Origin of the sequence: Bradyrhizobium iriomotense, assembly GCF_030160715.1 — a bacterium.
Taxonomy (GTDB): Bacteria; Pseudomonadota; Alphaproteobacteria; order Rhizobiales; family Xanthobacteraceae; genus Bradyrhizobium; species Bradyrhizobium iriomotense.
The window spans coordinates 114,722-170,969 of sequence record NZ_BSOW01000008.1; the positions used below are offsets into that span (position 1 = coordinate 114,722).

Annotated in this window: 53 protein-coding genes (1 of these 53 only partly in view); 20 read left to right on the forward strand and 33 right to left on the reverse strand. The window is 65.1% G+C overall.

The window, feature by feature from the left end; all coding sequences use genetic code 11:
• The 7 genes from QQL28_RS13535 to QQL28_RS13565 form a co-directional block, all read left to right on the forward strand.
• Nucleotides 1-21 carry the final stretch of an amino acid ABC transporter permease gene (locus QQL28_RS13535; RefSeq protein WP_284265793.1) on the forward strand. The gene continues 639 nt to the left of window position 1, outside the view, so only the last 21 of its 660 coding nucleotides appear in the window; its start codon lies beyond the left edge, outside the window; the stop codon is at nt 19-21.
• A 10-nt stretch (nt 22-31) separates the two neighbouring features.
• Nucleotides 32-682, forward strand: coding sequence for an amino acid ABC transporter permease (locus tag QQL28_RS13540; RefSeq protein WP_284265795.1), 651 nt, complete (start codon nt 32-34; stop codon nt 680-682).
• Complete coding sequence (locus tag QQL28_RS13545) at nt 669-1,397, forward strand: amino acid ABC transporter ATP-binding protein (protein ID WP_284265797.1); 729 nt, start codon at nt 669-671, stop codon at nt 1,395-1,397. Before QQL28_RS13540 ends, QQL28_RS13545 begins: the two co-directional genes overlap by 14 nt.
• Nucleotides 1,398-1,432: 35 nt before the next feature.
• Nucleotides 1,433-2,230, forward strand: coding sequence for a transporter substrate-binding domain-containing protein (locus tag QQL28_RS13550; RefSeq protein ID WP_284265799.1), 798 nt, complete (start codon nt 1,433-1,435; stop codon nt 2,228-2,230).
• A 58-nt stretch (nt 2,231-2,288) separates the two neighbouring features.
• Complete coding sequence (locus QQL28_RS13555; RefSeq protein WP_284265801.1) at nt 2,289-2,633, forward strand: RidA family protein; 345 nt, start codon at nt 2,289-2,291, stop codon at nt 2,631-2,633.
• Nucleotides 2,634-2,674: 41 nt separating this feature from the next.
• Nucleotides 2,675-3,703, forward strand: coding sequence for a succinylglutamate desuccinylase/aspartoacylase family protein (locus QQL28_RS13560; RefSeq protein ID WP_284265803.1), 1,029 nt, complete (start codon nt 2,675-2,677; stop codon nt 3,701-3,703).
• 248 nt (nt 3,704-3,951) lie between these two features.
• Nucleotides 3,952-5,016, forward strand: a complete 1,065-nt coding sequence (locus tag QQL28_RS13565; RefSeq protein ID WP_284265805.1) for a LacI family DNA-binding transcriptional regulator — start codon at nt 3,952-3,954, stop codon at nt 5,014-5,016.
• 93 nt (nt 5,017-5,109) lie between these two features.
• Here QQL28_RS13565 and QQL28_RS13570 read toward each other — a convergent pair whose 3' ends face one another.
• The 4 genes from QQL28_RS13570 to QQL28_RS13585 form a co-directional block, all read right to left on the reverse strand.
• Nucleotides 5,110-5,400, reverse strand: a complete 291-nt coding sequence (locus tag QQL28_RS13570) for a hypothetical protein (RefSeq protein ID WP_284265807.1) — start codon at nt 5,398-5,400, stop codon at nt 5,110-5,112.
• A gap of 150 nt (nt 5,401-5,550) precedes the next feature.
• Nucleotides 5,551-6,573, reverse strand: a complete 1,023-nt coding sequence (locus QQL28_RS13575) for an NADP-dependent oxidoreductase (RefSeq protein ID WP_284265809.1) — start codon at nt 6,571-6,573, stop codon at nt 5,551-5,553.
• Nucleotides 6,574-6,993: 420 nt separating this feature from the next.
• Nucleotides 6,994-8,490 (reverse strand): IMP dehydrogenase, encoded by a 1,497-nt coding sequence (gene guaB, locus QQL28_RS13580; RefSeq protein WP_284265811.1) that lies wholly within the window; start codon nt 8,488-8,490, stop codon nt 6,994-6,996.
• Between the two features lie 186 nt (nt 8,491-8,676).
• Nucleotides 8,677-8,925: a hypothetical protein gene (locus QQL28_RS13585; RefSeq protein WP_284265813.1), complete on the reverse strand. Its 249-nt coding sequence runs from the start codon at nt 8,923-8,925 to the stop codon at nt 8,677-8,679.
• A gap of 159 nt (nt 8,926-9,084) precedes the next feature.
• Here QQL28_RS13585 and QQL28_RS13590 point away from each other — a divergent pair, with 159 nt between their 5' ends.
• Nucleotides 9,085-10,578: an MFS transporter gene (locus QQL28_RS13590; RefSeq protein WP_284265815.1), complete on the forward strand. Its 1,494-nt coding sequence runs from the start codon at nt 9,085-9,087 to the stop codon at nt 10,576-10,578.
• 206 nt (nt 10,579-10,784) lie between these two features.
• Here the strand turns inward: QQL28_RS13590 and QQL28_RS13595 are convergent, their stop codons facing one another.
• Together QQL28_RS13595 and QQL28_RS13600 are read right to left on the reverse strand one after the other, a co-directional pair.
• A complete protein-coding gene (locus tag QQL28_RS13595) occupies nt 10,785-11,471 on the reverse strand; it encodes an RlmE family RNA methyltransferase (protein WP_284265817.1) in 687 nt (228 codons plus the stop codon).
• Nucleotide 11,472: 1 nt separating this feature from the next.
• The gene (locus QQL28_RS13600; protein ID WP_284265818.1) at nt 11,473-12,549 is read right to left on the reverse strand and encodes a Ppx/GppA phosphatase family protein; all 1,077 of its coding nucleotides are present in this window, start codon (nt 12,547-12,549) and stop codon (nt 11,473-11,475) included.
• Between the two features lie 213 nt (nt 12,550-12,762).
• Between QQL28_RS13600 and QQL28_RS13605 the strand changes: the two genes are divergently transcribed.
• From QQL28_RS13605 to QQL28_RS13620, 4 genes are all read left to right on the forward strand, one after another.
• The gene (locus QQL28_RS13605; RefSeq protein WP_284265819.1) at nt 12,763-15,132 is read left to right on the forward strand and encodes a xanthine dehydrogenase family protein molybdopterin-binding subunit; all 2,370 of its coding nucleotides are present in this window, start codon (nt 12,763-12,765) and stop codon (nt 15,130-15,132) included.
• A 197-nt stretch (nt 15,133-15,329) separates the two neighbouring features.
• Nucleotides 15,330-15,827, forward strand: a complete 498-nt coding sequence (locus QQL28_RS13610) for a YaiI/YqxD family protein (protein WP_284265820.1) — start codon at nt 15,330-15,332, stop codon at nt 15,825-15,827.
• A 2-nt stretch (nt 15,828-15,829) separates the two neighbouring features.
• The gene (locus QQL28_RS13615; RefSeq protein ID WP_284265821.1) at nt 15,830-17,641 is read left to right on the forward strand and encodes an ABC-F family ATP-binding cassette domain-containing protein; all 1,812 of its coding nucleotides are present in this window, start codon (nt 15,830-15,832) and stop codon (nt 17,639-17,641) included.
• Nucleotides 17,642-17,705: 64 nt separating this feature from the next.
• Entirely contained in the window at nt 17,706-18,785 is a 1,080-nt protein-coding gene (locus QQL28_RS13620) for a D-TA family PLP-dependent enzyme (RefSeq protein ID WP_284265822.1), read from the forward strand.
• Nucleotides 18,786-18,898: 113 nt separating this feature from the next.
• On the opposite strand, the gene QQL28_RS13625 is transcribed toward QQL28_RS13620, so the two are convergent.
• From QQL28_RS13625 to QQL28_RS13660, 8 genes are all read right to left on the reverse strand, one after another.
• Complete coding sequence (locus QQL28_RS13625) at nt 18,899-20,116, reverse strand: BaiN/RdsA family NAD(P)/FAD-dependent oxidoreductase (protein WP_284266178.1); 1,218 nt, start codon at nt 20,114-20,116, stop codon at nt 18,899-18,901.
• The gene (locus QQL28_RS13630; RefSeq protein WP_284265823.1) at nt 20,113-21,030 is read right to left on the reverse strand and encodes an SDR family NAD(P)-dependent oxidoreductase; all 918 of its coding nucleotides are present in this window, start codon (nt 21,028-21,030) and stop codon (nt 20,113-20,115) included. The genes QQL28_RS13625 and QQL28_RS13630 overlap by 4 nt, the downstream gene beginning before the upstream one ends.
• 249 nt (nt 21,031-21,279) lie before the next feature.
• Nucleotides 21,280-21,759 (reverse strand): MaoC family dehydratase, encoded by a 480-nt coding sequence (locus tag QQL28_RS13635; RefSeq protein WP_284265824.1) that lies wholly within the window; start codon nt 21,757-21,759, stop codon nt 21,280-21,282.
• A 136-nt stretch (nt 21,760-21,895) separates the two neighbouring features.
• Nucleotides 21,896-23,614 carry an AMP-binding protein gene (locus QQL28_RS13640; protein WP_284265825.1) on the reverse strand — a complete coding sequence of 573 codons (1,719 nt, stop codon included), beginning with the start codon at nt 23,612-23,614 and terminating at the stop codon, nt 21,896-21,898.
• Nucleotides 23,614-24,504, reverse strand: a complete 891-nt coding sequence (gene mmsB, locus QQL28_RS13645; RefSeq protein WP_284265826.1) for a 3-hydroxyisobutyrate dehydrogenase — start codon at nt 24,502-24,504, stop codon at nt 23,614-23,616. Before mmsB ends, QQL28_RS13640 begins: the two co-directional genes overlap by 1 nt.
• Before the next feature lie 34 nt (nt 24,505-24,538).
• On the reverse strand, nt 24,539-25,606 hold the full coding sequence (locus QQL28_RS13650; protein WP_284265827.1) for an enoyl-CoA hydratase/isomerase family protein: 1,068 nt from the start codon (nt 25,604-25,606) through the stop codon (nt 24,539-24,541).
• Entirely contained in the window at nt 25,603-26,748 is a 1,146-nt protein-coding gene (locus QQL28_RS13655; RefSeq protein WP_284265828.1) for an isobutyryl-CoA dehydrogenase, read from the reverse strand. Before QQL28_RS13655 ends, QQL28_RS13650 begins: the two co-directional genes overlap by 4 nt.
• 121 nt (nt 26,749-26,869) lie before the next feature.
• Entirely contained in the window at nt 26,870-28,366 is a 1,497-nt protein-coding gene (locus QQL28_RS13660; RefSeq protein ID WP_284265829.1) for a CoA-acylating methylmalonate-semialdehyde dehydrogenase, read from the reverse strand.
• A gap of 103 nt (nt 28,367-28,469) precedes the next feature.
• On the opposite strand from QQL28_RS13660, the gene QQL28_RS13665 reads away from it, so the two are divergent.
• Nucleotides 28,470-29,378, forward strand: a complete 909-nt coding sequence (locus QQL28_RS13665; RefSeq protein WP_284265830.1) for a LysR family transcriptional regulator — start codon at nt 28,470-28,472, stop codon at nt 29,376-29,378.
• A 98-nt stretch (nt 29,379-29,476) separates the two neighbouring features.
• Here the strand turns inward: QQL28_RS13665 and QQL28_RS13670 are convergent, their stop codons facing one another.
• Together QQL28_RS13670 and QQL28_RS13675 are read right to left on the reverse strand one after the other, a co-directional pair.
• Nucleotides 29,477-30,094: a TetR/AcrR family transcriptional regulator gene (locus tag QQL28_RS13670; protein ID WP_284265831.1), complete on the reverse strand. Its 618-nt coding sequence runs from the start codon at nt 30,092-30,094 to the stop codon at nt 29,477-29,479.
• A 65-nt stretch (nt 30,095-30,159) separates the two neighbouring features.
• Nucleotides 30,160-30,693, reverse strand: a complete 534-nt coding sequence (locus tag QQL28_RS13675; RefSeq protein ID WP_284265832.1) for a PaaI family thioesterase — start codon at nt 30,691-30,693, stop codon at nt 30,160-30,162.
• Nucleotides 30,694-30,850: 157 nt separating this feature from the next.
• Here QQL28_RS13675 and QQL28_RS13680 point away from each other — a divergent pair, with 157 nt between their 5' ends.
• From QQL28_RS13680 to QQL28_RS13690, 3 genes are all read left to right on the forward strand, one after another.
• Nucleotides 30,851-31,621: an enoyl-CoA hydratase gene (locus QQL28_RS13680; RefSeq protein ID WP_284265833.1), complete on the forward strand. Its 771-nt coding sequence runs from the start codon at nt 30,851-30,853 to the stop codon at nt 31,619-31,621.
• Nucleotides 31,622-31,896: 275 nt separating this feature from the next.
• Nucleotides 31,897-33,087, forward strand: a complete 1,191-nt coding sequence (locus QQL28_RS13685; protein WP_284265834.1) for an acetyl-CoA C-acyltransferase — start codon at nt 31,897-31,899, stop codon at nt 33,085-33,087.
• Between the two features lie 111 nt (nt 33,088-33,198).
• Nucleotides 33,199-34,497 (forward strand): MFS transporter, encoded by a 1,299-nt coding sequence (locus QQL28_RS13690; RefSeq protein WP_284265835.1) that lies wholly within the window; start codon nt 33,199-33,201, stop codon nt 34,495-34,497.
• Nucleotides 34,498-34,506: 9 nt separating this feature from the next.
• Here QQL28_RS13690 and QQL28_RS13695 read toward each other — a convergent pair whose 3' ends face one another.
• The 3 genes from QQL28_RS13695 to QQL28_RS13705 form a co-directional block, all read right to left on the reverse strand.
• Entirely contained in the window at nt 34,507-35,901 is a 1,395-nt protein-coding gene (locus QQL28_RS13695) for a carbohydrate porin (protein WP_348522495.1), read from the reverse strand.
• A 36-nt stretch (nt 35,902-35,937) separates the two neighbouring features.
• Entirely contained in the window at nt 35,938-36,954 is a 1,017-nt protein-coding gene (locus QQL28_RS13700; protein ID WP_284265837.1) for a transporter, read from the reverse strand.
• Nucleotides 36,955-37,070: 116 nt separating this feature from the next.
• Nucleotides 37,071-37,853 (reverse strand): acetoacetate decarboxylase, encoded by a 783-nt coding sequence (locus tag QQL28_RS13705; RefSeq protein ID WP_284265838.1) that lies wholly within the window; start codon nt 37,851-37,853, stop codon nt 37,071-37,073.
• Between the two features lie 228 nt (nt 37,854-38,081).
• Here QQL28_RS13705 and QQL28_RS13710 point away from each other — a divergent pair, with 228 nt between their 5' ends.
• Both QQL28_RS13710 and QQL28_RS13715 read left to right on the forward strand, forming a co-directional pair.
• Entirely contained in the window at nt 38,082-39,257 is a 1,176-nt protein-coding gene (locus tag QQL28_RS13710) for a patatin-like phospholipase family protein (RefSeq protein ID WP_284265839.1), read from the forward strand.
• Between the two features lie 636 nt (nt 39,258-39,893).
• Complete coding sequence (locus QQL28_RS13715) at nt 39,894-41,156, forward strand: complex I NDUFA9 subunit family protein (protein WP_284265840.1); 1,263 nt, start codon at nt 39,894-39,896, stop codon at nt 41,154-41,156.
• 37 nt (nt 41,157-41,193) lie between these two features.
• Here the strand turns inward: QQL28_RS13715 and QQL28_RS13720 are convergent, their stop codons facing one another.
• Nucleotides 41,194-42,753, reverse strand: coding sequence for an acyl-CoA carboxylase subunit beta (locus QQL28_RS13720; RefSeq protein ID WP_284265841.1), 1,560 nt, complete (start codon nt 42,751-42,753; stop codon nt 41,194-41,196).
• A complete protein-coding gene (locus tag QQL28_RS13725; RefSeq protein WP_284265842.1) occupies nt 42,683-43,657 on the reverse strand; it encodes an IclR family transcriptional regulator in 975 nt (324 codons plus the stop codon). The genes QQL28_RS13720 and QQL28_RS13725 overlap by 71 nt, the downstream gene beginning before the upstream one ends.
• Here QQL28_RS13725 and QQL28_RS13730 point away from each other — a divergent pair.
• The gene (locus QQL28_RS13730) at nt 43,656-43,976 is read left to right on the forward strand and encodes an acyl-CoA carboxylase biotin carboxyl carrier protein subunit (protein WP_284265843.1); all 321 of its coding nucleotides are present in this window, start codon (nt 43,656-43,658) and stop codon (nt 43,974-43,976) included. The genes QQL28_RS13725 and QQL28_RS13730 overlap by 2 nt on opposite strands.
• Before the next feature lie 119 nt (nt 43,977-44,095).
• Nucleotides 44,096-45,946 carry a glutaminase A gene (gene glsA, locus QQL28_RS13735; protein WP_284265844.1) on the forward strand — a complete coding sequence of 617 codons (1,851 nt, stop codon included), beginning with the start codon at nt 44,096-44,098 and terminating at the stop codon, nt 45,944-45,946.
• A 5-nt stretch (nt 45,947-45,951) separates the two neighbouring features.
• Here the strand turns inward: glsA and QQL28_RS13740 are convergent, their stop codons facing one another.
• The 12 genes from QQL28_RS13740 to QQL28_RS13795 all read right to left on the reverse strand — a co-directional run bounded on the left by QQL28_RS13740 (nt 45,952) and on the right by QQL28_RS13795 (nt 56,245).
• A complete protein-coding gene (locus tag QQL28_RS13740) occupies nt 45,952-46,254 on the reverse strand; it encodes a nucleoside triphosphate pyrophosphohydrolase family protein (protein ID WP_284265845.1) in 303 nt (100 codons plus the stop codon).
• A gap of 26 nt (nt 46,255-46,280) precedes the next feature.
• Nucleotides 46,281-46,808, reverse strand: a complete 528-nt coding sequence (locus tag QQL28_RS13745; RefSeq protein WP_284265846.1) for a carboxymuconolactone decarboxylase family protein — start codon at nt 46,806-46,808, stop codon at nt 46,281-46,283.
• Nucleotides 46,809-47,267: 459 nt separating this feature from the next.
• A complete protein-coding gene (locus tag QQL28_RS13750) occupies nt 47,268-47,624 on the reverse strand; it encodes a Zn-ribbon domain-containing OB-fold protein (protein ID WP_284265847.1) in 357 nt (118 codons plus the stop codon).
• Entirely contained in the window at nt 47,621-48,757 is a 1,137-nt protein-coding gene (locus QQL28_RS13755) for a thiolase family protein (RefSeq protein WP_284265848.1), read from the reverse strand. The genes QQL28_RS13750 and QQL28_RS13755 overlap by 4 nt, the downstream gene beginning before the upstream one ends.
• A gap of 12 nt (nt 48,758-48,769) precedes the next feature.
• Entirely contained in the window at nt 48,770-49,969 is a 1,200-nt protein-coding gene (locus QQL28_RS13760) for a CaiB/BaiF CoA transferase family protein (protein WP_284265849.1), read from the reverse strand.
• Between the two features lie 135 nt (nt 49,970-50,104).
• Nucleotides 50,105-50,305 carry a hypothetical protein gene (locus QQL28_RS13765; RefSeq protein ID WP_027523764.1) on the reverse strand — a complete coding sequence of 67 codons (201 nt, stop codon included), beginning with the start codon at nt 50,303-50,305 and terminating at the stop codon, nt 50,105-50,107.
• Nucleotides 50,306-50,423: 118 nt separating this feature from the next.
• Nucleotides 50,424-51,593 (reverse strand): acetyl-CoA acetyltransferase, encoded by a 1,170-nt coding sequence (locus QQL28_RS13770; RefSeq protein WP_284265853.1) that lies wholly within the window; start codon nt 51,591-51,593, stop codon nt 50,424-50,426.
• Between the two features lie 55 nt (nt 51,594-51,648).
• The gene (eda, locus tag QQL28_RS13775) at nt 51,649-52,299 is read right to left on the reverse strand and encodes a bifunctional 4-hydroxy-2-oxoglutarate aldolase/2-dehydro-3-deoxy-phosphogluconate aldolase (protein ID WP_284265855.1); all 651 of its coding nucleotides are present in this window, start codon (nt 52,297-52,299) and stop codon (nt 51,649-51,651) included.
• 13 nt (nt 52,300-52,312) lie between these two features.
• Nucleotides 52,313-53,290: a sugar kinase gene (locus tag QQL28_RS13780; RefSeq protein WP_284265857.1), complete on the reverse strand. Its 978-nt coding sequence runs from the start codon at nt 53,288-53,290 to the stop codon at nt 52,313-52,315.
• Between the two features lie 28 nt (nt 53,291-53,318).
• Nucleotides 53,319-54,305 (reverse strand): D-erythronate dehydrogenase, encoded by a 987-nt coding sequence (denD, locus tag QQL28_RS13785; RefSeq protein ID WP_284265859.1) that lies wholly within the window; start codon nt 54,303-54,305, stop codon nt 53,319-53,321.
• A 67-nt stretch (nt 54,306-54,372) separates the two neighbouring features.
• On the reverse strand, nt 54,373-55,296 hold the full coding sequence (locus tag QQL28_RS13790) for a carbohydrate ABC transporter permease (protein ID WP_284265862.1): 924 nt from the start codon (nt 55,294-55,296) through the stop codon (nt 54,373-54,375).
• Nucleotides 55,289-56,245, reverse strand: a complete 957-nt coding sequence (locus QQL28_RS13795) for a carbohydrate ABC transporter permease (protein WP_284265864.1) — start codon at nt 56,243-56,245, stop codon at nt 55,289-55,291. Before QQL28_RS13795 ends, QQL28_RS13790 begins: the two co-directional genes overlap by 8 nt.
• Nucleotides 56,246-56,248: the final 3 nt, after the last annotated feature.

Sequence of the window (56,248 nt, forward strand, 5' to 3'; positions counted from 1 at the left end):
CGCTGGCCGCGTCGGCGCTGAGGACGAGGCGATGCGATCCTTCTCCCTCATCGATTTCGTCTCGCTGTTCGCAGCCCTGCGCTGGACCGTCGTCCTCGTCGTGCTTGCCCTCGCCTTCGGCGCGCCGCTCGCGCTCGGGCTTGCCATGGGCCGCATCAGCCGCTTCGCCGGCATGCGCTGGACGATGGCGGCGATCATCCAAATCATCCAGAGCGTGCCGCTCCTCGGGCTGCTGTTCTTCTTCTACTTCGGCATGCCGGTGTTCCTCGGCATCCAGGTGCCCGCGATCATCGCCGTCACCATCGCCTATACGCTCTACACCGCCGCCTTCCTCGGCGAGATCTGGCGCGGCGGGCTCGAGGCGGTGAAGCAGGCGCAATGGGAAGCTGGAAGCTGCCTCGGCCTGTCGCTGTGGCAGCAGTTCCGCCACATCATCGCACCGCAGGCGCTGCGGCTGTCGCTGCCGCCGACCGTCGGCTTCCTGGTGCAGCTCATCAAGGGCACCTCGCTCGCCTCGATCCTCGGCTTCGTCGAGCTTGCCCGCGCCGGGCAAGTGGTGAGCGCTGCGACGTTCCAGCCGCTCCTCACCTACGCGCTCGTCGCCGCGATCTATTTCGCGCTCTGCCTGCCGCTCACGCTCTGGTCCCGCTCCCTGGAGGCCCGCCTCGATGGCTCTCGTTGAAATCCGCGACGTGCACAAGAAGTTCGGCCGGGTCGACGTGCTCAAGGGCGTCTCGCTCGACGTCGAGGAAGGCGAGATCGTCACGATCATCGGCCGCTCCGGCTCCGGCAAATCGACGCTGCTCCGCTGCATCAATGCGCTGGAGAGCGTCGATGCCGGTGAGATCCGCGTCGAGGGCGAGAAGGTTCACGCCAGGATGCGCGACCTCAAGAAATTTCGTCAGCGCGTCGGCATCGTGTTTCAGGCCTTCAACCTGTTCCCGCATCTGAAGGTCGAGCGCAACATCACGCTCGCCCCGCTGCTCACCGGCCGCATCGACAAGGCAAAAGCCCGCGCGCTGGCCGAAGACGTCCTCACCCGTGTCGGGCTTGCCGACAAGATCGACGCCTGGCCGGAGCAGCTCTCCGGCGGCCAGCAGCAGCGCGTCGCGATCGCCCGCTGCCTCGCCATGGCCCCTCACCTCATGCTGTTCGACGAGGTGACCTCCGCACTCGACCCCGAGCTGGTCGGCGAAGTGCTGAAGGTGATGGAGGCGATGGCCAAGCAGGGCATGACGATGATCCTCGTCACCCACGAGATGGGCTTTGCCCGCAACGTCGCCGACCGCATCGTTTTCATGCATCAGGGCCGCGTCTGGGAACAGGGACCGCCGGCCAAGCTCTTCGCCAACCCCGAGACACCCGAGCTCGCAAGCTTCATTGCTTCGGCGAAATGAACGTCGTCCCACCAATCCACCACCAGGAGAAAGTCATGAGACAGCGGAAGTCCCTCTTCACGATCGCAGCAGCGGCACTTGCCGTCCTCGCTGCGACAAGCCTTGCCAAGGCCGACAAGCTCCAGGACGTGCTCGGTGCGGGCAAGCTCCGCGTCGGCATCCTCACCGACGCCGCACCCTGGGGCTTCAAGGACGACAAGGGCGAGATCGCAGGCCTCGATGCCGACCTCGCCAAGCTGATCGCCGCAGACATGGGCGTGAAGCTCGAGCTCGTCCCGGTGACGGGCGCAGCGCGCATCCCGAGCCTCTTGTCCGACAAGATCGACATCCTGATCGCAGGTCTCGGCGCCACGCCGGAGCGCGCGCAGCAGGTGATGTTCTCGCAGCCCTATGCGGTGGTGAACCTCGGCGTCTATGGCGCCAAGTCGCTTCCGTCCGCGACCGGCAAGAAGCCGGACAATCTGGAGGGGCGCACCGTCGCGGTCGCCAAGGGCACGACGCTCGACGTCTGGCTCACCGACAACGCACCGAAGGTGAAGCTCGTCCGCTTCGAGGACACGCCGGCGGCGATCGCCGCCTTTCTCGCCGGACAGGCCGATACCTTTGCCGAGAACAGCGCGATCGCGATCAAGGTCCAGGAGCAGAACCCGACCAAGGAGGTCGAGCTGAAATTCCTGATCCGCCAGTCGCCGGCCCATGTCGGCGTGCGCCAGGGCGAGCAGAACCTGCTCAACTGGATCAACACCGACATCTTCACCAACAAGCTCAACGGCAAGCTCGGCGCGCTGCAGCACAAATGGTTCAAGGAAGAGCAGTCGCTGCCAACGCTGTAATTCAGACAATGCTCCCGCGCCATGCGCGGGAGCTCATCTTCACGAGGAGAAGTTTCAGATGATCAAACGTTACGTCGTCGGCCCGCGCATGAGCCAGGCGGTTGCCGCCGGCGGCATGGTGCACATCGCCGGCCAGGTCGCCGATGACCGCAAGGCAGGCATCGTGTCGCAAACCCAGCAGGTGCTCGCCAAGATCGACGCGCTGCTGAAGGAAGCCGGCTCCGATCGCTCCAAGCTGGTCGCGGTCAACGTCTTCCTGCCCCACATCACCGATTTCGACACCATGAACTCGGTCTATGACGCCTGGATCGATCCGGCCAATCCCCCGGCGCGGGCCTGCGTCGAAGCCCGCCTCGCCGATCCCGATCTGCGCGTCGAGATGACCGCGGTCGCCTTGCTCTAAAAGCGGCCGGCGTCGGCGACGACGCAGCCCAGAGGCCATCCATGCATACCGGACTTTTTCACGAGATCGATTTCGAGAAGGACCAGAAATGGTCCGGCCATCTCGGCATTCCCTTCTCGATCGATCGCTCCCCCTACTTCCAGCTCAAGATCCCGATCTTCCGGATCAGGAACGGCGCCGGCCCAAAGCTTCTCTTGATGGCCGGCAATCACGGCGACGAATATGAGGGCGAGATCACGCTGACGCGGCTCTATCGCCGGCTCGATCGTGCCGCCATCAAGGGCGAGATCACCATCCTGCCCTTCGCCAACCTGCCCGCCGTGATGGCGGCGCGACGGCGCTCGCCGCTCGACGAGGGCAACCTCAACCGCGCCTTCCCGGGCGACGCCGGTGGCACGCCGACGTTTCGTCTGGCCCACTTCCTCGAGCACGAGCTGTTTCCGCGCCACGACGTCGTCTTCGACATCCATTCCGGCGGCACCTCGATGGCGCATGTGCCCTGCGCGCTGATCGAGCGGCAAGGACCACCAGAGATGTTCGACCAGGCGCTGCGCCTGATGGAAGGGTTGGGGATGCCTTTCGCCTTCGTCGCCGAGAACGGCGCGGCCGCACCGACCTCGATGGCGGCCGCGGCGCGTGCCGGCGCGATCGGGCTGTCAGGCGAATTCGGCGGCGGCGGTACGGTCACGCCGCAAACCATGGCGCTCACCGCGCGGGCCGTCGACCGCTTGCTGCTGGCGCTCGGCATCGTGCAAGCACCCGTGCTTGGACCTCATGCGCCGGTCGAGCGTCTCACCGAATTGCTGGCCCTGCAAAGCCATGCGCAGGCGGTGTTCGCGACCCGGCGCGGCTGGTTCGAGCCGGCCGTTACGGTCGGCGCGCGCGTCAAGGCCGGCGACATCGCTGGCTGGTACCATGATTTCGAGCGCCCGGACGTGCCCGAAGAGGTGTTGCGCTTCCCCGCCGACGGCATCGTGATCTCGCAACGCCTGCACACCGACAGCCAAAGCGGCGATTGCCTGGTCCAGGTCGGCCGCGCACTGGCGCACGAGGAGTTGTTGGCGCGGTGAGGTTTTGGAGCGCGGAGTGATGTTTGTTGAACTGCTCTCACCGCGAGCTCGCTGCACCTCTCCCGCTTGCGGGAGAGGTCGCGCCGAAGGCGCGGGTGAGGGTTTTCTCCTCTGGGGGTTCTCGATTGGGGAGACACCCTCTCCCCACCCCTCCCCCGCAGGCGGGGGAGGGAGCAAACCGCCGTTGCGGTTGCAATCTCGACCAATCTCATCAAGCTCCGGCTCGACTTTTCGTGTTCAGGGATTCGATGACCGCTCCGGCAAAGCCAACCTACGATGACGTGCTGCGCATTCCGGCGCCGCCCGGCCGCGGCGCTGCGGCTGGACGGCCGCTGCGCATCGAGGAGGTGGCGGAGCGCGCCGGCGTCGCGCCGATCACGGTGTCGCGGGTGCTGCGCCATCCCGAGAAGGTCAACCGCGAAACGCGTGACCGCATCCTCGAGGTGATCGAGGCCACCGGATATGCGTCGAACCCGCATGCGCGCGCGCTGCGCTCGGGCCGCTCGAACGTGGTGGTCGCCTTCGTCTCCAACATCCTGAGCCAGCAGTTCGGGCTGGCGGTACGCAGCTTCGCCGCGACGCTCGAGCCGGAAGGCTTCGAGGTGCTGGTCGGGCAGACCTCCTACTCCTATGCCAAGGAGGTCGCGATGATCCAGTCGCTGCGCGGAATCCGCCCGGCAGCGGTGATGTTCACCGGCGTGATCGAGCTTCACGAGAACCGCGCGGCGCTCGCCGAGCTCGGCATACCCGTGATCGAGACCTGGGCGTTTCCGCGCGATCCCATCGACATGCTGGTCGGCCTCTCCAACACCGACGCCGGCGCGATGGCGGCACGGCGGCTGGCGGACGCAGGACATCGCCGCGTCGCCTTCATCGGGCGCAGCAGCGGCCGCGGCGCGCTCCGCCGTGACGGGTTTCGTGCGGCGGCCGCGGAGCTGGGCCTCGATGTTGTCCACGAGATTGGCGTCGGCGAGATCACCGGCCTCGTCGACGGCCGCGCTGCTTTTACCGCCCTGCTCGACCGCGGCGGGCGCATCGACGCCGTGTTCTGCGCCAACGATCTCCTGGCGACCGGCGCGCTGATCGAGGCGCGCTCGCGCGGCCTGACGGTGCCCCGCGATCTCGCCGTGCTCGGCTTCGGCGACAATGACGTGGCGGACCAGATCACGCCGGGCCTCACAACCATTACCTTTGATTCCGCCGCGATCGGCCGCATCGCCGGCGAGCTGTTGCTGGCGCGCCTGTCCGACACACCGAGCGCCGAGCCCCGACGCGCGGTCGAACTCGCTTTGGTCGAGCGCGGCAGCGTCTGAAGCGCGATGGGATACCATCGGCTTTAGATTTTTTTGCTGCGCAAGATCCTTTCGGAAAACCGCTACACACTTTTCCGGATCATGCGCTGAAGCTTACGCGACGTCCTTCAGATCCTGCTGGAGCGCGGCCAGCAGCGATTGCAGGGCGTCGCTGCTCACGGGCTGCGCGCCGCTCGCGACCACCCGCGGCGCGGGCCGCTTGGGGAAGACCGGCCGGGCCGGAAAGGGCGGCAGAGCCGGCGCTGCGGCTGCCGTGCTTTCGGCCTCATCATCGCTGTGAACGAACTTGCCATGCAGAACGTCGTCGCGACGGCCCATGACGAACATGGTCGCCCAATAGCCGGCGGCCAGCAGAATTACGCTGAAAATACCAATCTCTAACATCATCGCACCTGAAATTGGTCCGATGATTCAATGCCTTCGCCGGCCCGTCAATGAACGCAGGGTCACACCTGCGGCTTTTGCGGGCCGGTGTTGCCGATTGGTGACTCTTTGTTAACCATTGCCGGCCCTGGCAGGGCCGGCAATCGCCGATCAGGCCTTGTCCGGCCCGACCCGCACGAGCTGCTTGCCGAAATTGGCGCCCTTCAGGAGGCCCATGAAGGCGCTGGGCGCGCTGTCCAGGCCCTCCGTGACGAACTCCTTGTACTTGACCTTGCCCTCGCGGACCCAGGCAGACATGTCGCGCACGAAGTCGCCGTGGCGGGCGGCGAAGTCGCTGACGATGAAGCCGCGGAAGGTCAGCCGCTTGGTCAGGATCGCGCGCATCATGCTGCCTGCCCATTTCGGCGGCCTGGCCTCGGTGTCGTTGTAATGCGCGATCAGGCCGCAGACCGGCACGCGCGCGAAGGCATTGAGCTGCGGGAAGACCGCTTCGAACACGGCGCCGCCGACATTCTCGAAATAGACGTCGATGCCCTTCGGGCATGCGTCCTTCAGCTTCGCAGCGAGATCGGGATCGCGGTGATCGATGCAGGCATCGAAGCCGAGCTCCTTGACCACGTAGTCGCACTTGTCCTTGCCGCCGGCGATGCCGACCGCTCGGGCGCCCTTGATCTTTGCGATCTGGCCGACGGCCGAGCCCACCGCGCCCGAGGCACCGGCCACGACGACGGTCTCGCCGGCTTGCGGCTTGCCGATGTCCAGGAGGCCCGTATAGGCGGTCATGCCGGGCATGCCGAGCACGCCGATCGAGGTCGAGATCGGCCCAAGCTTGGGATCGACCTTGATCAGGCCTTTGCCGTTCGAGATCGCGTGCGTCTGCCAGCCCGAACGAATGCGCACGATCTCGCCCTTGGCGAAGTCCGGATTGTTGGACGCTGCAACCTCGCTTACCGCCTCGCCTTCCATCACGCCGCCGATCGGCACCGGCGCGGCATAGGATGGACCTTCGCTCATGCGTCCGCGCATATAGGGATCGAGCGACAGCCAGACCGTCCGCAACAACACCTCGCCTGCGCCTGGCGTTGGGACTTCGAATTCCTCGATGCGGAAATCAGACGGCTTGGGCTCACCAACGGGACGCGCGGCGAGAACGATGCGTTTGCCTTGGGACATGGTGGCTTCCTCATTGTTGTATTCGTCATTGCGAGCGAAGCGAAGCAATCCAGTTTCGTCAACTCAAAAGGACTGGATTGCTTCGTCGCAAGGGCTCCTCGCAATCACGAGTTTTGGGGACGCGCGCACCACATACTCACTGTCATCGCCCGACTTGATCGGGCGATCCAGTATGCCAGAGACAGTCGTGATTGAGCCGAGAAGCCGCGGCGTACTGGATGCCCCGCCTTCGCGGGGCATGACAGCTGTGCATGGTCGAACGCGCTCATCTCGTGTCCCGGACGCGGTGCAGCGCCTCGGCGATGCACCGCAGAGCCGGGACGCATGCCCAATGCTCTACTGCGAATTGGGCCCCGGCTCTGCAGCGCACCGCTGAAGAAGCGCTGCGCTGCGTCCGGGGCACGAGAGCCGGCGTATCGCCTAACCCCCGCCCGGATAGTTCGGGGCTTCGCGCGTGATGGTGACGTCGTGGACGTGGCTTTCGCGCAGGCCCGCGCCGGTGATGCGGACGAAACGCGCCTTGGCGTGCAGGTCGTTCATGTCGCGTGCGCCGACATAGCCCATCGCCGCGCGCAGGCCCCCGGCGAGCTGGTGCATGACGTTGCCGACCGGGCCCTTGTAGGGCACCTGGCCCTCGATGCCTTCAGGCACGAGCTTGAGCGTGTCCTTGATGTCCTGCTGGAAGTAGCGGTCGGCGGATCCGCGCGCCATCGCGCCGACCGAGCCCATGCCGCGATAGGCCTTGTACGAGCGGCCCTGCCACAGGAAGACTTCGCCTGGAGTTTCATCGGTGCCGGCGAGCAGTGAGCCGACCATCGCGATGTCGGCACCGGCGGCCAGCGCCTTCGCAAGGTCGCCGGAGAACTTGATGCCGCCGTCGGCGATGACGGGAATGTCGGCCTTCTTCGCCGCTTCCACCGCATCCATGATCGCGGTGAGCTGCGGCACGCCGACGCCCGCGACGATGCGCGTGGTGCAGATCGAGCCCGGGCCGATGCCGACCTTGATGCAGTCCGCGCCCGCGTCGATCAGCGCCTGCGCGCCGTCTTCGGTCGCAACGTTACCGGCGACGACCTGCACCGAGTTGGACAGACGCTTGATGCGGTTGACGGCGTGGAGCACGTGACGGGAGTGGCCGTGCGCGGTGTCGACGACGACGAGATCGACGCCGGCGTCGATCAGCCGCTCGGTGCGCTCGAAGCCGGTATCACCGACGGTGGTCGCGGCGGCGACCCGCAGGCGGCCCTGTGCGTCCTTGCAGGCGAGCGGATGGGCGACCGCCTTCTCCATGTCCTTCACGGTGATAAGGCCGACGCAGCGATACTGGTCATCGACGACGAGCAGCTTTTCGATGCGGTGCTTGTGCAGCATCCGCCTCGCTTCATCCTGGCCGACATTCTCTCGTACCGTGACGAGATTCTCGTGCGTCATCAGCTCGGAGACTTTTTGCCGGCGGTCGGTCGCAAAGCGCACGTCACGATTGGTGAGGATGCCGACCAGCTTGCCCGGCGTGGTCTTGCCCGCGCCGGTGACGACGGGAATGCCGGAGATGCCGTGATCGCTCATGAGCTTGAGCGCGTCGTCCAGCGTCGCATCGGGGCTGATGGTGAGCGGGTTCACCACCATGCCCGACTCGTATCGCTTGACCTGCCGCACCTGGGCGGCCTGCCCCTCCGGATCGAAATTGCGGTGGATGACGCCGAGGCCGCCGGCCTGAGCCATGGCGATTGCCATGCGGGCTTCGGTGACCGTGTCCATGGCGGAAGCCATGATCGGGATGTTGAGCGGAATGGCGCGGGTGACGCGGGAGCGGATGTCGACCTCGGATGGAAGCACGTCCGAGAGGCCCGGCTTCAACAGCACGTCGTCGAACGTAAAGGCTTCGCGGATGCCTTGAAGACCTTGCACCGTGGCCATATGCCAACTCCTTCCTGCGGCCGTGCCGCAAATGCTTATGGATGAGCGCCGCCCTCGGCGTACCTTGCGGCAGCACCGTCGAATCGGAGCCCATCGGTGGGGTTGACGCTGGTCGATAGCACGGCCGGGTGACGAATCAAAGCAATTCGGCCCGATTGCCAGCCATGCACAGGCTTTTTTGCGCCCTTAGCGCGGGTAACCCCGCGGCGGGCCGTGCTGGCGGATCGCGTCCACGACCTCCCGATGCCGCCGGTCCTCCCGTTTCATGTGCACCGCGATGATCGCATGCGCCGACGGGACCAGCAGCAAAATGTGAAAAAACAGGCCGAAAATCACGCAAACCACGCACAGGACGAGGTTGAAGATCGCCGAGAACGGCTGCCCGTTCAGGAGCAGCCCGATCGGCGGCAGAAGCGCGGCTAGGATGTAGATCATCGCGGGATCTCCGGCAGGCGATGCAAACCGGGACAGTATGGGGTCGCACCGTCACGCAGGATTTAGGTGCTATGCGCGGTTCCGCAATGGTCTCGAGGCAGCGACGGTGTTAAGCCGCAACCCTCGTCTCTTCCTTCTGATTTCCATTAAATATCCGTCATGTCGGTCAACAAGCAACGCGTCATCCCGCTGATCGTGGCCACCGCTCTCTTCATGGAGAACATGGACTCGACGGTGATCGCGACCTCCCTGCCCGCGATCGCCGCCGACATCGGCACGAGCCCGCTGACGCTCAAGCTCGCGATCACGTCCTATCTGCTCTCGCTTGCGGTGTTCATCCCCGCGAGCGGCTGGACCGCCGACCGGTTCGGCGCGCGGCTGGTGTTCGCGATCGCGGTCGGCGTGTTCATGGTCGGCTCGGTCGGCTGTGCGCTCTCCACCTCCGTCACCGACTTCGTGTTCGCGCGCATCCTGCAAGGCATGGGCGGAGCGATGATGACGCCGGTGGGGCGCCTCGTTCTGCTGCGCTCGATCGACAAGAGCGCGCTGGTCAACGCCATGGCCTGGGTCACCGTGCCGGCGCTGATAGGCCCCGTGGTCGGCCCGCCGCTCGGCGGCTTCATCACGACCTATGCATCCTGGCACTGGATCTTCCTGATCAACCTGCCGATCGGTTTGCTCGGCATCTTCATGGCACTGCGCTACATCGATCCGATCAGGAGCGAGGCGCAGGAGCCGTTCGATCTCTACGGCATGGTGCTCGCCGGCATCGGACTCGCCGGCATCGCCTTCGGCCTCTCGGTCGCCGGATTGAACCTCTTGCCCTGGAGCACGGTACTCGCGCTGGTCGTGGGTGGATCGATCGCGATGACGCTCTATGTGATCCATGCGCGCAAGACCGGATCGCCGGTGCTGGATTTTTCGCTGCTGAACCTCGCCACCTTGCGCGCCGCCGTCATCGGCGGCTTCATGTTCCGGCTCGGCATCGGCGCGCTGCCGTTCCTGCTGCCGCTGTTGATGCAGATCGGGTTCGGGCTGACGCCGTTCCATTCGGGCCTCGTCACCTTTGCCTCCTCGCTCGGCGCGATGGGCATGAAAACGCTCGCCGCACGCATCATCCGTGCCTTCGGCTTCCGCAACCTGATGACGGTGAACGCGATCATCAGCGCGTTCTTCCTCGTGGTCTGCGCGCTGTTCACGGTGACGACGCCGCTGCTGATCATCATGGTGATCCTGGTGGTCGGCGGCTTCTTCCGTTCCCTGGAGTTCACCGCAATCAATACCGTCGCCTATGCCGAGGTCGAGACCGCGCAGATGAGCCGCGCCACCACGCTCGTCAGCGTCAACCAGCAGCTTGCGGTCTCCGCCGGCGTTGCGGTCGGCGCCTTCTCAGTGGAGTCGACGATGTGGTGGCGCCACGTCAGCGAGATCGACGCCACCGTGTTCGCGCCGGCCTTCATCGTGGTGGGGCTGACCTCGGCCGCCTCGGCCTGGTTCTTCTGGCAGATGCCCGCCGACGCCGGGCACGAGATCTCCGGCCGCAAGGCGGTGGAGATCGCAAGCCGCAAGGGCGCGGCCAAGAGCGCAGCGAGTGCGGCCGTCAAGGCAGCGACGGAGGATACGCAGGACATGCGGGATCAAAGATTGGGGTGATTGGGGCAAACCCGACGCCCCGCATTCGGTGTCGTCCCGGCGAAGGCCGGACCCATACCGCGAGGTCCATCGATCGCGGTTGGCGGCTGTACCGAACTGCGACCCTCCGCCAAACTATTCCCTGTGGTTATGGGTCCCGGCCTTCGCCGGGACGACCGCGGAGATTTTGTCGCGCAACCCTCACCTCGCAATGACGGAGTTTGTGGCTACGCCTTCGCGCCGCCTCGAAACCCCGTCGCCAGCACGTAGCGCTCCGACGAATCCTGCCGGCTCGCCGCCGGCTTGACGTGGCGCACCGTCGCGAAATCGCGCTTGAGCTGGGCGAGCAGATCGGCGTCGGCACCGCTCTGGAACGTCTTTGCCAGGAACGCCCCGCCGGGCTTCAGCACGTCGCAGGCAAAGGCCGCGGCGGTCTCGACCAGGCCGACGATGCGGAGCTGGTCGGTCTTGCGGTGGCCGGTAGTGTTGGCGGCCATGTCGGACATCACGATATCGGCGCCGCCGCCCAGCATCGCGGTCAGCTTGTCCGGCGCATCGTTGTCCATGAAGTCGAGCTGGGCGAAGTCGACGCCGGGAATCTCCGGCATCTCCAACAGATCGATCGCGACGACCTTGCCCTTGCCGTCCACGGAGCCGACGCGCTTGGCCGCGATCTGGCTCCAGCCGCCGGGCGCGGCGCCGAGATCGACCACGGCCATGCCAGGCTTCAGAAGGCGGAATTTGTCGTCGATCTCGAGCAGCTTGAACGCGGCGCGCGAGCGATAGCCTTGCGCCTTGGCCTTGGCCACATAGGGATCGTTGAGCTGGCGCTCCAGCCACAGCTTTGACGACAGCTTGCGCTTGCCGCCGGTCTTGACCTGGACGTGCAAGCGGCCGGTGGTGTCCTTGGCCATCTCACCAGCTCCTGAGCGCGCCGTCCTCGCGCATCATCTCGACCAGCATGCCCTCGCGCAGGCCCCGGTCGGCGACGCGCAGGCGCGGCAGCGGAAAGGCGCGGCGGATCGCATCGAGGATGGCGCAGCCGGCGAGCACGAGATCGGCGCGCTCGATGCTGATGCAATTGTTGTTGGCTCGCTGCTCGTAGCTCATGCCGAGCAGCTTATTGATGGTTGCCGTGATGTCGGCATCGTCCATCCAGATACTGTCGATGCGGCGTCGATCGTAGCGCACCAGATTGAGGTGAATGCCCGCAAGCGTCGTCACCGTGCCGGACGTGCCGAGCAGATGCATTCCGGCGAGATCGCGGCCATGCTCCTCGGCAAAGGGCGCGACGTGTCGCGCGACCTCCTCTTCCATCGCCGCGTAGGTCTCGCGCGTCACGTCGCGGCCGCCAAAATGCTCGGCGAGCGTGACCACGCCGAGCGGAATCGACATCCAGGCCTTGATGCGCGGCTGGGGATTCTCGTCGGCCGGGTCGCGCTCGATGCGCACCAGCTCGGTCGAGCCGCCGCCGATGTCGAACAGGATCGCGCCGCGCCCCCTGGGGTCGACTAGCGGCGAGCAGCCGAGCACGGCGAGCGCGGCCTCGGTCTCGCGGTCGATCACCTCGAGTTCGATGCCGGTCTCTGCGGCGACGCGGCTGCGAAAGCCCTCCGCGTTAGACGCCGCGCGGCAGGCCTCGGTCGCGATCAGCCGCAGCCGCTTGGCCTTGCGCAGCTCGATCTTGTCGCGGCAGATGCTGAGCGCCGCGATGGCGCGCTCGATTGCGGCCTCGCTGATGCAGCCGGTGGCCGAAACACCCTCGCCGAGCCGGATGATGCGCGAGAAGGAATCGACCACGCGAAACCCGTCGCTGGTCGGACAGGCGATCAGCAATCGGCAGTTATTGGTGCCGAGGTCCAGCGCCGCATAGACGCCGGTTCCCGACATTTGCGCAGGGACGGGCGGTTCGGTGGCCAGCGCCGCCGTGGCCATCGCCCCCAGCTCTCCGTGCGGCACAAGGCCGTCGCGGAGCCGCGTGTGGTCATTCATACAAACGGTCTTTCCACGGCCCGACAGGGCCGATCAGGAATTGGTTTTTCGCCGGAAACTTTAGCAGCGCTTAAGGCCTGCGCAACAACCCATCACATAGGACCATGCCTATTCGTGCGTTGTCGTGAACGGGGTGGTGCGTTATCTCAGCGGGGTCCGGTTCTCAGGCCGCCGCGAAACTCGCGCAAATGCCGGCTTTTCAGGTCATTTCCCATGCAAGAACACACCAAATCGTCCTCGCTCGAAAACGCTATTGCACTGCAAAAATATGGCGTCGGACAGCCGGTCCGGCGCAAGGAGGACGACACGCTGGTGCGCGGCATGGGCCGCTATACCGACGATTTCAACCTGCCGGGCCAGGCCTATGCCGTGATCGTTCGCTCGACCCACGCCCATGGCGTGATCCGCGGCATCGGCACCGAGGCGGCCAAGGCGATGCCGGGCGTGCTGGGCGTTTGGACCGGAACGGACCTCAATGCGGCCGGCTACGGCCCGTTCACCTGCGGCCTGCCGCTGAAGAACCGCGACGGCTCGCCGCTGCTCCAGACCAACCGCCAGCCGCTGGCGACCGACAAGGTCCGCTTCGTCGGCGATCCCATCGCCTTCGTGGTGGCGGAGACGTTGGCCCAAGCGCGCGACGCCGCGGAAGCCGTTGAGGCCGATATCGAGCCGCTGCCGGCGGTCACCGATCCCGAGGACGCCGCGCAGGCGGGCGCGCCGCAGCTCTACGACCACATCCCCAACAACGTCGCGCTCGACTATCACTTTGGCGATGCCGAGAAGGTCGAGGCGGCCTTCGCCAGCGCCGCGCATGTGACGAGGCTCGACATCGAGAACACCCGCGTCGCGGTGGTCTCGATGGAGCCGCGCGTGGGGCTCGCCTCCTACGACAAGAAGACTGAACGCTACACCATCCAGGTGCCGACGCAGGGTGTTTCGGGCAACCGCGCCAATCTCGCCAAGAACCTGAAGGTGCCGAACGAGAAGGTGCGCATCCTCACCGCCAATGTCGGCGGTTCCTTCGGCATGAAGAACATCAACTACCCCGAATATATGTGCATCCTGTTTGCGACGAAGACGCTGGGCCGTCCGGTGAAGTGGACCGACGAGCGCTCGACGAGCTTCCTTTCCGACAGCCACGGCCGCGCCCAGAAGATCCACGCCGAGCTCGCGCTCGATGCCGAGGGGCATTTCCTCGCGGCCAAGCTCTCCGGCTACGGCAATCTCGGCGCCTACATCACCGGTGTCGCGCCGAGCCCGCTCTCGCTCAACACCGGCAAGAATTTTTCCAGCGTCTACCGCACGCCGCTGATGGCGGTCGACATCAAGACGGTGTTGACCAACACCACTTTGATGGGGGCCTATCGCGGCGCCGGCCGCCCCGAGGCGAACTACTACATGGAGCGGCTCATCGACCGCGCCGCCGACGAGATGGGCATCAGCCGGCTGACCCTGCGCAAGCGCAACTTCATCAAGCCGAACCAGATGCCATTCCCGGCCTCCTCCGGCGTGACCTATGACAGCGGCGACTTCCAGGCCGTGTTCAACAAGGCGCTGGAGCTGTCGGACTATGAGAGCTTCTCCAAGCGCAAGAAGGAGAGCAAGAAGAGCGGCAAGCTTCGCGGCATCGCCATCGGCTCCTATCTCGAGGTCACCGCCCCTCCCGGCGCCGAGCTCGGCAAGATCGTGTTCGATCCCGACGGCACCGTGCAGCTCATCACCGGCACGCTCGACTACGGCCAGGGCCACGCGACGCCGTTCACGCAGGTGCTGTGCGCGCAGCTTGGTGTGCCCTTCGAGAGCGTAAAGCTCGTGCAGGGTGACAGCGACATCGTGCACACCGGCAACGGCACCGGCGGCTCGCGCTCGATCACCGCCAGCGGCATGGCAATCGTGGAAACCTCCCGCCTCATCATCGAGAAGGGCAAGCGCGCCGCGGCGCATCTCATGGAAGCGTCCGAGGCCGACATCGAGTTCGCCGACGGCAGCTTCACCATCGCCGGCACCGACCGCAGCATCAACATCATGGACCTGGCCAAGCGCCTGCACGATGCCAAGGTGCCGGAGGGCGTGCCCTCTTCGCTCGACGTCGACCACACCACCGAGCCGGTGCCCTCAGCCTTCCCCAACGGCTGCCATGTCGCCGAGGTCGAGATCGATCCGGACACCGGCGTGGTGCAGATCGTGCGCTACAGCGCCGTGAACGATTTCGGCACAGTGATCAACCCGATGCTGGTCGCCGGCCAACTCCATGGCGGCGTCGTCCAGGGCATCGGCCAGGCGCTGATGGAGCATGTCCGCTACGACGAGAGCGGTCAGCCGATCACGGGATCGCTGATGGACTACGCGCTACCGCGCGCGGAGGACGTTCCTTTCATGAGCGTCGGCGATCACCCGGTGCCGGCCACGAGCAATCCGCTGGGCACCAAGGGCTGCGGCGAAGCCGGCTGTGCGGGCAGCCTGTCGACGGTGGTGAATGCGGTGATCGACGCGCTGTCCGACTACGGCGTCAAGCACATCGACATGCCCTTGACGCCGGAGCGCGTGTGGCGGGCGATTCACGAGGCGAAGGGGACGGCGTAAGGAACGCACGTCAGCTGCTCCACCTACCGCTGTCATCACCCGCGAAAGCGGATGATCCAGTATTCCAGAGACAGGGACGAATACGGAGAGGCCGCGGCGTAACGGATGCCCGCTTTCGCGGGGCATGATAGCGAGGCCGGCAGGAACTCCGGTCAATCCCCTCGCCTTTGGGCGGCGAATGCGGTACCACGCGGCCGATGACGAGCCCTCCAGCCACGCCCCGCATCTATGTCGACGCCGACGCCTGTCCGGTCAAGGACGAGATCTATCGCGTCGCTGTCAGGCACGGCGTGCCCGTGAGCGTGGTCGCGGGCAATTTCATCCGCGTGCCCCAGGACCGGCTGATCGAGCGTATCGCCGCGGGCGCCGGAATGGATGCTGCCGACAACTGGATCGCGGAGCGGGCCGGTGACGGCGATATCGTAATCACCGCCGACATCCCGCTCGCGAGCCGCTGCGTGAAGACGGGTGCCGACGTCATCGCGCCGAACGGCAAGCCGTTCACCGAGGAATCGATCGGCATGACGCTCGCGGTACGCAACCTGATGACGGATCTGCGCTCGGCTGGAGAAGTCACCGGCGGTCCAAGATCGTTCGCGCCGCGCGACCGCTCCGCGTTCCTGTCGGCGCTGGACCAGACCATCCGCCGCATCCAGCGCCGCCGCGCCGAGCAGGCCGCAACGGTCAAGGGCTGACCATGGCGCCGCCGCTGATCCAGCTGAAAGACATCCGACTCACATTCGGCGGCACACCGTTGCTCACGAGCGTCGAGCTCAACGTCGCGCCGTCCGAGCGCGTCTGCCTGATCGGCCGCAACGGCTCGGGCAAATCGACGCTCCTCAAGATCGCGGCGGGCCTCGTCGAGCCGGACGGCGGCACGCGCTTCGTTCAACCGGGGGCGACGATCCGCTATCTGCCGCAGGAGCCGGATTTCGGCGACCACGCCAGCACGCTTGCCTATGTCGAGGCGGGGATGGCGCCCGGTGACGACCACCATCAGGCGCGTTACCTCTTGGAGCAACTCGGACTCACCGGCGATGAGAACCCGGCCAATCTCTCCGGCGGCGAGGCGCGCCGCGCGGCACTGGCACGCGTGCTGGCGCCCTCGCCCGATATCCTGCTGCTGGACGAGCCCACCAACCATCTCGACCTCACCACCATCGAATGGCTGGAGCAGGAGCTCGACAGCCGGCGCAGCGCGCTGGTGCTGATCAGCCACGACCGCCGCTTCCTCTCCAATCTCTCGCGCTCGACCGCCTGGCTCGATCGCGGCAGGATCAAGCAGATCGACCGCGGCTTTGCCTCGTTCGAGGCCTGGCGCGACGAGGTGCTGGCGGAAGAAGAGCGCGACCAGCACAAGCTCGACCGCAAGATCGTCGACGAGGAGCACTGGCTGCGCCACGGAGTCTCGGGCCGGCGCAAGCGCAACGTCAAGCGGCTTGCCAATCTGCATGCGCTGCGTGCGCAGCGGCGCAACTATCGCGGCACCGCCGGCAGCGCCAATCTCGCCGCGGCGGAAGCGGAAGCCTCCGGCAAGCTGGTGATCGAGGCGAAGGGCATCACCAAGGCCTATGGCGAGCGCAAGATCGTCGAGAATTTCTCCACCCGCATCCAGCGTGGCGACCGGCTCGGCGTCATCGGACCGAACGGCGCAGGCAAGACCACGCTGGTCAATCTCTTGACCGGCGGGACGCAGCCGGATTCCGGGACCGTGCGGCTGGGCGCCAATCTCGAAATGGCGACGCTCGACCAGCACCGCGAAAGCCTCGATCCCAAATCGACGCTCGCCGAGGCCCTCACCGGCGGCCGCGGCGATCAAATCATGGTCGGCGGCAAGCCGAAGCACGTCGTCGGCTACATGAAGGACTTTCTGTTCGCGCAGGAGCAGCGCGGCACGCCGCTGGAAGTCCTGTCCGGCGGCGAGCGCGGCCGCCTGATGCTGGCGCGCGCGCTGGCAAAGCCGTCCAACCTTCTGGTGCTGGACGAGCCGACCAACGATCTCGATCTCGAGACGCTCGACGTGCTCGAGGAGATGCTCGGCGATTACGAGGGCACGGTGATCCTGATCAGCCACGACCGCGACTTCCTCGACCGCGTCGTGACCTCGGTGATCGCGCCCGAGGGCAACGGCAAATGGATTGAATATGCCGGCGGCTACAGCGACATGCTGGCGCAGCGCGGCGCGGACCTGAAGCGCGAGACGGTGAAGGCGCAGCCGCTCGCCGAGAAGAAGGAAGAGCGCGCTGCCGCCCCGACATCCGCGCCAAAACGGCGGCTGAGCTTCAACGAGAAGCACGCGTTGGAAACGCTGCCGAAGAAGATCGACAGCCTGCACGCCGACATCGCGAAGCTGCAGCGCGTGCTCGACGACCCCAGTCTCTATGCCAAGGACCGAAAGAAATTCGATGATACGTCCACTGCCATAGCCAAGGCCCATGAAGACCTTTCGGCTGCAGAAAACCGCTGGCTTGAACTTGAAATGCTCCGTGAAGAGATTGAACAGGCATAGCGCGTATTCCGCAAAAGTGGGCACCGGTTTTGCGATCGGAATACGCGCCAACTAAAGGACTCCCATGACCACTCCCCTCGCCGCCAAGATCGCCCGCGAATATGGCACGCCCTGCGCCGTGATCGACATGGACAAGGTCGAGCGCAACATCGCGCGGATCCAGAAGGCCTGCGATGACGCCGGCGTTGCCAACCGGCCGCACATCAAGACCCACAAGAATCCGACGCTCGCGAAGATGCAGGTCGCGGCCGGCGCAAAAGGCATCACGTGCCAGAAGCTCGGCGAGGCCGAGATCATGGCCAATGCCGGCATCGACAACATCCTGATCAGCTACAATCTGCTCGGCGAAGAAAAGATGGCGCGCCTCGGTGCGCTGCAAGCCAAGGCCAACATGACGGTCGCGGCTGACAACTCCGTCGTGATTGCCGGCCTGCCCAAGGCGGCCGCGGCCTCAGGCCGGCCGCTGTCCGTCGTCGTCGAATGCGACACGGGGCGCAAGCGCGCAGGCGTCGAGACGCCGGCCGAGGCGATTTCGCTGGCGCGCGAGATCGCGGCCTCCAAGGGGCTGCAATTCGCCGGCTTCATGCTCTATCCAACCGAGACCGGCTGGGCCGACGCGCAAAAATTCTATGATGAAGCGCTGGCCGGCGTTCGCGCTCACGGGCTCGATGCCACGATCGTCTCGACCGGCGGCACGCCCAATCTCGTCAATCTCGGCAAGCTCAAGGGCGGCACCGAGCACCGCTTCGGCACCTATATCTACAACGATCGCATGCAGGTCGCGGCCGGCTCCGCCAGCTGGGACGACTGCGCGCTGCACATCTATTCGACGGTCGTCAGCCGCGCCGCGCCCGAGCGCGGCATCCTCGACGCCGGCTCGAAGACGCTGACCACCGATACCGGCGGGCTCGATGGCCATGGCCTGATCCTGGAGCACCCCGAAGCCAAGATCGCGCGCTTCGCCGAGGAGCACGGTTTCCTCGATCTCTCCCGCAGCAACACCCGTCCCAATGTCGGCGACGTCGTGCGCATCGTGCCGAACCATGTCTGCGTCGTCGTCAACATGATGGACGAGGTGGTGATGGTGCGCGGCGACGAAATCATCGGCACGCTGCCGGTGGCTGCGCGCGGGAAGCTGCGGTAGGCGCGCCCGCGCCATCCACCACCATCATTGCGAGGAGCGGAGCGACGAAGCAATCCAGAGTCTTCCCGCGGTGACACTCTGGATTGCTACGCTTCGCTCGCAATGACGAAGTTTTAGATAGCGAGCCATTTCAACACGCCCCTGCCCGCGGCAGCACCAGTCGCAAACGACGCCTGCAACAGATAGCCGCCGGTCGGCGCCTCCCAGTCCAGCATTTCACCGGCCGCGAAGACGCCAGGCAGCTTGCGGATCATGAAATCGGCGTCGAGCTCGTCGAGCGAAATGCCACCGGCGCTCGAGATCGCGCGCGCGATCGGCGCCACGCCCGCAAGCTTGATCGGCACGGCGCTGATCAACTCGGCGAGGCGTCCGGGCGGCAGCGAGGAGAGCGACAGCCCCTCATTGATCGCGGCCTCTTGCAACAGGCCAACGGCGACGGGTGAGAGCTGAGCAGCCTTGCGCAGGAAGTTGGAGACCGACTGCTTTCCGCGCGGCACGGAGAGTCGTTTGACCAGATCGCCTCGGTCGAGATCCGGCCGTAGTGCAACGTGCAGAATCGCCTCGCCCGTTGCCATAATCGACTCGCGCAATTCGGCCGACAACGCGTAGACCGCGCCGCCTTCGATGCCGGTTCGCGTAATGACCGCCTCGCCGCGCACCGTGTGTCCGCCAAAGACGAGGGCAATACCTTTCAGCGGCTCGCCTTCGAAGCGCGTCCGGAACACCTCGGACCAGGCGACAGTGAAGCCGCAATTCGCCGGCCGCAGCGACGAGATCGTCACGCCCTTCTGGGCGAGCATTCTTGTCCAGCCGCCATCGGAACCAAGTCGCGGCCAGCTCGCGCCGCCGAGCGCCAGCACGGTGGCCGCGGCGTCGATGCTGGAAGGGCCGTAGGGCGCCTGAAACAGCAGCCGTCCCTTGTCATCCCATCCGGTCCAGCGGTGACGAAACGCAAACGCCACGCCGCCGGCGTCGAGCCGGCGTAGCCACGCCCGCAGCAACGGCGACGCCTTGAACGCCCTCGGAAACACACGCCCGCTGGTGCCGACGAAGGTCGGCTCACCCAGCGCCTCACACCATTCACGCAGCGCGCCTGGCGGAAACGCGTCGATTGCGCCTTGCAGCCTCAGTGCCGCCTCGCCGTAGCGCGCGAGGAACTGCGGCAGCGGCTCGCTATGCGTGAGGTTGAGCCCGCCGCGGCCAGCCATCAGGAATTTGCGCCCCGCAGACGGCATGGCTTCATAGACGGTGACGGCAGCGCCGCCTGCTGCCAACACCTCCGCCGCCATCAGCCCGGCGGGACCGGCCCCGATGACGGCGACGTTTGTCAGAGTTTTACCCCGGCCCGTGCAGCCGCTTGCGCAACGTACTTCTGCGTCTGCTCGAATGCGCCCTGCAGCGCCTTGGCCTTCGACATGTCGCTGATCTCAGCGAAATGCGCCGATATCGCGTCGGGCGTCCAGTCGGACTCGGCCAGGTTGATGCCCTCGCTCTCGATGAGCTTGATCACCGCGAACGAGCCAGCGCCGGCGCCCATGATGGTGCGGGTCGGCGCGTCCTCGCTGAGCATGTATTCGACCGCCGGCGTGATCGCTTCCGGCTTCATCAGCTGCAACGCCTGTGGCGGCAGCAGCTCTTCCGTCATTCGAGTGGCGGCCGTCGGTGAGATGATGTTGACGCGGATGTCGGCCTTGCGGCCCTCTTCCGCCAGCACGTTCATCAGGCCGACCATGCCGGACTTCGCCGCGCCGTAGTTGGCCTGGCCGAAATTGCCATAGAGGCCGGAGGACGAGGTGGTCAGCACGATGCGGCCGTAGTTGCGCTCGCGCATGCCGGCCCACACCGCCTTGCAGCAGTAGAACGTGCCGACGAGATGCACGTCGAGCACCTTCTGGAAGTCCGCCGCTTCCATCTTGCCGAACGATTTGTCGCGCAGGATGCCGGCATTGGCGCAGAGCATATCGACGCTGCCCCATTCCCTGGTGGCGCGCTCGACCATCGCAGTGACCTGGTCGAAATTAGAGACATCGGCGCCGTCGGCCATCGCGGTGCCGCCCGCCTTGCGGATCTCCTCGACGACGGCCTCCGCCGGCGACAGCGAGGCTCCGGTACCGTCGCGCGCGCCGCCGAAATCGTTGACCACGACCTTGGCCCCGCGGCTCGCGAGCCCCAAAGCATGCGCCCGCCCCAGACCATTGCCGGCGCCGGTGACAATGGCGACGCGTCCGTCAAATCTGATTGCCATGAGTGTTGCTTCCTTTCTTCCTTCTCCCCTTGTGGGAGAAGGTGGCGCGCTTTGGAGCGCAATTGCGCTCCTGAGCGCGCCGGATGAGGGGTATCTCTCCACAGACGCGCTCGGGGAGAGATACCCTCACCCGGCTTCGCGTTCCGCGATGCCACCCTCTCCCACAAGGGGAGAGGGTGAGATCGTCGCGCTGGGCAGCTTTTGAGCAGTGATGGATTGCCGGGTCAAGCCCGGCCATGACGCGTGAAACTACGCGAAATAGATCAACCCCAGCCACTCGGCGACGAGCGCCGGCTTGTCCTCGCCCTCGATCTCCACTGTGACGTTGGTGCGGGACTGCAACTCCGTGGGCTTGCGGAGCTTGGCCTCGGCGAGCACGAACCGGCCGCGGACGCGCTTGCCCGAACGCACCGGCGAGATGAAGCGCAGCTTGTCAAAACCGTAGTTGACACCCACCGTGGTGCCGGCGATCACCGGCATCACCTCATAGGACATGATCGACATCAGCGACATCGTCAGGAAGCCATGCGCGATCGTGGTGCCGAACGCGGTCTCCTTCTTCGCGCGCTCGGGATCGACGTGGATGAACTGGTGATCCTCGATCACGTCGGCATAGGTATTGATGCGTGGCTGATCGATCAGGTGCCACGACGACACGCCGACCTCCTTGCCGACCAGGGCCTGATAGGCCTCGAGAGAGATCGGCGGCTTCTTCCAGATTTCGTTCATTTAACAACTCCCAACTGCCGTCATTCCGTGGCGATGCGCAGCATCGAACCCGGAATCCATCGTGCCACAGCGTCTGTTGCGCAATGAATTCCGGACTCGCGCTCCGCGCGCCCCGGAATGACAAGCGTACTTCGTTTCAGGTCTCACCCCTACTTTTCGGCAACTCCGGAAAATCCTCTTCCCGAAACTCCCGGCCACGCAGGGGATCGCCGCGATCATCGTCGCGCTCGAGCCGACGTAGCTGCACGCGACGGATTTTTCCAGAGATCGTCTTCGGCAGCTCGGTGACGATCTCGATGCGGCGGATGCGCTTGAAGGGCGCAAGGCGCGTGTGCAGATGCCTGAAGATCGACAACGCCGTCTCCGGCGAACGCTCGGCGCCTGAGGTCAGCAGCACGAACGCCTTGGGAATTGCGAGCCGGATCGGATCCGGGCTCGGCACCACGGCGGCTTCCGCCACCAGCTCATGCTCGAGCAAGACGCTTTCCAACTCGAATGGACTGATGCGGTAGTCTGAGGATTTGAAGACGTCGTCGGAACGGCCGACGAAGGTGAGATAGCCCTCCTCGTCCGCGAATACGACGTCGCCGCTGCGATAGAGCTCGCCCTCGACGCCGGACAGCTTGCCGTCGTCGCCCTGATAGCCCTGCATCAGGCCGGCGGGACGGCTATCGCCGAGCACGAGCGTCACCTCGCCCTCCTTCGCAGGGTTCCCGTCGGCGTCGCTGATCTGCACGCGAAAGCCCGGCAGCGGCCGGCCCATCGAGCCGATCTTGACCTTCTGGCCCGGCGAATTGCCGGCAAGCGCCGTGGTTTCGGTCTGGCCGTAGCCATCGCGGATCGTCAGCCCCCAGGCGGCGCGCACCTGGTCGATGACTTCCGGATTGAGCGGCTCGCCGGCGCCGCAGGCCTCGCGCAAGGACACCTTGAACGCGGCGAGGTTCTCCTGGATGAACAGCCGCCACACCGTCGGCGGCGCGCACAGCGTCGTGACGCCGCAGCGGCCGATGGTGGCGAGCAGTCCCTTGGCGTCGAAGCGCGGCTGGTTGACCACGAAGACGGTCGCGCCGGCATTCCACGGTGCGAAGAAGCAGCTCCAGGCATGCTTGGCCCAGCCGGGCGAGGAGATGTTGAGGTGGACGTCGCCGGGCTGCAAGCCCAGCCAGTACATCGTGGAGAGATGACCGACCGGATAGCTGCGCTGGCTGTGCCGCACGAGCTTTGGCTTTGCCGTGGTCCCCGAGGTGAAATAGAGCAGCATCGGGTCGTCGGCATTTGTGGGACCATCAGGCGCAAATGTCTCGGACGCATTCGCGGCCTCGTCAAAGGCGAGCCAACCGTCCGAGGCCGCGCCCACCACGATGCGAACGAGACCGTCGGCACCGAGGCTCGCAAACTTCGCGACCTGGTCCTGTGCCGCCACCACCGCCCTCGCCTTGCCGCGATCGAGGCGATCGCGCAGCTCATCGGCAGTGAGCAGCGTGGTCGCGGGAATCACGACGACGCCAAGCTTCATCGCCGCGAGCATGGTCTCCCAGAGAGGAACGACGTTCCCGAGCAGCAGCAGGAGATGATCGCCGCGCTTCAGGCCCTGGGCGCGGAGGAAGTTGGCAACCTGGTTGGAGCGACGCGCCAGTGCTTCAAACGAGAGTTTTGTCTGCCGGTCCTGCGCGGCATCGACGATCCAGAGCGCGGGCCGATCCTTGCTTTCCGCGTTCGCCGCGAGCTCGGCGTCGAACCAGTCGAGCGCCCAGTTGAAGGGACCCGGATCGGGCCAGCGGAAGCCTTTGACCGCAGCGTCGTAGTCCGTGCGGTTGTGAAGCAGAAACGCGCGCGCTTCCTGAAAGGTCGTCATTAAGTTTTCCCGGCCAGCCCCCTAACGTGCTTGATAATTCCGGAAAAATCCACCCCGCCGTGACCGGCTGCGTCGAAAGACTGATAGAGCTCCTGCGCATGCTTGCCGAGCGGGGTTGCTGCGCCCGCGGCCTTCGCGGCGTCCTGCGCCAGCGTCAGATCCTTCACCATCAGCGCCGAGGCAAAGCCCGGCCTGTAGTCGTTGTTGGCGGGCGACGTCGGCACTGGGCCCGGCACCGGGCAATAGGTCGTCAGCGACCAGCACTGGCCTGATGAGGTCGAGGCGACGTCGAACAGCGCCTGATGCGAAAGACCGAGCTTTTCGGCGAGTGCAAAGGCCTCGCTCACCGCGATCATGGAAATGCCGAGGATCATGTTGTTGCAGATCTTTGCCGCCTGACCGGCGCCGGTGCCGCCGCAATGGACGATCTTCTTGCCCATTTTCTCCAGCACGGGTTTTGCCGCCGCAAAGGCCTTCTCCTCGCCGCCGCACATGAAGGTGAGCGTGGCGCCCTTGGCGCCGCCAGTGCCGCCGGAGACCGGCGCATCCACGGAAAGCACGCCGTGTTTGGCCGCCAGCGCATGCGCCTGTCGCGCGCTTTCGACGTCGATCGTCGAGCTGTCGATGATCAGCGCGCCCTTGCTCATGGTCGGAACGACGTCGCTCCAGACGCCGAGCACATGCTTGCCGGCCGGCAGCATGGTGACGACGACTTCGGCGCCCTTCACGGCACCGGTCGCGCTCTCGGCAATCGCCGCGCCATCGGCCTTGGCCTGATTACGGGAAGCCTCGACGAGGTCGAACGCGACCACCTTGTGGCCGGCCTTGACCAGGTTAGCCGCCATCGGGCCGCCCATGTTGCCGAGACCGATGAATGCGATCGTGGCCATCTTCGTTTCCTCCGCTTGAGCGCGTTTCGCTCTGCTAGTTGAATTTCAGCTCGTCGGCGCCGATCTCGGCGAAGTACGGCGCGACCATGTCGGGCGTGACCTCCCCGATCCGCGGCGGCGACCATTTGGGATTGCGGTCCTTGTCGATCACGGCGGCACGCACGCCCTCGCGAAAATCGTCGCTGCGGAAGACTTCGAGCGCGGCACGATATTCGCGGACGAGGCTCTCTTCCAGCGAGCGCGATTGCCGCGCCAATCGCAACAGCTTCAGCGTCACCACCATGCCGCGCGGCGATTTCTCGCCGAGCGTCTTGAGCGTCGCCTGCGCAAACTCCGAGCCGTCGCGCGCGAGCGCAGCGACGATGTCCTCCATGCGGTCGAAGGCGAACAGCGCATCGATTGTCGCCTGCCTTGCGGCCACGGGCCCCGCTGTCTCACCGGTTGCAAAGCTGCTTATGAGCTTGCTCGCCTCGGCCGCGGTCGCACACGGAGGAACCTTCGTCAGCGCCTCGCGCAGCTCCGGCAGTTTTGCAGCGGACACGACAGCATCTGCAAACTTCGCATAGATCGCGTCCGGACCGTTCATCGTCTGGCCCGTCAAGCCGAAGAACGTGCCGATCTCGCCGGGCGCGTGCGACAGCAGGTACGTGCCGCCGACGTCGGGGAAGAAGCCGAGGCCGACCTCGGGCATCGCAAGCTTGGTGCGATCGGTGACGACGCGATGGCTTGCATGCGCCGACAGGCCGACGCCGCCGCCCATGACGATGCCGTCCATGAAGGCGACGTAGGGCTTCGGGAACTTCTTGATGCGGGCGTTGAGGATGTACTCCTCGCGCCACAGGATCTTGCCGAGATCGCCGTCGACCTTCGAGCTCTCCCAGAGAGCGCGGATATCGCCTCCGGCGCAAAGGCCGCGCTCGCCGGCGCCCTCCAGCAGGACCACGCTGACGGCGGGATCCGCCTCGAAGCGGTCGAGCGCCTTGTCGATGTCGCGAAACATCTCCAGCGTCACGGCATTGATGGCCTTGGGGCGGTTGAGCCGGATCACCCCGGCCGAACCTTCGACCCGCGCGATCAGATCGCCCTCTTCGACCACCGTCATCGCGCGCCCTCGATCAGCTTGCGCGCCACGATCAGCCGCATGATCTCGTTGGTGCCTTCGAGGATCTGGTGCACGCGCAGGTCGCGCACGATCTTCTCGATGCCGTATTCGCTGAGGTATCCGTAGCCGCCGTGAAGCTGGAGCGCGTGGTTGGCAACCTCGAAACCGATGTCGGTACCGAACCGCTTGGCCATCGCGCAGAGCATCGTCGCATCCGGATCCTTGCGATCGAGCGCGGCGGCGGCGCGCCACAAAAACGTGCGCGCGGCCTCGAGCTCGATCGCCATGTCGGCGAGACGGAATTGCAGCGCCTGGAATTCGTCGAGACGTTTTCCAAAAGCCTTGCGCTCCTTCATGTAGCTGCGCGCCTTGTCGAGCGCGGTCTGGGCGCCGCCGAGCGAGCAAGCCGTGATGTTGAGGCGGCCGCCGTCGAGGCCGGCCATCGCGATCTTGAAGCCGATGCCCTCCTCGCCCAGGCGATTGACCACCGGCACCCGCGCGTTCTCGAAGATCACGGCGCGGGTCGGCTGCGCATTCCAGCCCATCTTGCGCTCATTGGCGCCAAAGGACACGCCGGGCGTGTTGCCGTCGATCACGAGGGTCGAGATGCCGCCGGCGCCGTCACCGCCGGTCCGCACCATCGCGACCAGCACGTCGGTGCCGCCAGCGCCCGAGATGAACTGCTTCTGGCCGTTGAGCACGTAAGTGTCGCCGTCGCGTACCGCGCGGGTGCGGAGCGCCGCCGCATCCGAGCCTGCGCCCGGCTCGGTCAGGCAATAGCTCGCGATCAGCTCCATGGTGCAGAGCTTTGGCAGCCATTTGCGGCGCTGGGTGTCGCTGCCGAAGGCATCGATCATCCAGGACGCCATGTTGTGGATGGAGATGAAGGCCGAAGTGGTCGGACAGCCCGTCGCAAGCGCCTCGAAGATCAGCGCCGCATCGAACCGCGTCATGGCGGAGCCGCCGACGTCGTCGCGGATGTAGATGCCGCCCATGCCGAGCGTAGCCGCCTCGCGCATCACATCGACGGGGAAGTGCTTCTCCTCGTCCCACCGGAGCGCATGCGGCGCGATCCTCGAAGCCGCAAACGCCAACGCCATGTCGCGAACCGCGATCTGATCCTCGTTCAGAGCGAACTGCATGCTGCTGCCTACCCTTTCACTCCGTCGTCATTGCGAGCGCAGCGAAGCAATCCAGACTGTCTCCGCGGAAAGACTCTGGATCGCTTCGTGGCTACGCTCCTCGCAATGACGGCCGAGGGAATTACTTCATCAGCGGGATCGAGAATTCCGCGCCCTCCTTGACGCCGGACGGCCAGCGCGAGGTCACCGTCTTGGTCTTGGTGTAGAAGCGGATCGAGTCCGGACCATGCTGGTTGAGATCGCCGAAGCCGGACTTCTTCCAGCCGCCAAAGGTGTAATAGGCGATCGGCACCGGAATCGGCACGTTGATGCCGACCATGCCGACATTGACCTTGGCGGCGAAGTCGCGCGCCGCGTCGCCGTCGCGGGTGAAGATCGCAACGCCGTTGCCGTAATCATGCTCGGACGGCAGCGCCAGCGCCTCGCCATAGTCGTGCGCGCGCACCACCGAGAGCACGGGGCCGAAGATCTCTTCCTTGTAGATCCGCATGTCCTTGGTGACGTTGTCGAACAGCGAACCGCCGAGATAGAAGCCCTTCTCGTAACCCTGCATCTTGAAGCCGCGGCCGTCGACGGCGAGCGTCGCGCCTTCCTTGATGCCGATATCGATATAGTTCTTCACCTTCTCGACCGCCTCGCGCGTCACCAGCGGGCCGTAATCCGCCGAGGGATCGACGGAGGTGCCGATCTTGAGCGACTCGACGCGCGGGATCAGCTTTTCCATCAGACGATCCGCGGTGGTCTTGCCGACGGGAACGGCGACCGAGACGGCCATGCAGCGCTCACCGGCCGAGCCGTAGCCGGCGCCGATCAGCGCGTCGACGGTCTGGTCCATATCGGCATCGGGCATGATGATGGCGTGGTTCTTGGCGCCGCCAAAGCACTGGCAGCGCTTGCCGGTCTGGGCTGCGCGCTCGTAGATGTATTGCGCAATCGGCGTCGAGCCGACGAAGCCGATCGCCTTGATGTCGGGATCGTCGAGGATGGCGTCGACCGCTTCCTTGTCGCCGTTGACGACGTTGAGGATGCCGGCCGGCAGGCCGGCCTCCATCATCAGCTCGGCGAGCTTCATCGGCACGCCCGGATCGCGCTCCGAGGGCTTGAGGATGAACGCATTGCCGCAGGCGATCGCAGGCGCGAACTTCCACATCGGGATCATCGCCGGGAAGTTGAACGGCGTGATGCCGGCGACGACGCCGAGCGGCTGGCGCATGGAGTAGATGTCGATGCCGGGGCCGGCGCCTTCGGTGTATTCGCCCTTCATCAGATGCGGAATGCCGCAGGCGAATTCGGCGACCTCGAGGCCGCGCTGGATGTCGCCCTTGGCGTCGGGAACGGTCTTGCCGTGCTCGCGCGCGAGCAGCTCGGCGAGCTTGTCGTAGTCGCGCTGCACCAACTCGAGGAACTTCATCATCACGCGGGCGCGGCGCTGCGGGTTGGTCGCGGCCCATTCCGGCTGCGCAGCGCGGGCGTTCTCGACCGCCGCGCGAACCTCCGCTTTTGAGGCCAGCGCCACCTTGGCCTGGACCTCGCCGGTCATCGGCTCGAACACGTCGGCCGTCCGGCCCGAATTGCCCTTGACCTCCTTGCCACCGATGAAATGTCCGATTGAGCGCATGGAATGATCTCCCTGAGGCCGAGCCTTGATCGCTTTGACAAATCCTATTGACCTGCATTTTATAGGATTCAAGTCTGAGATAATGCACCATAGATGTGCGAAAATGCTGGATCAAGGCGCGATCGATTGGGACGACTTCCGCTTCGTGCTGGCCATCGTGCGGGGCGGCTCGGTGTCGGCTGCGGCAAAACACCTCGGCGTCAACCATGCCACGGTGATCCGCCGCGTCGACCGGCTGGAGAAGCACCTCTCGGCAAAACTGTTTGACCGGCGCAAGACAGGCTATCTCCTCACCGAAGCCGGCCAGCGCGTCGCCGACAGCGCGGAGGCGATGGAATCGACCATCGTCGCCAACCAGGAACAGGTCGGCGGCTCGCTCGCACGGCTGACCGGCACGGTGCGGATCGGCGCGCCCGACGGGTTCGGCACCGCGTTCCTCGCGCCGCGGCTCGCGCCATTTGCGGACCGGTATCCCGATCTCGATCTGCAACTTGTGGCTACGGCGCGGCTGTTCAGCCTCTCCAAGCGCGAGGCCGACATCGCGATCAGCCTGACCATGCCGAAGGAAGGCCGCATCGTCGGCCGCAAGCTGCTCGACTATCGCCTCGGGCTCTACGCCGCCCCCGCCTATCTCGATCGCTTCCCAGAGATCACCTCGCGCGAGGCGCTGCCGCAGCATCGCTTCGTCGGCTATATCGAGGAGCTGCTGTTCACGCCGGAGCTAGACTATCTGCCGCAGGTGTCGCCGAAGATTTCCGCACGATTCCGCAGCGCCAATCTGATCGCGCAGCTCAACGCCACGCTCGCGGGTTTCGGCATCGCGGTGCTGCCGCATTTCATGGCGGCCGATTATCCGCAGCTTCGGCCGGTGCTGCCTGCGGAGATTTCGATCACCCGCACCTTCTGGATGCTGATGCATGCCGACAGCAAGGATCTGGCGCGCATCCGCGCCGTGGCGGATTACATCTGCGAGATCGTGGAGCGCGAGCGCGCGCTATTTGCGGGGCGGTGAATTGTAGGGTGGGTTAGCCGAAGGCGTAACCCAATGCTTTGGCCGCCTCGAGAGAAGAGGTGGGTTCCGCTTCGCTGACCCACCCTACGGCACCTCGCCTAGTTCTGCTTCTCACGCGGCTTCTTGGCGACTGGTTCGCGACGCGCGCTGTCGAGGGCGGTGTCCCTGCCCGCCTTGAGCACCTCGTCGGACAACTCGCTCGCGCCGGCAATTCGCGCCAGCAGCATGGTGCCGGCCATCGTCGCAAGTGTCGCGATCGCCTGCTTGCGCGCGGCCTTGCGCGGCACGCCGGTGACGTGATCGGCCATCATCTCGATCATCTCGTCGAGCTTGCCGGCGAAGGCTTTTCGCGTCTTCGGGCTCTCGCGGGCGATCTCGGCGCCGAGCGCGGGGATCGAGCAGCCATGGCCGGGATCGTCGCGGTGCAGCGCGGAGAGATAGCTCTCCGCGATCAGCGCCAGCCGCTTCTCGGAAGCGACCTCGCCGGTCATCTTGCGCCAGTGATCCATGGAGCGATCCATGGCGTAGGCAAAGGCCTCGATCACCAGCGCCTCGCGGGAATCGAAATGCGCATAGAACCCGCCATGGGTCAGGCCCGCCTCCTTCATGAGGTCGGCGACGCCGATGCCGTGGGCGCCCTTCTCCCGCAGCCGTACGGAGGCCTTCCTCACGATGCGGTCGTGGGTTTCCTGCTTGTGTTCCCTGGAATAGCGCATGCCGGTCTCATTGAATGTCGGAGATCATCTCATAACACAGAATTGGATCAGGCAGCGGATTAAATTCATGTTAAGACATTGCCGATCATGGAAAAGGTTGCAGTTGCATGCACCGCAAGCGCACCCTTGCCATCGCGGACGAAGCCTTCGGTGTAGCTGGTCTGGCGTCCGAGCTTGATGACCTTGCCTTCGGCCGAGATCAGTCCCGAGCGGACCGAGAGCGGACGCAGGAAGGTCAGCTTCAGATCGAGCGTGACCGAGCCCTGGCCGGCTTCCAGCCTGGTCGTGATCGCGCAACCCATGGCGGTGTCGAGCAGTGCTGCTGCGGTCGCACCATGCAGAAGCCCGATGGTGTTTTCGAGATCCTCGCGCGGCTCCAGTTCCATCACGATCCGGCCCGGCTCGACCGCGGCCATGGTGAAGCCGATCAGCATCGCAAGCGGCGGACCGGGCAGCCGGCCGTCGCGGATCGCCTCCATGACCTCGATGCCGGATAGTCCTATGGCGGCCTTGGCGACCGGCCCCGGCGCCTGCCAGCCCACCACCCGCTCGCGCCGGAGCGCCGGCGAGAACAGCTCAATCGTATCGGATGCGGTCATGGCGGCCTCTTTTATATGACATACGTCATACTATAGGGCGGATTTCGCCCTTGGCAACTCCATCTTTTCCACGCTTGACAAGCGCGGCGTTTCGGACCGGAAGTGACGTTGACCCTGTGCGTTCCGCACGCGTCCACTAAACGTTCGAGTTCTCACGATGGAAATGCTCAATTCCCACTGCGGCGTGACGCGCGATGCGCGCGGCGTCGTCCATGTCACGATCTGCAATGCCGGCTCGCTCAACATCTTGAGCTCGCCGGTCACCGACGCCATGCGCGACGGCCTGCAGCGTCTCGCCGCCGACCGCAGCATCCGCGTGGTGGTGCTGCGCGGCCAGAGCGAGAAGAGCCTGATCGGCGGCGCCGACATCAAGGAGATGGCGAAGCTCGACCAGACGTCGGCGGAGGCGTTCATCTCGTGCCTGCGCGATCTCTGCGAAGCCGTGAGGACCTTCCCTGCTCCCGTGATCGCGCGGATGCCGGGCTGGTGCCTCGGCGGCGGGCTCGAGGTCGCTGCCGCCTGCGATTTCCGGATCGCCGCGCATGATGCGCATTTCGGCATGCCGGAGGTGCGCGTCGGCATCCCCTCGGTGATCCATGCGGCGCTGTTGCCGCGCCTGATCGGCTGGGGCCGCGCGCGCTGGCTGGTGATGACGGCGGACAACATCGACGCGCCTACGGCGCTGGCCTGGGGTCTCGTCGACAAGGTTGCGCCGGAGGGCGGACTCGACGAGGCGGTCGAGCACACCGTGAAGGCGCTGCTCGCATGCGGCCCCGAAGCGCTGCGGTCGCAGAAGGCGCTGCTGCGGCAATGGGAGGAACTGCCGCTCACCGAGTCGGTCAATCTCAGCGTCAAGGTGTTCGGCGAGTCGTTCCTGACGGACGAGCCGACGCGGCTGATGCAGGAATTCGTCAATCGGAAGCGGTAAGCTCGCATCAAACACGGTGTCATGCCCCGCAAAAGCGGGGCATCCAGTACGCCGCGGCTTATCCGTATCCTCGCGCTGCCTCTGGAATACTGGATCACCCGCTTTCGCGGGTGATGACGGCGTCGTGTGAGGCACAAGCTCAGTCCGCCTCGAAACACAACCTCCACAAATCTCATCCCACGCACGATAATTTGTCATGACGGGCCCGGTTGCATTTTTTGCGGCGCATCATATGATGATCATAATCTTACAACCAACATCCCAGGGAGCCCGCCATGGCCGCAGATCCCGTCGTCATCGTCTCCGCCGCCCGCACGCCACTCGGCCGTTTCATGGGCGAGTTGTCGCCCCTCGCTGCGCACAAACTCGGTTCCCACGTGATTTCCGCAGCGCTGGAACGCGCAAAGCTTGCGCCCGAGAAGGTCGACGAGGTCTTCATGGGGTGCGTGCTGCCCGCAGGCCAAGGCCAGGCACCGGCCCGCCAGGCCGCGCGCGCCGCCGGCCTCCCCGACGGGACCGGGGCGACGACCGTCAACAAGGTCTGCGGGTCCGGGATGAAGGCGACCATGCTGGCGCACGACATCATCCGCGCCGGCTCGGCCGACATCGTCGTTTCCGGCGGCATGGAGAGCATGAGCAATGCGCCCTATCTCCTGGCGAAGGCGCGCGGCGGCTACCGCGCCGGCCATGACCGCATCATCGACCACATGATGATGGACGGGCTGGAGGACGCCTATGAGACCGGCCGCTCGATGGGCGACTTCGGCGAGGCGACCGCGGAAGCCTATCAGTTCACCCGCAAGGACCAGGACGCCTTTGCGATGGAGACGTTGAGCCGCGCGCGCAAGGCGGTGGAGAGCGGCGCGTTCAGGGCCGAGATCGCACCGATCACGCTGAGCGAGAAGGCCGGTCCCCGCATCATCGCCAATGACGAGCATCCGCTGAAGGTCGATCCGGCAAAGATCCCCGGATTGAAGCCGGCGTTCCGCGCCAACGGCACCATCACGCCGGCAGCGTCGTCCGCCAATGCCGACGGCGCGGCGGCGCTCGTGCTGACAAGGCGCGCGCTTGCCGATCGCAATAGCCTGCCCGCGCTCGCCGAGATCAAGGGTCACGCCACCCACAGCCAGGAGCCGCAATGGTTCACCACCGCGCCGATCCCCGCGATACGCAAGCTGCTGGACAAGGTCGGCTGGAGCGTGGATGACGTCGACCTGTTCGAGATCAACGAGGCCTTTGCCGTGGTCGCCATGGCCGCGCAGCGCGATCTCGGCATCGCAAGAGAGAAGCTCAACGTCAATGGCGGCGCCTGCGCGCTCGGCCATCCCATCGGCGCCACCGGCGCGCGGCTGATCGTGACACTGTTGCATGCGCTGGAGGCGCAGAACCTCAAGCGCGGCGTCGCAGCGCTGTGCATCGGCGGCGGCGAAGCGACCGCGATTGCGGTCGAACGTTTTGCGCGCTAGGCGGCGTGGCCGAAATCGAGGGAAGTCTGGCATTTTAGACGCGCGCGGCTCGTGCCAAAATGCCAGGCTCGAACAGGTCACGCTAAATCCTCCAGGTAAGGTTGGGGCACAATGATTTCGAACTGGCTCGCGGCAGCGCTCGGCCGCCGCAACATCCACTACGGCTGGGTGATGGTCGGCGTGACCTTCCTCGCCGCGCTGATCAGCGCCGGTACCGTCGGCGCGCCGGGCGTGTTCATCGTTCCCCTGCAGAAGGAATTCGGCTGGAGCACCGCGGAGATTTCCTCGGCGCTCTCGATCCGCTTCATCCTGTTCGGCCTGATGGCGCCGTTCGCGGCCGCCCTCCTCAACCGCTACGGCCTGCGCAACGTGACGCTGACGGCGCAGCTCATCGTCGTCTCGGCGCTGGTGGCCTCGCTCGCGATGACGCAGGTCTGGCAGCTGATGCTGTTGTGGGGCGTCGTGATCGGCATCGGCACCGGGATGACAGCGCTGGTGCTGGGCGCCACCATCGCCACGCGCTGGTTCGCCGCGCGGCGCGGCCTCGTGGTCGGCATCATGACCGCGAGCGTCGCCACCGGGCAGCTCGTGTTCCTGCCGCTGCTTGCGATACTCACCGAACGCTTCGGCTGGCGCCTTGCACTCAGCTTCGTCTGCGTGATGCTCGGCGTCTCCGCAACCGCCGTGGCGCTCGTGATGCGCGACCGGCCGAGCGATGTCGGCCTGCGCCCGTTCGGCGACGAGGGCAGCGAGCCCCTGCCCACCCCGCCGGTCAGCCACGCGCCGATCACGGCCGTTGCGCTCGGCACGCTGCGCGACGTCTCGACGTCGAGCGCGTTCTGGATCCTGTTTGCAACCTTCTTCGTCTGCGGCGCCAGCACGAACGGCCTGGTCCAGGTCCACCTGATCCCGATGTGCCTCGACTTCGGCATCCCGCAGGTGCAGGCCGCGGGCCTGCTCGCGGCGATGGGCATCTTCGACTTCTTCGGCACCATCATGTCCGGCTGGCTGTCCGATCGCTACGACAATCGCTGGCTGCTGTTCTGGTACTACGGCCTGCGCGGGCTCTCGCTGGTGTTCCTGCCCTTCAGCGACTTCTCCTTCTACGGCCTGTCGCTGTTTGCGATGTTCTACGGTCTCGACTGGATCGCCACCGTGCCGCCGACGGTGCGCCTGACGGCGCAAAAATTCGGCCCCGAACGCGCCAATCTGGTGTTCGGCTGGATTTTTGCCGGCCACCAGCTCGGCGCCGGCACCGCCGCCTTTGGCGCCGGTCTGTCGCGGACACTGCTGGCGAGCTACCTGCCAGCCTTCTTCATTGCGGGCGCACTCTGCGTGTTCGCCGCGCTGATCGTGCTGGCGCTGGCGCGACATCCAAAGCCTGCTGTGGCGCTGGCCGCGAGCCGGTGAAGTGCAGGCCTAGTATCTGAGCGTCGTGGTCAGCCCGAACACGGCGGCATCGCCGATGCGCGAGAGGCCGGTCGGGTCGTTCGGATTCGGGATGCCGCCGGAGGGCCGCCACACATACTGAAAATATGGGGCCAGCAGCCAGCCCGGCTTGATGTGCGCCTCGTAGATCACTTCGAGCAGGGTCTCATTGCTGCGCACGGGACTCTGGATGCCGCTGAAAAACTGGGTGTCGACATCGAGGCTCCGGGCGGAGCCCGAAATCCGCATATAGGCCATCCCGACGCCGAACCGGTCGAGCGGCCGGCCGGGGGTAAAGCCGACGAAGCCGACGCCACCGTCGAGATAAAGGTCGATCAGGTTGCGGTCCGGCGGGCTGTAGGCGATGCGGCCGAACGCCGTGACGCCCGGCAGCGACGCCGAGACGGTCTTCTCGCTGACGCCCGCCGGCCGCCAGAGCGCCTGCTCCACGACGGCGTAGATTCCATAATTGCCGCGAAGCTTTGCCGGGATTCCGGTCCCGGTGGGGTCGGCGATCGAAAGGCCTTCGACAGTGAAGCGCTGGCTGTCGAAATCGCCGAAATGATACCAGCCTCCGGGGGTAAAGTTGCCGGCGAGCGAGCTTCCGCCGATATCGAGGTGATAATCGAAATGGACCTGCCCGATGAGCCATGGCGGATCATTGACGCGAAACGCCAGGCCGTGATTGTCGCGCGTCTGCGGATCGCCGTCGCCGGGCCGCGCCGGATTGCCGTTGAACACCGCACCAAAGACGGTGACGTTGTCCGAAACCGCGGCCTTGATCCGAATTCCGGGCACCGCGATCGGCGGCGCCGGGCCGCCGGCCGGCAGGTTGGTGGCCTTGATGGCCGGCCAGCCGAAGGTGCCGTTGATGAAGAGGTCGTCGGTCTCGCTGTCGAAGAATTCGACGTCCGCCGCCTGCTGGCCCGCCCTGATGTTCAACCTGCCATCGAACAGACTCTGCTCGAAATAGGCGTTGTAGAGCCGCGTGTCGGGCAGCGCCTCGATCTCGCTGATCGTAGCGAGATTCATGATGAAATTGCGCGTCAACCCGCGCCCGTAGATCTCGTAGGCGTTGGCGTAGAAGCGCCCGCCGGTCCAACCGACAAGTTTCTCGAGATCGGCATCAACCGAGAAATCGAAGCGCCCGAGATGGATGGCGCCGCAAGAGACACCGCCCGAGACGTTGCCGATGTTGTCGAAAATATAGGTGGCGCCGAAATTCAGGCCCTTGTTGGCGAGCCCATCATGCCAGTCGTTGAACCATTTCGGCGTCAGCCATTCGGCTGCACTTTCATCCTTGGCGCCCGCGAGCGCGCTCGTGGCAGCCAAGGCGCCTGCAAGACACGCCGCCACGATTGCGACCGGACTTCGCAACAAGGGCATTACTTCGCACACATGGCTGATACCGGCTGGCGTGCGCTATTTGAGGATGCCCATGCGCCGCATGAAGAAATAGGCGAGCGCGACCGAGCAAGCCATCAATCCGACGGCGTAGAGGAAGCCGGTCTCGACGTCGGTGAGCGGCAGGCCCTTGGTGTTCATGCCGAATATGCCGGTGATGAACGTGGGCGGCAGGAGCAGCGTGGTTACGATCGACAGCGTGTGAAGGTGGCGGTTGCTCTCTTCCTCGGTCTTGAAGTGCAGTTCCTCCTCGAGCAGGCGGCTGCGCTCGCGTAGTTCGACGATGTCGTGGTCGAGCCCGTCGAGGCGTTGCGCGAGCTTGGCTGCGTGAAGCCGCAGCGCGGGCGGAATATTTTCGGGGCTCTTGAGGTCGAGGCGGTGAAACAGGATACGCAGGCCCGTGAGCTGCCGATGCAGCCTGACGCAGGTCCGACGCAGCCGGCTCAGGCTGCGGCGCATCTCGGGCTCGGTGGCGTCGGCGGCGATGCGCTCCTCGATGCCGTCGATGTCCTGGCCGATCTTGTCGGCCATGCGGTCCATGGTGTCGGCGACCTCGTCGACGATCTTCTCCAGAAGGCCGGCGACGTTCGCGACGCGATAGCCGCCCTCCAGCACCCGCCGCGTCGCGTCCGCAGAGCACAACGCCTGGTGACGGCCGCTGACCAGCAGCCGCTCGGTCATCGCAAAGCGCAGGAACGCGGTGTCCTCGGTCGCGCTCTCGACGTCGCGCACGAGGTCCGAAAACACGCCATAGACGCAATCGTCGATGACGTGGAGCTGCTGAAACGTATCCTTGGACAGGAGCAGATCGCGCGCAAGCGGCGGCAGGCCGGACTCGGCGATCCACGGCCGCGCCCGTGCATCGGTCAGGTTGAAGTGCAGCCAGAGGCGGCCGTCATGGGTGAACTCGATCGGCCTGTCGATTGGCAACGCTTCGGCGCTGCCGTCGCCGTGCAGGCGAAAAGCCCATACCAGTCCGGGAATTGCAGATGCGGCGTCCGAAATCGCGCTGACGATCTTTGCCGGCTCAGCCATGCCAACCCCCGCGGTCAAAGGATGTGATCTCTCCGGCGGGCCGATGCCGCCCGCCGGAACCCGCACGGGTACTCAAATACGCGTGTGTTACAGCTTGATGATGACGGGGCGCCGCCCTACTCCGCCGCCAGCCCTGTCGCGGCTGCCGCCGCGGCCTCCTTGACGTAATCATGAACGACGCGGCCGAACGGCAGCGTCAGATCGGCGATGTAATGATGCGCGCCGACGACGCGGCGGACCGGGAAATCGGCAACCGGCGCATTGACATGCGGCACGAGGTGCAGCCGGCCAGGCCCCATCCAGGAACCCTTCGGCACGATGTCGATGAGGTTGATCGCCACGAGCTGGCAGACCTCGAGATGGCCGTCGACGCCCGGGATCATCTTCAGATTGATCTGCGTCTTCGACAACGTCGCGCGGGTGAGATCGCCGTTGCCGGCCATGCTCTCGTGCTTGTAGCCCATCGTTCCCATGGCGACGAGCTGGCCAGCATATTCCAGCGTGCCGGTCAGCGTATCCTTGACGATTTCGAGCTTGGGATGGGCGTATTTCTTTGGAAAGCCCCAGATTTCGCGCCCTGCAGCGATCGGCGGATCGTCATCCAGATACATCTGCGAGACGAAGCTCACCTCCTCGCCGTGCAGACGCGCGGGGATCACGAGGCCGGATTCGGTGTAGCTGCCGAAGCCGGAGGAGTCCGGCATCCTGATCCATTCGTAATGCACGATCGGCTGGTCGATCGGCTCCAGCGGCTCAGGCAGGCCGGCGCGGATCAGATCCGGATCGGTCTCGTAGGTGATGACGAGGAATTCGCGGTCGATGAAGCGGTACGGGCCGGCCGGATAGCTCGGTCCGGCAGCCGGCATGGATGGAAGTCGCAGCACGTCTTCCTTGCGCATCGCTGATCTCCTTGCGTGATTTTTCTGTGACGCCCATCCGGCACCAAGGCTATCACGATTGCTAGCGATCATCATTGACCGCGATGTGAAGGATTTCCGTCAGAGGGGCGACCTCTCGCCATTCCCGCCCCGGTTGACCTGCATGCACACCACGCATCGGCGCGAAAATTGTCATCACGACGTCATTGCGGGGCGCAATCGTCCGAACCAAGGCAGGGAGGCACCCCCATGGACGCCCGGACGTCGCATCCGACACATCAGACGCATCAACCCCTTACGCGGGGCTGGCGGCCCGAGCGCTGCGACCGCGTCGCGCTGGTGCTACAAGGCGGCGGCGCGCTCGGCGCCTATCAGGCCGGCGTCTATCAGGCGCTGCACGAGGCCGGCATCGAGCCCGACTGGATCTGCGGCGTCTCGATCGGCGCGATCAATTCGGCGATCATCGCCGGCAACAAGCCGGAGAAGCGGCTCGATCAACTCCGCATCTTCTGGGAGCGCATCACCAACCGCAAGATCTGGCACTACACGCCTGATGGCGACGTCTTCCGCCAGTGGCGCAACCTCACCAGCGCGTGGATGACCTCGGCGCTGGGCCAGCCCGGATTCTTCACCCCGCACCAGGTCAATCCCTGGCTCAGCCCCGTCGGCGCGAGGACCGCGACCAGCTACTACGACACCGGGCCCTTGCGCGACAGCCTGCGCGAGCTCGTCGACTTCGACCTGATCAACGAGAAGAAGATGCGCTTCGCGGTCGGCGCGGTGAACGTGCTGTCCGGCAATTTCATCTATTTCGACAATTCCCATGACGAGATCGCGCCCGAGCATGTCATGGCCTCCGGTGCTCTGCCGCCGGCCCTGCCCATGGTCCGGATCGGCACCGATCATTTCTGGGACGGCGGCATCGTCTCCAACACGCCGCTCCAGCACCTGCTCGACCAGGAGGACGATCTCAATTCGCTTGTGTTTCAGGTCGACCTGTTCAGCGCCCGCGGCGTGCTGCCGCGCTCGATCCAGGACGTGATGGCCCGCCACAAGGACATCATGTATTCCTCGCGCACGCGCCACAACACCGACGTCTATCGCCGGACGCACAATCTGAAGGTCGTGCTCTACAAAGCCCTGGCGAAGCTTCCCGACGAGCAGTTGTCCGACGAGGAGCGCCAGCTCAAGGCGAGCCTGCGCAACATGCCCGAGATCGCGATCCTGCATTTGATCTATCAGCAGAAAGCCTACGAGGGCGATGCCAAGGACCACGAGTTCTCGGGCACTTCGATGCGCGAGCACTGGACGAGCGGCTACGAGGACACCAAACGCACGCTGAAGCGTCGCGACTGGATCAAGATGCCCGAGGAAGGCATGGGCCTCGTCGTGCACGACGTACACCGGGAGACGGAGAGCGCGTAGGCGGCACGGCTTGCGGCACGCGCGAGCCGAAAGGAACCAGGGCCCCGTGAGCGGCCATCAGTGAAAACATCAAAAAGACTGTTGGTTGGTCCATGTAGACTTCGCGTTAGGTCAGCTCAGGGGCCAGAAGCCGGCATCCAGCCAAGGTTCAGCCATCGTTCATCGATGCACTGCGAGACGAAGCCCTAGCGCATTTCCTTCAGCGGGTGCATGCTCCTCTCAAGCTAGGTTCTGCGTGCAGAGGACTTGGTCATGCGTCACCCATCCAGATTGTTACTCGACAAGGCAGTTGCGTACAGAGCGGGCGCGATCGGCCTCGGGCTGCTTCCCATCGCCATGGCATTCGCCGCGGTCCTCATCCCCTGATCGGTGGCGCCCAGCCTACTGCGCTGGGAATTTGACGGCCCAGTCTGAAAACCGCCGGAGCAACGCAACTCGAGCCCGGCGGCGCATTTGTCTCGACTGGCGGCTTGGAACCAACGCGGCCGCCTGCCAGGGGCACGCCTCCGCCTAAAGAGCTGATCGTCGTGCTCACGAACGTGAAGGCCATGAAGGCAGAACTCCTTCAGAGCCAACTGACATCGCGTGGCCTGCACGGGTGATTGGCCAGCTGTAAAACCAACAGCAAGGTGGACTATGTTAAAGCACTGGCTCATTGACCTGATTGGTCACGTTTCCGGCCTCAGCGAGACACAGCTGAGGCAAATCGAGAAATCGCTGCCGGCGAGCAAGGCGCTGATCGATCTTCTCAATAGGGCACAGCCGATCATCGAACAGGCGCACAAGCTATACGCAGAAGCTGAGCCGCTGATCGATGAAGCAATGAAAGAGTGGCAAACGGTCGGCCCTGCGGCGCAAATTTTGATCGATGTCATCGGGCATCACGTCAACAAGGGTAGTTCGCCGGCAGAGGCCGCTGAGGCAGTCCGCACTGCGCTTAACGGCTCAATCAAGAGCGTCGCCCAGGATCATTGGATCGATCAGCGAATGAGCTGCGTAACCGTGTTTGGAGGAACCGGCTTTGTTGGCCGTCGCATCGTGCGCTATTTGTGCGAGTCCGGCATCACGGTGCGCATCGCCTCGCGGCATCCTCGGGGGATTGAGGGCGACGCCGTCAAACAGATCGCCGCCGACGCACACGACGAGCGCTCCGTAGAGGCCGCCGTTGCGGGCGCCGATGGTGTGGTCAACGCCATTAGCCTGTATGTCGAGCACGGAAGCGAAACATTTCACTCGGCGCATGTCGAAGCCGCCGCCAGGATCGCGAGCGTCGCGCGGCGGGTCGGGGCCACACGGCTAGTTCACCTATCGGGAATCGGCGCCGACGCGGCCTCGCCTTCGCCCTATATTCGCAGTCGCGGCGAAGGCGAGGCCGCCGTGCAGGCCGCATTCCCTGGCGCGGTCATCATACGCCCAGCTGTGATGTTTGCGTCGGACGACGGCTTTCTCACGACAATTCTCAGGCTGGTTCGGGCTCTGCCGGCTTATCCGATATTCGGCGACGGCAGAACGAGGCTCCAGCCGGTGTACGCGGATGATGTTGCGGCAGCGATCACACAAGTTCTGCGGCAGAGTAAAAAGCCGTATCCTGTCTACGAACTGGCCGGCCCACGCGTCTATTCATACGAGGAGTTGTTGCGGACCATTGCCCGTACCGCAGGCCTGCGGACGGTGCCGATGCGAATTCCGTTCGCCTTGTGGGATGCATTGGCCAGTGTCGCTGAAGTCCTGCCGCACCCGCCCCTCACCCGCAATCAGGTCGAGCTTATGCGGATCGACACCACAGCCTCGGACAACTTGCCGGGGTTTCGAGTGCTCGGCATTTCGCCGCGATCGCTCGAACAAGAACTCGAAGCGATGCTCGAGCAAAGCAAAAAAGTAGTTCGACGCGAAAGCTGACGGCCTTCTTCGCGTCGCGGTTCGCAATGATATCTAGCTACGGCCTGATCGTCATGTTCCCCGGCGGGCCCGGCGTGCGCAGCGGCTCCGCAAGCCTTGCGAACTCGCATAGCAGGGATCGCGTCTTGCGGGGATCGATGATCTCCTCGACCCAGAACTTTTCGGCCGAGCGGAACGGCGAGCGCAGCTTGTTGAGGCGCTCCTCGATCTCCTTCAGCTTGGCGTGCGGGTCTTCCGCCGCGTCGATGTCGGCGCGATAGGCGGCCTCGATGCCGCCTTCGAGCGGCAGCGAGCCCCAATAGGCCGAGGGCCAGGCGTAGCGGATCGAGAAGCGATCGGCCGGCTGATGCACGACGCCGGCAACGCCAAACGCGTTGCGCAGGATCACCGTGCACCAGGGCACCGTGGTCTGGTTGACCGCGGCCATGGCGCGCACGCCGTGGCGGATCGTCGCCGCCTTCTCGGCGTCCAGCCCGATCATGAAGCCCGGGCAATCCATGAGGTAGACGATCGGCAGATGGAAGGTTTCCGCGAAGTCTACCCAGCGCACCACCTTCTGGCAGGCATCCGCGGTCCACGAGCCGCCATAGTGGAAGGGATCGCTGGCGAGCAGCATCACTGCCCTGCCCTCGAGCCGCGCGAGGCCAACGATGACCGGCTTGCCGAAATTGCTGGCGACCTCGAAGAACGAACCCTTGTCGACGACGGACTCGATGATCGGGCGCATCTTGTAGACCTGCCGGCGGCTCCGCGGCACGGCCTTCGTCAAACCTTCGTCGATGCGTTCCGGATCGTCATGGCAAGGCAGCGTCGGCGGCAGCTCGTAGACCGACGACGGCAGATAGGACAGGAAGCGCCGCGCGCAGGCGAATGCCTCCGCCTCGGTCTCGACGGCATGATCGACCGCGCCGGCACGGGTCTGGATATCGGCGCCGCCGAGATCCTGCTTGGACAAATCCTGCCCGAGCCGCTTCACCACCGGCGGTCCCGCGACGAACATCGCGGAATTTTTGGTCATGATGGAGTAGTGGCTGGTAGCCAGCCGCGCGGCGCCGAGGCCCGCGACCGAACCGAGCCCGAGCGCCACGACGGGCACGCGCGCCAGGTTCTCCGTCGTGAAGCGGTACCAGCGCGTGCCACCGATGCCGCCCGGCAAGTTCGCCGCGCCCTTGGTCTCGATCGTCTTCACCGAGCCACCGCCGCCGGAGCCTTCGATGATGCGGATGATGGGCAGACGGAAATCGTGCGCCATCTCCTCCGCCATCAGCGGCTTGGCGGAGATCGACGCATCGGCCGAGCCGCCGCGCACGGTGAAATCGTCGCCGACCACCACCACCGTGCGGCCATCCACCCTGGCGCGGCCGAACACGCAGTTCGCTGGCGTCACATGCTTGAGCTCGCCATGCGCATCGTATTCACCGATGCCGGAAACGGCACCGATCTCGTGGAAGCTGCCCTTGTCGATCAGCCCGTCGATACGCTCCCGAACAGTCAGCCGCCCCTGGTCGTGCTGTCGCTTGACCTTGTCAACGCCGCCCATCTCCCGCGCGAAGGCTTCGCGCCGGGCGAGCTCGTCGAGTTCCGACTTCCAGTTCATTCAGTCCCCCCGGCGCGATAGGCTTGTTATTGTTTCGCACGGCCATCGCGATCGGCTTTCGCTCGAGACGGTTGTTGAGGAAGTCGCCCTCGGCGCCTTCGAGCAGGTCGCCGACCGCCTTGCCGAGCTTGACCATCAGCGGCGCGACCTCGCTGTGCAGCCGCTCCTCGTCATACATCGCTGCCAGGAGGCCGATCGTGACCACCACGACGGTCTGATATTGCGGCGACCACATCGGCACCGCGACGCCGTTGATATGCGGGCTCCACAGACCGCAGGCCACGACATAGCCATGCTCGCGCAGAAACTGGCGATTGGCCTCGATGCGCGGCTTCAGCAGCCGGGCCGCCTCCGGCGCCTCCCGCTCCATCTCCGCAACCAGGGCATCGCCGATCTCCGGCTGTAGCGCCGCCGTATAGGCAGCACCCGCGGCGGTGGACGCCATCGCGATCTTGCTGCCGATTCCTTCATGCAAGCCGAGCGCGCTCGCCGAGCGGGCAAACTCGAGATAGACGAGATTGAACCGATCGGGAATGACGAAGCCCACCGTGCCCGGCAATTGCTCGGCGATGTCCTCGAGCCGCAGGCGGATGAGGTTGCGCAGCTGCGCGCCCTTCATCATCGAGGCGCTCATGGCGACCGCGCTCGGCCCGATCCGGTATTTTTGATCGCGCGGCAGATAAACCAGCTGACCCATGCGCGTCAGAGTGTGCGTGAGTCGCGACACCGTCGAGCGCGGCAGGCCGCAGCGGTTGGAGATTTCGAGATTTCCGAGTCGCGCCTCGTGGCCCTCGAAGCATCGCAACACATCGAATGCGCGCGATACCACCTGGATGACATCACTTTCGCCGGCTTCGCCAGCGAGCACGCCTTGCCTACTCAACCGCTCCGAACGTCGTCCCATGTTCCCTACCAATTGTGTTCCGCTGTGCGGAATTAAATTCCGCTTGAAGGACACGCTACCTCAGGCATCTTGCGACGACAACAAAAAGGCGATTGGGATGCCAGAAATTAAGATCGTCACGGAGGTCGCAGGACGCATCTGCGCGATTCCCGTTGAGGTTGGGAAAAGCGTCGCAGATGGCGACGACGTTGCATTCGTCGAAGCCATGAAGATGGAGATACCGGTGCCCTCGCCTGCGACAGGGACGATCGCATCGCTTCTCGTCAAGCTCGACGACGTCGTCGCCGAAGGCCAGGCAATCGCGATCATCGCGATCTGACGATCGCTCGTCTTGCGTTGAGCTGCTCACCGCGCAATTGCGTCTACGCGTCGAACCGGCACCGTGCGATCACCTCAGCAATGGTTGCGCGCGCCCTGATTGCGTTGCAGAAGGAGGCGATGAAACCGCAATCGCCCCTCGCCTCCGCTGCCTGGACCCGTTCGAAGCCGCCTTTGCTGCGGTTCCTGAACGATTGTCTCACCGAATTCTCCGCCGAGACCTCCGGTGCGGTCGCCGACTACATCCCCGAGCTCAGCAAGGCCGATCCTGCCTATTTCGGCATCAGTCTGGCCACGCTGGACGGCCATGTCTACGAGGTGGGCGACAGCCGGGTTCCCTTCACCATCCAGTCGATGTCAAAGCCCTTCGTCTTCGCGCTGGCATTGGACATGCTGGGCGCTGCGCGGGTCGAGAGCGCGATTGGCGTCGAGCCCTCCGGCGATCCCTTCAACTCGATCCGGCTCAATGCCGAGAACCACCCTTTCAACCCGATGGTCAATGCCGGTGCAATCGCCTGCACGGGGCTGATCCAGGAGAGCAAGGGCGAGGCCGCCTTCGAGGAGATCCGAAAAGCCCTCGGCCGCTTTGCCGGCCGCGAGCTGGACGTGGACGAGGCCGTCTACACCTCCGAGAGCCAAACCGGCGATCGCAACCGTGCCATCGCCTACCTGCTGCGCACCAATGCCGTGATCAAGGACAACGTCGCTGCCGTGCTCGACGTCTATTTCCGGCAGTGCGCGGTGCTGGTCACTGCGCGCGACATTGCGGTGATGGCGGCAACGCTCGCCAACCGCGGCGTCAATCCAGTCACCGGCGAGCAGGTGATGACGCCTTACGCGATCTCGCGGACGCTGTCGGTGATGACGTCGTCGGGCATGTACGACTATGCCGGCGAATGGATCTACCGGATCGGCATTCCCGCCAAGAGCGGCGTCGGCGGCGGCATCCTCGCGGCCCTGCCTGCCCGGCTCGGGCTCGGCAGCTACTCGCCAAGGCTCGACAAGCACGGCAACAGCGTGCGCGGCATCAAGGTCTGCGAGGCACTGTCCTCGCATTACGACCTGCACATGCTCAACCGCAGCGACGATGCGCGCAACGCGATCATCGCGGACTATCACATCGGTCAGAGCCCGTCGCGCCGCGTCCGCCGCCCGCAGGAGCGCGAGATCCTCACCGCTCACGAGGATGAGGTGCGCGTCATCGAGCTCGTCGGCACGCTGTCGCTCTCGGCCGTCGACTACATCTCGCGGCGGCTCGCCGCGCGGCCACGGCCGCAGATCGTCATCTTCGATCTGCACCGCGTCACTTCGACCACGCGCGCCGGCGCGCGGCTCGTCGCCGAGGCCTTCGAAGAGCTCGCCGCGCTGGGCGTCACCGTGGTCCTGTCCGGCGTCAAGCGCGCCTCGCGGGAATGGAACACGCTTCGCGAATGGACGGCTGACTTGAAGAACGTCCGCGACTTCTACCTGCTGGACACCGCGATCGAATGGGCGGAAGACCAGATCGTCTACCGCTATGGCGGCTCGATCGATTTCCACGAAACCACCGAGTTATCCGAGCAGCCTCTGCTCGAAGGTTTGAACGATGACGAGCTGACCGATCTGGCCTCGCTCTGCACCATACGCACCTACAAGTCCGGCCAGAAGATCGTCGCGGCCGGCGATCCCGCCGATTCCCTTTTCTTCCTGCGCAGCGGCGCGGTGCACGTCACGCTGCCCGACGGCGTTCGCCTGGCGACGCTGACGGCCGGCATGGCCTTCGGCGAAATGGCGCTGCTGGAATCGACGCGCTCCGCGGACGTACTGGCCGACATGGCGGCGACCGCCTTCGAGGTGCCGCTCAGGGATTTCGAGCGTTTTCGTCAGCAGCATCCGCACGCCAGTGAGCGCATCATGCGCAACCTGGCGCAGCTCCTCGCCGATCGGCTGATCGTTGCCAACGCCAAGGTGGATATCCTGACGTCGACGTGAGGCCGTCAGCGGCTCGCCGCCTCGCGCAGGCGCCTGTTGATCCTGGCGGCGCTCTTGGCCAGCAAATCGGACGGCTTCTGGCCGGTCGCAGCGCACAGGCAGGCCCAGTAGTAGATGGTGTCGCCGAGCTCATCGACGAGGCCGGCCTGATCGAGCCAGCCGTCGCGCAAGAGCTTCTTGATGTGATCGGCGACCTCGCCTGCCTCGGCCGTCAAGCCGAGACCGAGATAGGACAGCCGCTCGTTGGTCGGGTGCTCTTCGACCTTGGCGATCGTCACAGCCCAGGCCGCGAATTCATCGATGTCCATCGGCATCCCTCGCCGCGTCTCGAATTTTAGCCCACGACCTCCGTCACCGGCTGGAGGTCGATCTCGAACGTCTCAAGAAATTTCGACGTCATGATGTAGAAGCCGACCGAAAGCTGCAACTCGACCAGCGCGCCCGGCGCGAGTTTTGCGGCAATCGCCTTGAAGGTCGCATCCGTCGGCTTGTTCAGCTTGACGATCTCATCCGTAAACGCGAGCGCCGCTCGCTGCGTCTCGGTAAAACATTTCGCCGCCTGCCAATTCGCAAGCGCCTCGTTCTGCTCGTCGGTCACGCCGACATTCTTGCCGATGCGCTTGTGCGCGATGACCTCGTACGGCGCCTCGCAGAGAATCCCGGTCCGCGTGATCGCGAGTTCCCGCACGATCGGGTCGAGCTCGCCCCGGCTCCGGATCGCCCCGCCCAGCCGGCAATACTGCACGAAATAATCGGGCGAATGCGACATCATGCGGAAGATATTGGCGTTGCGATTCTTGGCGAGGATGTCGCGTGTGCGCTCGGACGCCTTGGACGAATCGGCGTAGTCGATACGGGCCATCAGTCACCTTGGGTGTTGGTCTTGTTGTGGTTTTTACGAAGAATTCCCGCAGAGTATTCTTGCACCGACGCAAGAGCAACATCATCGAGTCAAATTGCCGCCGTAATGCTGAACGACCTTGCAACCGTCGATATTCGCCGCGTGGGGACAAATCGCAGCGAATACTCGAGCGGGGTGTTCCGAGTAAAAAAATCTGACCGTCGCTTTGCGCAGCGCGCGCCACGATGAGTCACGCCCAAGTCTAGGGAGTAAACGGCATGAAGGAAGCCACCAGGAGGGCGGCCTCGGAAGCGTTCGCGCATATGCTGGCGGTGACGGCGATGCTCGTCATCGCCAGCATATTGTTCTACGGGCGCTGAAAGAGCTTTCGTCGTTCCGGGGTGGTGCGTTCTTGCCAGACCCAGAATCCCGTTCCAGGTTCGGTCTGTTCGACCGCCCCCGAACGACGGAAACCACTCGTTAAACCTTTGTGAAAAACGGCACGAGCTTCCCGGCAAACGAGGCGAACTGCGCAGTGACCTCGTCGCCGATCGCGAGATCCTTCTCACCGTGCGCCATCATGCGAAAGCCCTCGGCGCAATCGACGAGCAGGATGTTGTAGGGCAGATGCGCGCGCGTCTCGGGCGTTGCGGCGCGGCAAACGAGCGAGGTGGCGTAGACCGTGCCCCTGCCGCTCGCGCGATATTCCCGCGGATCTGGCGCGCCACAGGCTGCGCAGAAGGCGCGATGGAAGTACTGCACGTCGCCGCACGACCCGCAGCGTTGATAGACGATCGCCGCTTCGCCCTTCGTCCAGTCCGCGATTCGCGCGCTCATCGCACCTGCTCCAGGAACATGCTGACATGCGAGGACAACACGCCGCCGTCACCATGCAGCAGCGCGATCGAGGCGTCGCGGACCTGGCGGTGGCCTGCGCGCCCGGTCATCTGGAGATGCGTTTCGGCCAGATGCGCCATCGCGCCGCCGACACCGCAATGGCCGTAGCTCAGGAGACCGCCGTGGGTATTGAGCGGCATGCGGCCGTCGCGGCCAAAATATCCGGACCGTACGCGCGCGGCGGCCTCGCCGCGTCCGGCAAGGCCGAGGTCCTCCAGCAGCATCGCGAGCGTGATGGTAAAGCTGTCATAGACGGCGGCGTAACGCACGTCTGATATCGCAAGGCGTGAAGCCTGTTTCGCGCGCGCGATCGAAATCTCGGCACCAAGCTCGCTCAGCGCCGGAGCCGCAGTGACATGCTGATGCGTATGCGCCTGCGCGCAGCCGCGAATCCGCACGCCGTCCGCACCGGTCCGTTCGCTGCTGATCACGAAGGCGGCGCCGCCGTCGGACACCGGGCAGCAGTCGAGCAGCTTCAGCGGCATCGCCACGGGCTTGGATGCCATCACGTCCGCAACCGTGATCGGCTCGTGGAATTGCGCGCCGGGATGGGTGCAGGCGTGTGCGCGCATCAGCACCGCGAACTCCGCAAGATCCTCCTCTGTCACTCCGTACTCGTGCATGTAGCGAGACGCGACGAGGCCGTAATAGGCGGGAATGGTCGGGCCGAGCGGCACCTCGTAGTCGGGATGTCCGACCTGCGCCAACGCCTGGATCGAGGCATCGCGGCTTTGCCCGGTGAGACGGTTCTCGCCGGCGACAACCAGCACATGCCGCACGACGCCGGCCTCGACCAAATGATGCGCGAGCATGGTCATGGCGAGCCCGGTCGCGCCGCCGACCTGTACCGCGTGCGCGTAGGCAGGGCGAATGCCGAAATGCTCGGCGAACACGGTCGCCAGCATGATGTGCGGCGATACCGTCGAATAGCCGCAGAGGACGCCGTCGATCTCCGCGCGCGTCAGCCCGGCATCGTCGAGCGCAAGCTGGGCCGCGCGGCTCATCAGGTCGAGCGAGGATGAGCCTTCATGCTTGCCGTAAGGCGTGAGCCCGACGCCGGTGATGAAGCTCATGGCGCTCTCTCCCTACTCCGGCGGCGAACGGGTCACGCCGTCGCGTATCAGGGCCGCAATGTCGTCGGCGGAATAGCCGATCTCTTTCAGGATCTCCGCACCGTGCTCGTTCAGGCGCGGTGCGAGGCGCGACGGTTCGGCGTCGGTGTCCGACCACGTCGCGGTGACCTTCATGCTGCGGATCGGACCTTCGGTCGGATGGTTGACGACCGGAAAGAAGCCCGTCGCCTCCAGGTGCGGATCATGCAGGATCGTTTGCAAATCGTGCATCGGCATGACCGGCACGTCGGCCCTAGTCAATAGCTCGATCCATTCGGCGGTCGTGCGCGTCTCGAAGATGCGCGCGAGCTCGGCATAGACGACATCGATATTCGCAGCGCGGCCGGCAAAGGTCGCAAACCTCTCGTCGGCGCGCAGATCGTCGCGCCCCGTCGCCTCGAAAAAGCTCTGCCACTGCTTGTCGTTGTAGACGATCACACTGAGATAGCCGTCCGCGGTCTTATAGGGCCTGCGGTCGCGCGACAAATGCCGCGCATAGCCGCCCTTGTCGAGCGGCGGCTCGAAGGTCAGCCCGCCCATGTGATCGCCCATGACGAATCCGGCCATGGTCTCGAACATCGGGATGTCGACGCGCTGGCCGCGTCCGGTGCGGTCGCGATGCACGAGGCTGGCGCAGATCGCGCCCACCGCGGTAAGGCCGACGATGCGATCGACCAGCGCGTTCGGCACGTAGCGCGGCACGCCGTCGCCGGTCTGCGCCATCAATGCGGGCAGCGCCGTTGCACCCTGGATCAGGTCGTCATAGGCAGGCTTTGCGGCATAGGGCCCGTCCTGGCCGAAGCCGAACACGCCGGCATAGACGAGGCGCGGGTTGATCGCGGAGACCACGTCATAGCCGAGCTGAAGGCGCGCCATGGCCTGCGGCCGGACGTTGTAGACGAGAACGTCGGCGTCGCTGATGAGCCGCAGCACGGCGTCGCGCCCCGCAGGCTTCTTCAGGTCGAGGCAGATCGAGCGCTTGCTGCGATTGGTGTTGAGGAAGACCGGGCCCATGCCGGCATGGCGCATCGGGCCGATCTGCCGGGTGACGTCGCCTTCGAGCGACTCCACCTTGATGATGTCGGCACCATAGTCACCGAGCATCTGGGTCGCATACGGCCCCATCAGCACGGTGGTCATGTCGATGACCTTGATGCCCTTCAACGGCCCCATCGTTCACTCCCGATTGCGCGGGCTGACTGCGGCCCGCGGTTTCGGCCAGCTAACTGAAGCGGCGAGGCTCAAGCAAGGGCGGCCGGCGTATGGCCGCATGCGCCGCGGGCGAGCACGGCGCGCCGCCGGCTCCGGTTATTTCTTCTGACGGGCTTCGCGGATCTTGAGCAGCCGGTCGAGCTCGTCGTTCTGCTGGTTGATGCGATCGGCGATACGCGCCTCGCTCTGCTCGCCGGACGCGGCGGCGGCCTGCTCGATGAGCTGCCTGATATTGCCCTCGAGGATCGCGATACGATCGTTGAGTTCGTCTAGTGACAGCGAACTATCATTGCTCATGATGCATTCCCCGGAAATCAATCAAGAGCAGGAGGGTGAGCGAACCGAAACCTGCTCACCTTGACTTAGCGCAAGGAAGGGTGGCGCGGCGCATCGCGCCTTCGCCTGCCCTTACCGGTTACTTCAACGGCTCCAGGACGGAAACGTAGTTGGCCACGGCCGCGCCGCCCATGTTGAAGATGCCGCCCAGCCTGGCGTTCCTGATCTGCATGCCCTCAGGCGCCTGGCCTGCAAGCTGCATCGCGGTCATCACATGCATGGAGACGCCGGTGGCGCCGATCGGATGGCCCTTCGACTTGAGCCCGCCGGACGGATTGACCGGCAGCTTGCCGTCCTTCAGCGTCCAGCCTTCCTTGATGGCGCGGGCGCCCTGCCCCTTCGGCGTCAGGCCCATCGCTTCATATTCGATCAACTCGGCGACCGTGAAGCAGTCATGGGTCTCGACGAAAGAGAGGTCGGCGAGCGACACGCCGGCCTTCTCCAGCGCGCGCTGCCAGGCGACCGTGCAGCCCTCGAACTGGAGGATGTCGCGCTTGCTCATCGGCAGGAAATCCTGGGCGTGCGCGGTGGCGCGGAAGCCGATCGACTTGCCCATGCCCTTGGCGGTCTCGGCATCGGCCAAGACCAGCGCGGCGGCGCCGTCGGACACCAGCGAGCAGTCGGTGCGCTTCAACGGGCCGGCGACATAGGGGTTCTTCTCGCTCTCGGCGCGGCAGAAATCGAAGCCGAAATCCTTGCGCATCTGGGCGAAGGGATTGGCGACGCCGTTCTTGTGGTTCTTGGCCGCGATCAGCGCCAGCGCATCGGACTGGTCGCCGTATTTCTGGAAGTAGGCGCTGGCGATCTTGCCGAACACGCCGGCGAAGCCGCCGACGGTGTCGCCGTCTTCCGGCAGGTACGAGGCTTTGAGCAGGTTCTTGCCGATCTCCGGACCCGGCGTACGCGTCATCTGCTCGACGCCAACGACCAGAACGATCCTGGCAGCGCCGGCCGCGATCGCGCGCAGGCCCTGATGCACCGCGGCCGAGCCCGTGGCGCAAGCATTCTCGACGCGGGTCGCCGGCTTGAAGCGCAGATGCGGATCGGCCTGGAGCACCAGCGAGGCGGTAAAATCCTGCGGCGAGAAGCCGGCGTTGAAATGACCGAGCACGATCTCATCGACATCGCCAGCCGAAATGCCGGCGTCCGCAAGCGCCTCATTGGCGACGCGCGTGACGAGGCTTTCGACGGTCTCGGTGTCGAACTTGCCGAACGGCGTATGCGCCCATCCGACGATGCTTCCCGCCATGGTCATTCTCCTCAGGTCTTCCCTGCCCGATTCTTAGCCCATCGGGCCCAAGACTTCACCCGGCTTTGAGGCCTTTGAGGGTGCGCTGGCAGATGGCAGTTATGCCGGCCCAGTTCCCGGCCCTGATCTCCGCCGCCGGGCATAGCCAGGAACCGCCGACCGCCAGCACGTTCGGCTCGGCGAGCCAGGTCGCCGCATTGGCCTCGCCGACGCCGCCGGTGGGGCAAAAGCGCACATTGGGGAACGGACCGCCCAGGGCGCGCAGGCCCTTGATGCCGCCGGCCTGCTCGGCGGGGAAAAACTTGGCAACATCGAAGCCGAGCGCCAGCGCCTGCATCAGTTCGGATGCGGTCGCGATCCCCGGGGCAAAGGGCAAGGCGCTATCGGCGGCCGCCTTGAGCAGATCGGGCGTGCCTCCCGGGCTGATGCCGAACTTGACGCCAAGCGCCTCGGCGCGGGCGAGGTCGGCCGGGTTGAGGATGGTGCCGATGCCGACGATCGCCTCCGGCACCTCTGATATCATCGCCTTCGCCGCCTCGATCGCCACGGAGGTGCGCAGCGTCACCTCCAGCGTCTTGACGCCGCCGGCGACAAGGGCGCGCGCCAGGGGCACGGCATCCTCGAGACGCTCGATGGTGAGGACTGGTATGACGGTCGCGGCCTTGAACAGCGCGGCGAGCTTTTCCTGTTTGGCAGTCGTGGTCATTGCGTTTCGATTCTCACTTTGTCGCTTGGCGTGAGGTGGCCGGCCGGTGCCGCTTCTTCGGTGGCATCGCATAGGCCGGAATGATGGCACCGGGATAGCAGATCACGAGGCTCGCGAGGCGATGCCCGGCCTGCGCGGCCTCGACCGGATCAGAGCCCGCGAGCCTTGCGGCAATATAGGCCGCCGCAAAGCTGTCGCCGGCCGCGGTGGTGTCGACCACCGGCTTGGTCATCGGCTCGGCACGCACTTCGCTTGTGCCGCCCGGAAAGCGCAACAGGCTGACAGGTTCGGGAAGACGGAACACCAGCTCGGGAGTGGGGATGCGCGCCGTCAGCTCGGCATGGCTCTCGCCGGGATACAGGGCGAGCAGATCCTCGGTCGAGGTGAGCACGATGTCGGCGGCCTCGAATGCCGCGGCAAACACCTCGCGGGCGACGTCGCGATCGGGCCAGCTGCGGGCGCGAAAATTGGTGTCGAACACGAAGCGGGTGCCGAGCAGGCGCGCACGCTTGATCGCCGCGAACAGGCGCTCGCGCCCGGCCTGATCGTAGATCGAGAGCGTGATGGCGGAGAGATAGACGATGTCGTAGCTCATCAGGGAGTTGAGGATCTCGTCCGTCTCCGGCAAATCCATCAGCCGGCGCGCGGCTGCGCTGTCGCGCCAGTGAAAGAACTGCCGCTCGCCCCTGGCATCGAGCTGGATCATGTAGAGGCCGGGCAACTTGCCGGGCAGACGCACGACGCGCCTGGTGCCGACGCCCTCCGCAGTCCAGGCCGCCACCATCTCATCGCTCAATGCGTCATCGCCGAGCGCGGTGAAATAGTCGACCTTGACCTCGAGCCGTGCCAGATAGACGGCCGTGTTGAGCGTATCGCCGCCGAAGCCGCGCGAGTAGAGCCCGCCGCCCTGCCCCTGGCCGCCGGACTGCCCTCCTCCCTGGGCCTGCCGAAGCTCGACCATGCATTCACCGATGCAAGCAACGCTCGCCATCACTCACCCACGCCATTTATCGGTTGCGTCAGGCGACGAAATTGCCGCCGAGCTCGTCTTCGATGTGAATGCGGATGATATCATCGAAGCTCTTCTCGGCGGTAGTGAAGCCGAGCTCGCGCGAGCGCCGTGCATCGAAATTACGCGGCCAGCCGCCGACGATACCCACGATGAACGCATCCGGCTCCCGCTTGATGCGGGCGGCGACCTTCTCGCCCGCGACCCGCTTGAGGGCCGCGATCTGCTCGCCGACCGTCGCCGACAGGCCGGGCATGGTGAGATTGCGGCGCGGGCCGACCGCGGCGAGATCCATCGTGCCGGCATGGAGCAGGAAGCCGACGGCGGAGCGCGGCGTCGCGTGCCAGTGACGGACGTCCTCGGAGACCGGCAGGATCGCTTCTTTGCCAGCGAGCGGCTCGCGCAAGATGTTGGAGAAGAAGCCGGATGCCGCTTTGTTGGGCAGGCCGGGCCGGATGCAGATGGTCGGCAGGCGGATGCCGATGCCGTCGAGGAAGCCGCGGCGGGAATAGTCGGCGAGCAGCAATTCGCCGATCGCCTTCTGGGTGCCGTAGCTGAGCAGCGGCGTGTGAAAGAACTCGTCGCCGATCGCATCCGGGAACGGGGAGCCGAACACCGCAATCGAGGAGGTAAAGACCACGCGCGGCTTGTAGCCGCCGCCGGCGAGGCGGATGGCGTCGAGCAGCATCCGCGTGCCGTCGAGATTGATGCGATAGCCCTTGTCGAAATCGAGCTCGGCCTCGCCGGAGACGATGGCGGCCAGATGGAAGATCACGTCGGGGCGGCCCGCGATCAGCTTCTCGGCGGCTCCGGGAACGGCAAAATCGCCGGACACCGTATCGACGGCAAAGCCGGCCTTCTCGGGCTTCTTCGGCTCGACCACATCATGCATGGTCAGCTTGGTGATGTCGCTCTTGCCGAGCCGGCCGTCGTGCAGCAGCCGTTCGCACAATTTGCGGCCGACCATGCCGGCAGCGCCGAGAACCAGAATGTGCAAGAGCCTACTCCTTCTTATTGGTCTTGAACGCGCCCGCTCGGACACGCTCTTTACGGCTGGCCCGCAATCATTCCTTCACGGCGCCGGTCATCGCCGACACATAATGCTCCACGAAGAACGCGTAAAGGATGACCAGCGGCAGCGAGCCCGCCAGCGCACCCGCCATCAGCGAGCCCCAGCGGTAGATGTCGCCATCGACGAACTCGTTGACGATCGCCACCGGCACCGTCTTGTTGCTGGTCGACTGCAAGAAGGTCAACGCATAGATGAACTCGTTCCAGCACAGCGTGAAGCAGAAGATGAAGGCCGAGATCAGGCCGGGGATTGCCAGCGGCAGGACGATCTTGATCAGGATCTGCCAGCGGCTCGCCCCATCGATCAGCGCGCATTCCTCGAGCTCGAACGGGATGGTCTTGAAATAGCCCATCAACAGCCAGGTCGAGAACGGGATCAGGATCGTCGGATAGGTCAGGATCAGGGCCATCGGCGAATCGAACAGGCCGTACTGGAACACGACGGTGGCGAGCGGGATGAACAGGATCGACGGCGGCACCAGATAGGCGAGGAAGATCAGCCCGCCGACGAGATTGGCTCCCTTGTAGCGCAGGCGCACGATGGCATAGGCCGCCAGCACCGATGCGATGATCGAGAGCACGGTGGCGCAGACCGCCACATACATCGTGTTCCAGAGCCAGTGCGGATAGTAGCTCTCGAACAGCAGCTTATGGAAATGCTTGAAAGTCGGATTCCAGGTCCAGAACGGATTGTACTTGTCGAGATCGAGCAGCTGCTCGTCCGGCTTCACCGAGGTGAGCGCCATCCAGTAGAACGGAAACAGCAGGACCACGACGATGATCGTGAGCGGCAGATACAGCGTCACGATCCGGCGCGGCACCGACTGAAGATAGCTCATGCCTTCGCTGTGATCGGCGCGGGCCGGCGTCGACAGGACGGTCTTAAGATCGACTTTCGAGGCAGGAAGATCAGTCATTGTTCTCTCCCTGTTGCCACTTCCTGCGCTGCAATCCGAACCATGAAACCATGATCGCGGCGAGCAGGAACGGGATCATCGCACTGGATATCGCTGCACCCTCGCCGAGCTGCCCGGCGATGATCGCGCGCTGATAGGACAGCGTCGCCATCAGATGGGTGGCATTGACCGGGCCGCCGCGGGTCATCGCCCAGATCAGCTGGAAGTCGGTGAAGGTGAACAGCACCGAGAAGGTCATCACGACCGCGATGATCGGCGTCAGCAGCGGATAGGTAATGTACCGGAAGTTCTGCCAGCGCGTGGCGCCGTCCAGCGTTGCGGCTTCATAGAGCGAGGGCGACACCGTCTGCAGGCCGGCGAGCAGCGTGATCGCCACGAACGGCACGCCGCGCCAGATATTGGCGAAGATCACGCAAATGCGTGCCCAGGTCGTGTCGCCGAGGAAATTGATGTTCTGGCTGATCAGGCCGAGATGCTTCAGCGACCAGGAGATGATCGAGAACTGGGAATCGAAGATCCACCAGAACGCCAGCGCCGAAAGCACCGTCGGCACGATGAAGGGGATCAGCACCATCGCGCGCAGCATCGCCTTGAATGGCATGTTCTCGTTCAGAAGCAGCGCGAGATAGAGCCCGATTGCGAATTTGAGGGCGCTGGCGACGAAGGTATAGAGCAGCGTGTTGAACACCGACAGCCAGAAGATGGCGTCGTCCCACAGCCATTCATAATTCTCGGTGCCGATGAACTGGCCGACCCGGCCGATGCGGGTGTCGGTGAAGGACAACCAGATGCCGAGCCCCAGCGGATAGGCCAGGAAGAAGATCAGGAAGGCCATGGCCGGCAGCATGAACCAGAAGCCGAGCCAGTTGCGGTTGTGCTTGAGCTGGTCCCAGGCGCTGGCCTCGCGAAACTGAGGCTTGGCTTGGGAAGCAATTACGACATCAGCCATGCC

Bases quoted from the DNA above. Each gene is read 5' to 3' on its own strand.
- QQL28_RS13610 (WP_284265820.1), top strand. From the start codon at position 15,330: ATGACGAGCCCTCCAGCCACGCCCCGCATCTATGTCGACGCCGACGCC.
- QQL28_RS13650 (WP_284265827.1), bottom strand. From the start codon at position 25,606: ATGACGGTGGTCGAAGAGGGCGATCTGATCGCGCGGGTCGAAGGTTCG.
- QQL28_RS13655 (WP_284265828.1), bottom strand. From the start codon at position 26,748: ATGCAGTTCGCTCTGAACGAGGATCAGATCGCGGTTCGCGACATGGCG.
- QQL28_RS13630 (WP_284265823.1), bottom strand. From the start codon at position 21,030: ATGGCAATCAGATTTGACGGACGCGTCGCCATTGTCACCGGCGCCGGC.
- QQL28_RS13585 (WP_284265813.1), bottom strand. From the start codon at position 8,925: ATGATCTACATCCTAGCCGCGCTTCTGCCGCCGATCGGGCTGCTCCTG.
- QQL28_RS13745 (WP_284265846.1), bottom strand. From the start codon at position 46,808: ATGGCCCGTATCGACTACGCCGATTCGTCCAAGGCGTCCGAGCGCACA.
- QQL28_RS13765 (WP_027523764.1), bottom strand. From the start codon at position 50,305: ATGAGCAATGATAGTTCGCTGTCACTAGACGAACTCAACGATCGTATC.
- QQL28_RS13595 (WP_284265817.1), bottom strand. From the start codon at position 11,471: ATGGCCAAGGACACCACCGGCCGCTTGCACGTCCAGGTCAAGACCGGC.
- QQL28_RS13685 (WP_284265834.1), top strand. From the start codon at position 31,897: ATGGCCGCAGATCCCGTCGTCATCGTCTCCGCCGCCCGCACGCCACTC.
- QQL28_RS13695 (WP_348522495.1), bottom strand. From the start codon at position 35,901: ATGCCCTTGTTGCGAAGTCCGGTCGCAATCGTGGCGGCGTGTCTTGCA.
- QQL28_RS13680 (WP_284265833.1), top strand. From the start codon at position 30,851: ATGGAAATGCTCAATTCCCACTGCGGCGTGACGCGCGATGCGCGCGGC.
- QQL28_RS13550 (WP_284265799.1), top strand. From the start codon at position 1,433: ATGAGACAGCGGAAGTCCCTCTTCACGATCGCAGCAGCGGCACTTGCC.
- QQL28_RS13730 (WP_284265843.1), top strand. From the start codon at position 43,656: ATGTTCCCTACCAATTGTGTTCCGCTGTGCGGAATTAAATTCCGCTTG.
- QQL28_RS13565 (WP_284265805.1), top strand. From the start codon at position 3,952: ATGACCGCTCCGGCAAAGCCAACCTACGATGACGTGCTGCGCATTCCG.
- QQL28_RS13770 (WP_284265853.1), bottom strand. From the start codon at position 51,593: ATGGCGGGAAGCATCGTCGGATGGGCGCATACGCCGTTCGGCAAGTTC.
- QQL28_RS13640 (WP_284265825.1), bottom strand. From the start codon at position 23,614: ATGACGACCTTTCAGGAAGCGCGCGCGTTTCTGCTTCACAACCGCACG.
- QQL28_RS13575 (WP_284265809.1), bottom strand. From the start codon at position 6,573: ATGTCCCAAGGCAAACGCATCGTTCTCGCCGCGCGTCCCGTTGGTGAG.
- QQL28_RS13570 (WP_284265807.1), bottom strand. From the start codon at position 5,400: ATGTTAGAGATTGGTATTTTCAGCGTAATTCTGCTGGCCGCCGGCTAT.
- QQL28_RS13540 (WP_284265795.1), top strand. From the start codon at position 32: ATGCGATCCTTCTCCCTCATCGATTTCGTCTCGCTGTTCGCAGCCCTG.
- guaB (WP_284265811.1), bottom strand. From the start codon at position 8,490: ATGGCCACGGTGCAAGGTCTTCAAGGCATCCGCGAAGCCTTTACGTTC.
- QQL28_RS13795 (WP_284265864.1), bottom strand. From the start codon at position 56,245: ATGGCTGATGTCGTAATTGCTTCCCAAGCCAAGCCTCAGTTTCGCGAG.
- QQL28_RS13740 (WP_284265845.1), bottom strand. From the start codon at position 46,254: ATGGACATCGATGAATTCGCGGCCTGGGCTGTGACGATCGCCAAGGTC.
- glsA (WP_284265844.1), top strand. From the start codon at position 44,096: ATGAAACCGCAATCGCCCCTCGCCTCCGCTGCCTGGACCCGTTCGAAG.
- mmsB (WP_284265826.1), bottom strand. From the start codon at position 24,504: ATGGCCACGATCGCATTCATCGGTCTCGGCAACATGGGCGGCCCGATG.
- QQL28_RS13780 (WP_284265857.1), bottom strand. From the start codon at position 53,290: ATGGCGAGCGTTGCTTGCATCGGTGAATGCATGGTCGAGCTTCGGCAG.
- QQL28_RS13675 (WP_284265832.1), bottom strand. From the start codon at position 30,693: ATGACCGCATCCGATACGATTGAGCTGTTCTCGCCGGCGCTCCGGCGC.
- QQL28_RS13705 (WP_284265838.1), bottom strand. From the start codon at position 37,853: ATGCGCAAGGAAGACGTGCTGCGACTTCCATCCATGCCGGCTGCCGGA.
- QQL28_RS13710 (WP_284265839.1), top strand. From the start codon at position 38,082: ATGGACGCCCGGACGTCGCATCCGACACATCAGACGCATCAACCCCTT.
- QQL28_RS13755 (WP_284265848.1), bottom strand. From the start codon at position 48,757: ATGAGCTTCATCACCGGCGTCGGGCTCACGCCTTACGGCAAGCATGAA.
- QQL28_RS13715 (WP_284265840.1), top strand. From the start codon at position 39,894: ATGTTAAAGCACTGGCTCATTGACCTGATTGGTCACGTTTCCGGCCTC.
- QQL28_RS13560 (WP_284265803.1), top strand. From the start codon at position 2,675: ATGCATACCGGACTTTTTCACGAGATCGATTTCGAGAAGGACCAGAAA.
- QQL28_RS13615 (WP_284265821.1), top strand. From the start codon at position 15,830: ATGGCGCCGCCGCTGATCCAGCTGAAAGACATCCGACTCACATTCGGC.
- QQL28_RS13555 (WP_284265801.1), top strand. From the start codon at position 2,289: ATGATCAAACGTTACGTCGTCGGCCCGCGCATGAGCCAGGCGGTTGCC.
- QQL28_RS13605 (WP_284265819.1), top strand. From the start codon at position 12,763: ATGCAAGAACACACCAAATCGTCCTCGCTCGAAAACGCTATTGCACTG.
- QQL28_RS13720 (WP_284265841.1), bottom strand. From the start codon at position 42,753: ATGAACTGGAAGTCGGAACTCGACGAGCTCGCCCGGCGCGAAGCCTTC.
- QQL28_RS13660 (WP_284265829.1), bottom strand. From the start codon at position 28,366: ATGCGCTCAATCGGACATTTCATCGGTGGCAAGGAGGTCAAGGGCAAT.
- QQL28_RS13690 (WP_284265835.1), top strand. From the start codon at position 33,199: ATGATTTCGAACTGGCTCGCGGCAGCGCTCGGCCGCCGCAACATCCAC.
- QQL28_RS13700 (WP_284265837.1), bottom strand. From the start codon at position 36,954: ATGGCTGAGCCGGCAAAGATCGTCAGCGCGATTTCGGACGCCGCATCT.
- QQL28_RS13635 (WP_284265824.1), bottom strand. From the start codon at position 21,759: ATGAACGAAATCTGGAAGAAGCCGCCGATCTCTCTCGAGGCCTATCAG.
- QQL28_RS13760 (WP_284265849.1), bottom strand. From the start codon at position 49,969: ATGGGGCCGTTGAAGGGCATCAAGGTCATCGACATGACCACCGTGCTG.
- QQL28_RS13665 (WP_284265830.1), top strand. From the start codon at position 28,470: ATGCTGGATCAAGGCGCGATCGATTGGGACGACTTCCGCTTCGTGCTG.
- QQL28_RS13670 (WP_284265831.1), bottom strand. From the start codon at position 30,094: ATGCGCTATTCCAGGGAACACAAGCAGGAAACCCACGACCGCATCGTG.
- QQL28_RS13725 (WP_284265842.1), bottom strand. From the start codon at position 43,657: ATGGGACGACGTTCGGAGCGGTTGAGTAGGCAAGGCGTGCTCGCTGGC.
- QQL28_RS13620 (WP_284265822.1), top strand. From the start codon at position 17,706: ATGACCACTCCCCTCGCCGCCAAGATCGCCCGCGAATATGGCACGCCC.
- QQL28_RS13790 (WP_284265862.1), bottom strand. From the start codon at position 55,296: ATGACTGATCTTCCTGCCTCGAAAGTCGATCTTAAGACCGTCCTGTCG.
- QQL28_RS13590 (WP_284265815.1), top strand. From the start codon at position 9,085: ATGTCGGTCAACAAGCAACGCGTCATCCCGCTGATCGTGGCCACCGCT.
- QQL28_RS13545 (WP_284265797.1), top strand. From the start codon at position 669: ATGGCTCTCGTTGAAATCCGCGACGTGCACAAGAAGTTCGGCCGGGTC.
- eda (WP_284265855.1), bottom strand. From the start codon at position 52,299: ATGACCACGACTGCCAAACAGGAAAAGCTCGCCGCGCTGTTCAAGGCC.
- QQL28_RS13600 (WP_284265818.1), bottom strand. From the start codon at position 12,549: ATGAATGACCACACGCGGCTCCGCGACGGCCTTGTGCCGCACGGAGAG.
- QQL28_RS13750 (WP_284265847.1), bottom strand. From the start codon at position 47,624: ATGAGCGCGCGAATCGCGGACTGGACGAAGGGCGAAGCGGCGATCGTC.